The organism is Paenibacillus sp. J2L1-98 (assembly GCF_056269405.1).
In genome coordinates, this window is the sequence record NZ_JBWDNW010000010.1 from 115344 (window position 1) to 173014 (window position 57671).

54 protein-coding genes and 1 pseudogene (2 of these 55 cut by a window edge) are annotated in these 57671 nt (G+C 48.7%); 14 read left to right on the top strand and 41 right to left on the bottom strand.

The genetic code is table 11. From position 1 onward, the window contains the following. The 4 genes from AC0YNZ_RS18745 to AC0YNZ_RS18760 all read right to left on the bottom strand — a co-directional run. Positions 1–507, bottom strand: the 5' portion of a protein-coding gene (locus tag AC0YNZ_RS18745) for an LLM class flavin-dependent oxidoreductase (protein ID WP_475828052.1). The gene continues 828 nt to the left of window position 1, outside the view; only the first 507 of its 1335 coding nucleotides appear in the window; it begins with the start codon at positions 505–507; its stop codon lies off the left edge, out of view. 92 nt (positions 508–599) lie between these two features. Continuing rightward, positions 600–1760 (bottom strand): MFS transporter, encoded by a 1161-nt coding sequence (locus AC0YNZ_RS18750; protein ID WP_475828053.1) that lies wholly within the window; start codon positions 1758–1760, stop codon positions 600–602. 112 nt (positions 1761–1872) lie between these two features. Then, on the bottom strand, positions 1873–3207 hold the full coding sequence (locus AC0YNZ_RS18755; protein WP_475828054.1) for an LLM class flavin-dependent oxidoreductase: 1335 nt from the start codon (positions 3205–3207) through the stop codon (positions 1873–1875). 230 nt (positions 3208–3437) lie between these two features. Next, positions 3438–4370: a beta-propeller fold lactonase family protein gene (locus tag AC0YNZ_RS18760; protein ID WP_475828055.1), complete on the bottom strand. Its 933-nt coding sequence runs from the start codon at positions 4368–4370 to the stop codon at positions 3438–3440. A gap of 191 nt (positions 4371–4561) precedes the next feature. On the opposite strand from AC0YNZ_RS18760, the gene AC0YNZ_RS18765 reads away from it, so the two are divergent. Then, positions 4562–5611: a YheC/YheD family endospore coat-associated protein gene (locus tag AC0YNZ_RS18765; RefSeq protein WP_475828056.1), complete on the top strand. Its 1050-nt coding sequence runs from the start codon at positions 4562–4564 to the stop codon at positions 5609–5611. 165 nt (positions 5612–5776) lie between these two features. Here AC0YNZ_RS18765 and AC0YNZ_RS18770 read toward each other — a convergent pair whose 3' ends face one another. Continuing rightward, complete coding sequence (locus tag AC0YNZ_RS18770) at positions 5777–7561, bottom strand: M3 family oligoendopeptidase (RefSeq protein ID WP_475828057.1); 1785 nt, start codon at positions 7559–7561, stop codon at positions 5777–5779. Positions 7562–7674: 113 nt separating this feature from the next. Here AC0YNZ_RS18770 and AC0YNZ_RS18775 point away from each other — a divergent pair, with 113 nt between their 5' ends. Together AC0YNZ_RS18775 and AC0YNZ_RS18780 are read left to right on the top strand one after the other, a co-directional pair. After that, a complete protein-coding gene (locus AC0YNZ_RS18775) occupies positions 7675–7845 on the top strand; it encodes a YycC family protein (RefSeq protein ID WP_475828058.1) in 171 nt (56 codons plus the stop codon). Further along, positions 7842–8084, top strand: a complete 243-nt coding sequence (locus tag AC0YNZ_RS18780; protein WP_475828059.1) for a hypothetical protein — start codon at positions 7842–7844, stop codon at positions 8082–8084. The genes AC0YNZ_RS18775 and AC0YNZ_RS18780 overlap by 4 nt, the downstream gene beginning before the upstream one ends. On the opposite strand, the gene AC0YNZ_RS18785 is transcribed toward AC0YNZ_RS18780, so the two are convergent. After that, positions 8081–8821, bottom strand: coding sequence for a DUF2225 domain-containing protein (locus tag AC0YNZ_RS18785; RefSeq protein ID WP_475828060.1), 741 nt, complete (start codon positions 8819–8821; stop codon positions 8081–8083). The two genes, AC0YNZ_RS18780 and AC0YNZ_RS18785, sit on opposite strands and share 4 nt — an antisense overlap. A 5-nt stretch (positions 8822–8826) precedes the next feature. Continuing rightward, positions 8827–9216, bottom strand: coding sequence for a globin domain-containing protein (locus AC0YNZ_RS18790; RefSeq protein WP_475828061.1), 390 nt, complete (start codon positions 9214–9216; stop codon positions 8827–8829). 499 nt (positions 9217–9715) lie between these two features. On the opposite strand from AC0YNZ_RS18790, the gene ylbJ reads away from it, so the two are divergent. Together ylbJ and AC0YNZ_RS18800 are read left to right on the top strand one after the other, a co-directional pair. Next, positions 9716–10726, top strand: a complete 1011-nt coding sequence (gene ylbJ, locus AC0YNZ_RS18795; RefSeq protein ID WP_475828125.1) for a sporulation integral membrane protein YlbJ — start codon at positions 9716–9718, stop codon at positions 10724–10726. A 97-nt stretch (positions 10727–10823) separates the two neighbouring features. After that, positions 10824–11621 carry an NAD kinase gene (locus AC0YNZ_RS18800; RefSeq protein ID WP_475828062.1) on the top strand — a complete coding sequence of 266 codons (798 nt, stop codon included), beginning with the start codon at positions 10824–10826 and terminating at the stop codon, positions 11619–11621. A gap of 53 nt (positions 11622–11674) precedes the next feature. On the opposite strand, the gene AC0YNZ_RS18805 is transcribed toward AC0YNZ_RS18800, so the two are convergent. Next, positions 11675–12406 carry a YutD family protein gene (locus tag AC0YNZ_RS18805; RefSeq protein ID WP_475828063.1) on the bottom strand — a complete coding sequence of 244 codons (732 nt, stop codon included), beginning with the start codon at positions 12404–12406 and terminating at the stop codon, positions 11675–11677. A 26-nt stretch (positions 12407–12432) separates the two neighbouring features. Further along, positions 12433–13371 (bottom strand): lipoyl synthase, encoded by a 939-nt coding sequence (lipA, locus tag AC0YNZ_RS18810; protein ID WP_475828064.1) that lies wholly within the window; start codon positions 13369–13371, stop codon positions 12433–12435. Positions 13372–13563: 192 nt separating this feature from the next. Between lipA and AC0YNZ_RS18815 the strand changes: the two genes are divergently transcribed. Further along, the gene (locus tag AC0YNZ_RS18815; RefSeq protein WP_475828065.1) at positions 13564–14634 is read left to right on the top strand and encodes a M23 family metallopeptidase; all 1071 of its coding nucleotides are present in this window, start codon (positions 13564–13566) and stop codon (positions 14632–14634) included. Between the two features lie 119 nt (positions 14635–14753). On the opposite strand, the gene yunB is transcribed toward AC0YNZ_RS18815, so the two are convergent. After that, a complete protein-coding gene (yunB, locus tag AC0YNZ_RS18820) occupies positions 14754–15869 on the bottom strand; it encodes a sporulation protein YunB (protein ID WP_475828066.1) in 1116 nt (371 codons plus the stop codon). Positions 15870–16103: 234 nt separating this feature from the next. On the opposite strand from yunB, the gene AC0YNZ_RS18825 reads away from it, so the two are divergent. Continuing rightward, positions 16104–16319 (top strand): hypothetical protein, encoded by a 216-nt coding sequence (locus AC0YNZ_RS18825; protein WP_110773435.1) that lies wholly within the window; start codon positions 16104–16106, stop codon positions 16317–16319. Between the two features lie 398 nt (positions 16320–16717). Here the strand turns inward: AC0YNZ_RS18825 and AC0YNZ_RS18830 are convergent, their stop codons facing one another. The 7 genes from AC0YNZ_RS18830 to AC0YNZ_RS18860 form a co-directional block, all read right to left on the bottom strand. After that, positions 16718–17566, bottom strand: a complete 849-nt coding sequence (locus AC0YNZ_RS18830; RefSeq protein WP_475828067.1) for a sugar phosphate isomerase/epimerase family protein — start codon at positions 17564–17566, stop codon at positions 16718–16720. A 55-nt stretch (positions 17567–17621) separates the two neighbouring features. Further along, on the bottom strand, positions 17622–18425 hold the full coding sequence (locus tag AC0YNZ_RS18835) for a sugar phosphate isomerase/epimerase family protein (RefSeq protein WP_475828068.1): 804 nt from the start codon (positions 18423–18425) through the stop codon (positions 17622–17624). Between the two features lie 6 nt (positions 18426–18431). After that, positions 18432–19286, bottom strand: coding sequence for an AraC family transcriptional regulator (locus AC0YNZ_RS18840; RefSeq protein ID WP_475828069.1), 855 nt, complete (start codon positions 19284–19286; stop codon positions 18432–18434). A gap of 49 nt (positions 19287–19335) precedes the next feature. Then, a complete protein-coding gene (locus tag AC0YNZ_RS18845; protein WP_475828070.1) occupies positions 19336–20574 on the bottom strand; it encodes an NAD(P)/FAD-dependent oxidoreductase in 1239 nt (412 codons plus the stop codon). Positions 20575–20627: 53 nt separating this feature from the next. Continuing rightward, complete coding sequence (locus tag AC0YNZ_RS18850; RefSeq protein WP_475828071.1) at positions 20628–20948, bottom strand: MocE family 2Fe-2S type ferredoxin; 321 nt, start codon at positions 20946–20948, stop codon at positions 20628–20630. 33 nt (positions 20949–20981) lie between these two features. Then, positions 20982–22103 (bottom strand): fatty acid desaturase family protein, encoded by a 1122-nt coding sequence (locus AC0YNZ_RS18855; protein ID WP_475828072.1) that lies wholly within the window; start codon positions 22101–22103, stop codon positions 20982–20984. Between the two features lie 379 nt (positions 22104–22482). After that, on the bottom strand, positions 22483–23214 hold the full coding sequence (locus AC0YNZ_RS18860) for a metallophosphoesterase family protein (RefSeq protein WP_475828073.1): 732 nt from the start codon (positions 23212–23214) through the stop codon (positions 22483–22485). A 217-nt stretch (positions 23215–23431) separates the two neighbouring features. Here AC0YNZ_RS18860 and AC0YNZ_RS18865 point away from each other — a divergent pair, with 217 nt between their 5' ends. Then, the gene (locus AC0YNZ_RS18865; protein WP_475828074.1) at positions 23432–23833 is read left to right on the top strand and encodes a YhjD family protein; all 402 of its coding nucleotides are present in this window, start codon (positions 23432–23434) and stop codon (positions 23831–23833) included. Between the two features lie 72 nt (positions 23834–23905). Here the strand turns inward: AC0YNZ_RS18865 and AC0YNZ_RS18870 are convergent, their stop codons facing one another. The 13 genes and pseudogenes from AC0YNZ_RS18870 to AC0YNZ_RS18930 all read right to left on the bottom strand — a co-directional run. Beyond that, on the bottom strand, positions 23906–24850 hold the full coding sequence (locus tag AC0YNZ_RS18870; RefSeq protein WP_475828075.1) for a sugar phosphate isomerase/epimerase family protein: 945 nt from the start codon (positions 24848–24850) through the stop codon (positions 23906–23908). A 53-nt stretch (positions 24851–24903) separates the two neighbouring features. After that, a complete protein-coding gene (locus AC0YNZ_RS18875; RefSeq protein WP_475828076.1) occupies positions 24904–26097 on the bottom strand; it encodes a sugar phosphate isomerase/epimerase family protein in 1194 nt (397 codons plus the stop codon). 13 nt (positions 26098–26110) lie between these two features. Then, entirely contained in the window at positions 26111–27184 is a 1074-nt protein-coding gene (locus AC0YNZ_RS18880) for an autoinducer 2 ABC transporter substrate-binding protein (protein WP_475828077.1), read from the bottom strand. A 53-nt stretch (positions 27185–27237) separates the two neighbouring features. After that, complete coding sequence (locus tag AC0YNZ_RS18885; RefSeq protein WP_475828078.1) at positions 27238–28230, bottom strand: ABC transporter permease; 993 nt, start codon at positions 28228–28230, stop codon at positions 27238–27240. A gap of 13 nt (positions 28231–28243) precedes the next feature. Further along, on the bottom strand, positions 28244–29227 hold the full coding sequence (locus AC0YNZ_RS18890) for an ABC transporter permease (protein ID WP_475828079.1): 984 nt from the start codon (positions 29225–29227) through the stop codon (positions 28244–28246). Position 29228: 1 nt separating this feature from the next. Further along, positions 29229–30725: a sugar ABC transporter ATP-binding protein gene (locus tag AC0YNZ_RS18895; protein ID WP_475828080.1), complete on the bottom strand. Its 1497-nt coding sequence runs from the start codon at positions 30723–30725 to the stop codon at positions 29229–29231. 18 nt (positions 30726–30743) lie between these two features. Then, positions 30744–31592, bottom strand: coding sequence for a sugar phosphate isomerase/epimerase family protein (locus AC0YNZ_RS18900; RefSeq protein ID WP_475828081.1), 849 nt, complete (start codon positions 31590–31592; stop codon positions 30744–30746). A gap of 121 nt (positions 31593–31713) precedes the next feature. Continuing rightward, positions 31714–33276, bottom strand: a complete 1563-nt coding sequence (locus AC0YNZ_RS18905) for a response regulator (RefSeq protein WP_475828082.1) — start codon at positions 33274–33276, stop codon at positions 31714–31716. Next, complete coding sequence (locus tag AC0YNZ_RS18910; protein ID WP_475828083.1) at positions 33273–35069, bottom strand: sensor histidine kinase; 1797 nt, start codon at positions 35067–35069, stop codon at positions 33273–33275. The genes AC0YNZ_RS18905 and AC0YNZ_RS18910 overlap by 4 nt, the downstream gene beginning before the upstream one ends. Further along, positions 35059–36141 carry an autoinducer 2 ABC transporter substrate-binding protein gene (locus AC0YNZ_RS18915; RefSeq protein WP_475828084.1) on the bottom strand — a complete coding sequence of 361 codons (1083 nt, stop codon included), beginning with the start codon at positions 36139–36141 and terminating at the stop codon, positions 35059–35061. The genes AC0YNZ_RS18910 and AC0YNZ_RS18915 overlap by 11 nt, the downstream gene beginning before the upstream one ends. A gap of 144 nt (positions 36142–36285) precedes the next feature. After that, complete coding sequence (locus AC0YNZ_RS18920; RefSeq protein ID WP_475828085.1) at positions 36286–36720, bottom strand: universal stress protein; 435 nt, start codon at positions 36718–36720, stop codon at positions 36286–36288. Between the two features lie 378 nt (positions 36721–37098). Next, complete coding sequence (locus tag AC0YNZ_RS18925; protein ID WP_475828086.1) at positions 37099–37926, bottom strand: TrmH family RNA methyltransferase; 828 nt, start codon at positions 37924–37926, stop codon at positions 37099–37101. A gap of 8 nt (positions 37927–37934) precedes the next feature. Beyond that, a pseudogene (locus AC0YNZ_RS18930) lies at positions 37935–38606 on the bottom strand (potassium channel family protein); the annotation flags it as partial. Between the two features lie 131 nt (positions 38607–38737). Here AC0YNZ_RS18930 and sspI point away from each other — a divergent pair. Beyond that, positions 38738–38974, top strand: coding sequence for a small acid-soluble spore protein SspI (sspI, locus tag AC0YNZ_RS18935; protein WP_475828087.1), 237 nt, complete (start codon positions 38738–38740; stop codon positions 38972–38974). Here the strand turns inward: sspI and AC0YNZ_RS18940 are convergent. Then, a complete protein-coding gene (locus tag AC0YNZ_RS18940) occupies positions 38971–40176 on the bottom strand; it encodes an alpha-D-ribose 1-methylphosphonate 5-triphosphate diphosphatase (RefSeq protein WP_475828088.1) in 1206 nt (401 codons plus the stop codon). The two genes, sspI and AC0YNZ_RS18940, sit on opposite strands and share 4 nt — an antisense overlap. 197 nt (positions 40177–40373) lie before the next feature. After that, the gene (locus tag AC0YNZ_RS18945) at positions 40374–40931 is read right to left on the bottom strand and encodes a GbsR/MarR family transcriptional regulator (protein WP_475828089.1); all 558 of its coding nucleotides are present in this window, start codon (positions 40929–40931) and stop codon (positions 40374–40376) included. A 241-nt stretch (positions 40932–41172) separates the two neighbouring features. On the opposite strand from AC0YNZ_RS18945, the gene AC0YNZ_RS18950 reads away from it, so the two are divergent. Genes AC0YNZ_RS18950 through AC0YNZ_RS18960 form a run of 3 tightly spaced genes read left to right on the top strand, consistent with a single transcriptional unit; the run spans position 41173 to position 44098 of the window. Then, positions 41173–42381 (top strand): quaternary amine ABC transporter ATP-binding protein, encoded by a 1209-nt coding sequence (locus tag AC0YNZ_RS18950; RefSeq protein WP_475828090.1) that lies wholly within the window; start codon positions 41173–41175, stop codon positions 42379–42381. Then, complete coding sequence (locus tag AC0YNZ_RS18955; RefSeq protein WP_475828091.1) at positions 42368–43204, top strand: ABC transporter permease; 837 nt, start codon at positions 42368–42370, stop codon at positions 43202–43204. The genes AC0YNZ_RS18950 and AC0YNZ_RS18955 overlap by 14 nt, the downstream gene beginning before the upstream one ends. 27 nt (positions 43205–43231) lie before the next feature. Then, a complete protein-coding gene (locus AC0YNZ_RS18960; RefSeq protein WP_475828092.1) occupies positions 43232–44098 on the top strand; it encodes a glycine betaine ABC transporter substrate-binding protein in 867 nt (288 codons plus the stop codon). Between the two features lie 941 nt (positions 44099–45039). Here AC0YNZ_RS18960 and AC0YNZ_RS18965 read toward each other — a convergent pair. The 8 genes from AC0YNZ_RS18965 to AC0YNZ_RS19000 all read right to left on the bottom strand — a co-directional run bounded on the left by AC0YNZ_RS18965 (position 45040) and on the right by AC0YNZ_RS19000 (position 54775). Beyond that, positions 45040–46140 (bottom strand): Gfo/Idh/MocA family protein, encoded by a 1101-nt coding sequence (locus AC0YNZ_RS18965; RefSeq protein WP_475828093.1) that lies wholly within the window; start codon positions 46138–46140, stop codon positions 45040–45042. A 45-nt stretch (positions 46141–46185) separates the two neighbouring features. Continuing rightward, positions 46186–46908: a ThuA domain-containing protein gene (locus AC0YNZ_RS18970; protein ID WP_475828094.1), complete on the bottom strand. Its 723-nt coding sequence runs from the start codon at positions 46906–46908 to the stop codon at positions 46186–46188. Between the two features lie 47 nt (positions 46909–46955). Next, positions 46956–48119: a Gfo/Idh/MocA family protein gene (locus AC0YNZ_RS18975; protein ID WP_475828095.1), complete on the bottom strand. Its 1164-nt coding sequence runs from the start codon at positions 48117–48119 to the stop codon at positions 46956–46958. Between the two features lie 26 nt (positions 48120–48145). Next, positions 48146–49174 (bottom strand): LacI family DNA-binding transcriptional regulator, encoded by a 1029-nt coding sequence (locus AC0YNZ_RS18980; RefSeq protein ID WP_475828126.1) that lies wholly within the window; start codon positions 49172–49174, stop codon positions 48146–48148. 220 nt (positions 49175–49394) lie between these two features. Then, positions 49395–50462, bottom strand: coding sequence for an undecaprenyldiphospho-muramoylpentapeptide beta-N-acetylglucosaminyltransferase (locus AC0YNZ_RS18985; protein ID WP_475828096.1), 1068 nt, complete (start codon positions 50460–50462; stop codon positions 49395–49397). 158 nt (positions 50463–50620) lie between these two features. Beyond that, positions 50621–52207 carry a peptide chain release factor 3 gene (locus AC0YNZ_RS18990; RefSeq protein ID WP_475828097.1) on the bottom strand — a complete coding sequence of 529 codons (1587 nt, stop codon included), beginning with the start codon at positions 52205–52207 and terminating at the stop codon, positions 50621–50623. Between the two features lie 39 nt (positions 52208–52246). Continuing rightward, positions 52247–53803 (bottom strand): glucose-6-phosphate dehydrogenase, encoded by a 1557-nt coding sequence (gene zwf / locus AC0YNZ_RS18995; protein ID WP_110774407.1) that lies wholly within the window; start codon positions 53801–53803, stop codon positions 52247–52249. A gap of 138 nt (positions 53804–53941) precedes the next feature. Beyond that, positions 53942–54775, bottom strand: a complete 834-nt coding sequence (locus AC0YNZ_RS19000) for a YwmB family TATA-box binding protein (RefSeq protein ID WP_475828098.1) — start codon at positions 54773–54775, stop codon at positions 53942–53944. Positions 54776–54884: 109 nt separating this feature from the next. Between AC0YNZ_RS19000 and AC0YNZ_RS19005 the strand changes: the two genes are divergently transcribed. After that, positions 54885–55253, top strand: coding sequence for a hypothetical protein (locus AC0YNZ_RS19005; RefSeq protein ID WP_475828099.1), 369 nt, complete (start codon positions 54885–54887; stop codon positions 55251–55253). 138 nt (positions 55254–55391) lie between these two features. Next, on the top strand, positions 55392–56189 hold the full coding sequence (locus AC0YNZ_RS19010) for a hypothetical protein (RefSeq protein ID WP_475828100.1): 798 nt from the start codon (positions 55392–55394) through the stop codon (positions 56187–56189). 146 nt (positions 56190–56335) lie between these two features. Here the strand turns inward: AC0YNZ_RS19010 and AC0YNZ_RS19015 are convergent, their stop codons facing one another. Next, positions 56336–57671 carry the 3' portion of a molybdopterin molybdotransferase MoeA gene (locus AC0YNZ_RS19015; protein WP_475828101.1) on the bottom strand. The gene runs 185 nt beyond the window's last position, so the window shows 1336 of its 1521 coding nt (coding positions 186–1521); its start codon lies beyond the right edge, outside the window — the gene reads right to left on this strand; its stop codon occupies positions 56336–56338.

Sequence of the window (57671 nt, forward strand, 5' to 3'; positions counted from 1 at the left end):
GTCATATTTGATAGCGTCATCCTCCCAGCTGTCCCACAGCTGCTTGGTCACTTCAACAAATTCATCGGCAAAATCATACCTGAGCGAATGCTCAGGATGCGCATCCAGCCCAAAGTTAAAGGCCGTCGACTCCGTCCCTGTCGTGACGATGTTCCAGCCTGCGCGGCCGCCGCTAATATGATCAAGCGAAGCGAACTTGCGCGCAACGTGGAAAGGCTCGTAATAGGTAGTGCCGACCGTAGCGATCAAGCCTATATGCTCGGTTACGGTAGCGAGCGCGGCAAGCTGTGTGAAGGGCTCAAGCTTGCCCGATGAGCGGCCCGAATAGCCGTCTGCTACAAATATGGAATCGAGCAAGCCGCGTTCCGCAATTTGAGCGATTTTTTGATAGTGGCGAATATCTAAACCAAGCTCAGGCGTGCTGCCTTGATAACGCCAAGCTGCCTCATGATGGCCTGTTCCGGAAATAAAAGCATTAAGGTGAAGCTTACGCTCTGGTTTACTCATATCCATTCCTCCAAGTGGTCATTTTTTTGTTGCTAACAAAAAGGAGACAAGCTTGATCGCTCGCCTCCGGCTGTCCGGTCGATTTCATTTCGTTATAAATCGTTCGTTTGATCTCTCCGCGCTTTTCCCGGCGAGTCGGCGGTTAGGAAGGCTCCGCCTATCAGAAACGCCCCGCTCACATAGAAAATTGCAATGATTCCTGTCCATGCACCTATCAATCCGAAAAACAACGGGGCAATCATTTGCGACAGGCGATTGGACGCCATTCGCAGCCCGAGAACTTCGCCGGTCCGATTTTTGGGCGATGAATTGTACGTCGTAGTCATGGAAAGAGGCTGGCCGCAGCCTAGACCAGCCCCCATTAAAGCGCTAAACAAAGCGCATAAGAGCGTATTCGTCGTCAGCGGAACGAGCAGAAAGGATACGCCTGCCAGTACAATAGATGCCCAAAGAATGAGATCGCGGCCAAAGCGTCCCGTTAACCGCGACAAAAAGACCCGAACCAGAACCATCGTTAAACCCTGTACGCCGATAATTAAACCGATTGTCGATGCCGACATGCCCCAGGCGCTAGCGAACAACGGGAAATAGGCTACGTAGACATCGCGGGAATACAGCACTAACGCGCTTGAAGCGAGCGCTTTACGCAACAGCGGAATTCGCAGCAGATCTAAGGCCGATCCGCCGCCGTCCTCCTCTTGAGGCTGTTTCGTCCGCTTTAGGCTTGGAATAAGTAAGGCTAGGCCCATTGGGACGATGCCGGCGACCGAAGCGGCCGCGAAGGCGAACGCATAGGAACGATAATCGGCCAACAGCCCTCCCGTCAATGGACCAATAATGCCTGAGAGAGCTACTGCCATACTAAACAAGCCAAAATGATGATCGCGATTTTCTGCTGTCGACATATTCCCGATTAAATTTTGCAGCGATATGCTGACGAATATATGCGATACGCCGATCAACGCTTGAGATACGTACAAGGACCATAGCGATGGCATTAAAAACGGGAGTAAAACGCCGCTGATCATGCCAGTAAGGCCCATCAGTACGGGAAGGCGGTCACCTGTCGCATCCGCCGCTTTACCAATGTGGATGGCAAAAATGAGCGGGAATAACGCGTAGGTCGCCGTTATCATCCCGATTTCAATGGCGCCGGCCCCTAGACCCGCCGCATAGAGCGTCACAAGCGGCCGTGTAATATTCATCATTAACTGAAACCCAAACGCGATGGCTATAATTTGATTTAACTGCAATGCTGCTCACCTACCCATCCTAGAGAGACGCGCAGAAACGCTTAATTCCCATCCGGCATCCCTTTTTATCTTCTGTCTCCGCCGCTTCCCCCGATGCCTCATCATTCAGATGCTACTGCGAGGAAGCGAGGCTGGCCTGGAACGGGTTGGAGGGATAAGCAAGCCCAAGATTTTCACGGAGCGAAGCACCTTCGTATGCAGTACGGAATATACCGCGGTTTTGCAGTTCGGGCACGACCTTATCCACAAAACTCTCAAGTCCATCCGGATAGATTGGCGGCATGAGATTGAACCCGTCAGCAGCATCGTTACTAATCCACTTCTCGATGACATCGGCCACTTGAACCGGTGTCCCCGTAAATGTCAGGTGACCGCGCGCGCTGGCCAGCCGATTGATCACTTGGCGGAGCGTTAGGGCAGTGTCGCTTCGCAGCATGTCGAGAATAAGCTGATGACGGCTCTTGCTGCCGTTAACCGAATCAATTCCTTTCGGATCAATGATCGGCGGAATCGGCCCGTCAAGCGGATATCCCGTCAGATCTACGCCGAAGCGTTCAGACAGCCGTGCGACCGCTTCGTTCGCATCATGAAAGGAATTCAACTCGTCTTCAAGCTCCTGCGCCTCCGCTGCCGTGTCACCGATTATCGGACTGAAGCCCGGTAGAATTAACAATTGCTCCGGCTTTCTTCCATACTTCGTCAGCCTGGATTTCACATCCGCATAAAATAATTTTCCTTCCTCGAAAGTCGGCTGCGCGGTAAAAATCACCTCCGCCGTCCTTGCCGCTAATTCGCGGCCGCTTTCGGACGATCCGGCCTGCACCAGCACAGGATATCCTTGCGGGGGTCTCGGAATATTTAAGGGTCCTTTTACGGAATAGACCTCGCCGCGATAATTGATTTCATGCAGTTTTCCCTCATCAAATTGAACGCCGGCCTGCTTATCGAATACAAGCGCCTCTTGCTCCCAGCTGTCCCATAGCTGCTTCGTAACCTCCACAAACTCCTCCGCCCATTTGTATCGCTCCGAATGCTCCAGATGCGATTCCTTGCCGAAATTGTACGCCGTCGCGTCCGTATGTCCCGTTACGATATTCCAGCCCGAGCGTCCTCCGCTAATATGATCGAGCGAAGCGAACTTTCTGGCTACGTGGAATGGCTCATTGTAGGTAGTTCCTACCGTACCGATTAAGCCGATATGATTCGTGACCGCCGACAGTGCGGATAGCAGCGTGAACGGCTCCAAGCGCCGCCCTGTGCCAACATAACCATCCGCCATAAATAATGAATCCAACAATCCTCGCTCAGCGGTTTGCGCCAATTTCTTATAATAATTAAAGTCAAAGCTTAGCTCCGGCGTCGTCTTCGGATGCCGCCAAGCTGCTGCGTGATGGCCTGCAGCCCGGAAAAACACATTCAAATGAACCTGCTTTTTTGGTGCACTCATTCCCCTATCTCCTCCAATCATTTTTACTACGAGAAATTCGCTCAAAAAAATAGCCGGAGACAAGGGGCTTGCTCTTGTCTCCGGCTGTCCGGTCGATGTGATAAATACATTATTCCTAGGTGATTAATATGAATTAACATGTTTGTATAATATCAACCTTCTAAAAGACTGTCAAACCATTTTTTAGAAAAGCCTTTTTAAGCGGCTGTCTAAGAAACCCGCTTGTTTGCTTATCTATTCGGGACTCTTGCAATAATAATAACAGCTGGTATTTCTCCAACCGGAATACGTCCAGGCAGTTCCTTATTCGTTACTGTGTTAACGATCGATACCGTATTCTCTCCCGAGTTAGTAACGTAAGCCCGTTTGCCATCCGGAGTGAATGCAAGAGTAAACGGACCTAGACCCACTTGAATTCGAGGTAAAATTTCCGAGTTCGTCGCTGTATTAATGAATGATAGATTGTTATCCTGTGAGTTCGTTACATAGGCTCTGGCTCCATTAGATGTGAAAAAAGCGGCAATCGGGACATTCCCTACCGGGATAGGCGGGGGGATTACCATATTTGTGGCCGTGCTGATAACCGATAGATTAGCGTCTCCCGTATTCGTTACATATATACGTGGAAGTTTCGGATTTACCACCGCTACTGCAGGAGCAGTACCGACCGGAATAGTGGCGATTACACTATTATTCGTTAAATTGAGTACTGATACTGTATTATCACCCGTATTTGCGACATAACCCCTAGTACCGTCAGGCGAAATGAAAATACTCGTAGGTCTAAGACCAACCGGAATAGGCAGCTGGATCTGCATATTGGTGTTTACATCAAATACGTATACTGCGTTAACTGTCGGATTCGAATTGGTCACATACAAACGTGTACCATCCGGTGTAATGGCCATACCTGATGGCGTGGCGCCAAAGTTAATAAGTGGAGGGATTACTCTGTTCGTTACGGTGTCAATGATGGAAATCGTACCATCACCCGAGTTTCCTACATACAATCTTCTCTGGTTAGGAGTAAGCGCTAAGCCTATTGGTGTAATTCCAACAGCTATTCGAGCAATTTCCACATTAGTTCTCGTATCTATGACAGAAACCGAATTCCCTAATTGATTGGTTACATAGGCGAGTATCCTTGCACGGAGAATTCCCATTCCATACACCTCTCTTAATTATTTTTAAAGTCTGATTGACCAATATCAATATATTCAGTCCTACTTATACCGTGTGGTCAAACGACACTTGGCAATTACCCTATTATCGGATATATGAAGATATATCCACACCATTAGCGTCTCGTCTACGTAAACTGATAAAAAGTCTGCTAATGCGGGTGATTAGACATTTGAAGAAGAAAGCTTTGATAGGAATCATGGTATCGACCAGCGAAGATCTCAAACCGGTTCTGAAAAAATATGATCGCTTTAAAGGGAGTCTTCCAGTCCGCCTCTTTACCTTTACTCCCCAAGACGTTCACTGGGAGACAAGTAAGATTCAAGGCTTATGCTTGAAAAATGAGCAATGGAAAGAAAGAACTTTCCGCTTTCCCGATGCTGTCTATAACCGTTGTTATCGAAGAAAAACAAAAAAGATACAGCGTTTGGAAGCCTGCCTTGGGCCAAACAAATGCTTCAATCGTGTAACCCACATAAACAAATGGCGGGTATATCAGGAGCTAAAAAAAAGCAATCTTCAATCCTATATACCGGAGACGTCGCTCTATCTTCCTGATCGGCTGCGAGATTTACTCCAAGTAGAGCCGCAATTAATTGTTAAGCCGTGCTACGGGAATAAGGGAAAAAAGGTTTATATAGTAGAAAAGACAGAGGATCACCTATTCAAGATTTACGAAGATACGTTCACACCCATATACACTTCCGGTAACGAGGATGGCTTCTTCCAAGAAATGGATCAGCTTATTGCCGGCAAGAAATTCCTCATTCAGCGAATGATTCACTTTGCGAGAGTAGAAGGAAAGATTGCTGATTTTAGAATACTTATGCAAAAAGATATGACGGGTTGTTGGAACCTTACAAAAGGAATAAGCCGGATAGCTCCCTCTCACTTTTATATAACAAGTCGCGCTGAGGAAGTCTATGAGATGGATGAAGTACTCAAAGTCTTGTTTCGAAACCCCTCGGACATAAAGTCCCAGCTCCGGAAGATCCGCCGATTAAGTATCAGGATCGCTCAGCTGTTAGACAAAAGGATAGGCTTATTAGGTGAGATTGGCCTTGACATAGCCATCGATGGGGAAGGAGCGATATGGTTGATTGAAGTGAACGGTAAACCCCAAAAAGCTATATTTCGTATGATGGAAGGGAAACGGTGCAGCGAAATTGATTCCGTCTATAAGCTCCCTATAGAGTATGCTTATTACCTGTCACAGACTTGATTCCAGCATAGCCGGCAGCATTTCTTACACTTCACAAGTTCAACACGATTTTCTCCAAACAAGACAAATAAGCAAAGCCAGAATACCATACGGCAAATGGCTTTGCTTATTCAAGTGTTGATTACGTTAAGTACGAGCAAAAAGTAAGCATGGGCTCTGCAAATATTATGGATTTGTCATGTCGATAAACTGCTCAACATCAACCGCAGTCAGCGCAACCGCGTCCTGCCAAAAATCTTTCTCCTCCACATTTACGCCGAGATGCGCCTTAGCAAGCTCCTCAACGCTCATTCGGCCGGTATCGCGAAGCAAGGCGACATATTGGTTTTTGAAATCCGCCCCTTCCTTCAACGCTTTAGCATAAATTCCAGCACTGAACAAATAACCGAACGTATATGGGAAGTTGTAGAAAGGCACGTCTGTTAAGTAGAAGTGCAGCTTCGAAGCCCAGAAATGAGGGTGAACCTCGCCGAGCATATCGCAATAAGCTTCCCGCTGCGCTTCCTCCATTAAAGCATTAAGCTCTTCGACTGACACCAGACCTTCGCTGCGGCGCGCATAGAAGCGGGTTTCGAATAAGAACCGGGCATGTATATTCATAAAGAAAGCTACGGACCGCTGGATTTTGTCCTCAAGCAGACCAAGCTTCTCCTCGGGATCCACTGCAGCCTTCATAGCGCGGTCAGATACGATCAGCTCGGCAAACGTAGAAGCCGTCTCCGCCACATTCATCGCATACTCTTGCGATAAGGCAGGCAAATCGTTCATGACATGCTGATGATAGGCGTGGCCAAGCTCATGGGCCAGCGTCGAGATGTTCGAGGCGGTACCCGAATAGGTCATGAAAATACGGGTTTGGCCGCTCTTCGGAAAAGCGGTGCAGAAGCCGCCGGGGCGCTTGCCGGGACGATCCTCAGCCTCGATCCAGCCTTCACGGAAGGCCAGTTCTGCGAAGTCGGCCAGCTCGGGGCTGAAATTTCGGAACTGCTCTAAAATAAAAGCAGCCGCTTCGTCGTAAGGAATCATTTTCGTCGCGGAGCCGATCGGCGCTTCGACATCATGCCAGTCAAGCTTATCGACGCCCAGCAGCTTCGCTTTGCGCTCAAGATAACGGACAAGCACCTGCTTGCTTTCTTGTATGGCAGACCACATCGCATTTAGCGTCGCTTCGCTCATGCGGTTTATTTGCAGCGGCTCCTGAAGCACAGATGACCATCCGCGCCTCTGGTAAAGCTTCAAACGGAATCCGGAAATCCGGTTAAGCGTCTCAGCGCATAAATCGGCTTGCGCAGACCACTCCCGCTCCCATTCTGCGAATGCAGCCTGGCGAACCCCGCGGTCCCCGTCGGATAGACGATTATGCATTTGACCAGCGGATAAAATGTTCTTCTCGCCGTCTTTGCCGGTATCGGTAAATTTCGCTCTTGATACGATCACGTTATAATAATCGCCCCAGCCGTGGTAACCGTCGACTGCCAAATCTCCTGCGAGCGCCTCCAGCTCCGGAGCCATCTTCTGCTTCGCGAGCTCCCGGCGTTCGGTCAAATTAAAAGCGACCTCGGCAAGCTTCTCATGCTCAAGCAGCTTCGGCCACTCGCGGTCATCAAGTCCGCGCAGTCTGTTATCGAAGCGGGTAAGTACGCCAAGAAACTTTGCAGCTAACGTTTTCACGCGGTCGCCACGCGCGTTAGCCGTGGTGTCCTTGACGTTCTGAGCCAATAAACAGGAGACGAACGACTCCGATTGGCGCAGTCTAAGTAAGACGCTTTGAAGCAGCTCCGTCATGGTCACGATTGCTGAAGCGGGACTGCCTGCTTCCTCTGAAAGCGCGGCATCCAGCTTCGCAATATCCTCGTCAATCCCTTTCAGCTCTTGCAGGAAAGCAGCCGAATCAGAGCCTCCCTCATAAAAAACGTCTAAATCCCAGCTTTGCGGATATCCCTTATTCATCTGCTTCCATCCTCTCCTCCATAAAAAAAGCCGGGAAGCGGCCGCGTTTTTATTTGCGCAAACCTTCCCGGCGGTGTATAACTTAATTATATCCAGATTGGAGGAACTTCACCATGTCTAAACCACTGCAAATTTCAGCCGATACGGCGGTTAAACTGTCCGAGCAGCTTGGCATACCGTTAGAGCACTTAATGCATATGCCGCGTCACATACTGCTGCAGAAGCTGGCAGAGCTTGCTAAGACCGATTCGCCAGCAGCACCCGAGAGCGAAGAGAAATCATGATTCCGTTCGAAAAAGCATGGCCTTATGACATTATTATGGGCGATCTCTATGTATCAAGCTGTCCCTTTTGCCTTGCAGACAACGTGCTGCTCCCCGTAAAGCCTACAGAAATTCAGGACATTCAGCAGGGCATGAAACGATTGCTCGTCTTCCCGTGCTGCCGGAACAAAGTGACTATTGTTGACGCAGACCGGGATTACTTGCTGACCGACCGCGTTCTTCGGAAAAAAATCCACTAAGCGGATGTAGAAATCGTTTGCTCGGACAAAACCGCGCTGTCGCCCTGAGATGAGTCGCCGGATGCGTTTACCGATCTGGCTTCCGTTTCCTCGCGGATAAGCTGCCACTGCTCGCGGCTGGCGCGAATCATTGCGGCATCGACGATTTTCTTGTCATTTACGACGCGGGAGAACCACCTTACCGCATCGTTCCATTCACCGATTCGACGATTCAGCTCCCCGATCAGATACATCAGCTTGGCGTTGTTAAGCGCAACTCCCTCCACCTCGTAAACCCGTATGTATGCCTGTAGGGCAAACCGCAGAAACCGTTTTTCATCTATTTGATTCTCTTCATAACGGAATAACCAGGCAATATGATGCAAAATCCCTGCAATCACGCGGTCTTTCTCGCCTATCGCTTGCGCGGAGAGAAGCGCTAGCTTGTAGCTCGCCATCGCTTGTTTAGCGCTGCGCTCACCGCCGTAATCCTGATTTTGCCAGCGAACGCCTATTTTTTCGTGGTATTGCTTTCTTTGTTGATCGTTTAACCGCTCCATGCCATTCTCAGTCGAGGCAAAGCCGCAATTTGGGCAAACCCGGACAACATAAAAGTCAGGGTTTACTTCCGTTTTATAATAACCGCAAAAGTCAGTGTCCGTTCTAGCCGCCCTTTTGAAGCTAGGTCTAACCCGCGAGGTCATAAACGTAAATTCACAGCAGATGCATTCGATTTTAGATTGGTAGAGTGGTTCCATTAGGATCACGTCTCCTCTTCAGATGTGTTCACAAAGTGGTGTGCAGGTCCGGATAGTCTGTCTATAACGATCATTTGCAGCGTTTCATCTATACCAACCTCTTGCAGTGCTCTGCGCATGCAGTCCAGCCACGCTTCCGCACGCTCGGGAGTTATTTCAAAAGGTAAATGCCTTGCCCGCATCATCGGATGTCCATACTTATCGGAATATAGCGAGGGACCTCCAAAAAACTGGGTCAAAAATAAATATTGCTTCTCTATGACAGGATCAATGTCCAGCGGGAACAAGGGCCCGAGTAACGGATGAGCCTGTACCTTTGGATAGAAGGATTCAACAATTAGCCTTAAAGTCCCAGCTCCACCTAACGCTTCGTAAAGGCTCACATTCCTATTCATCGTCAAAATCATCTCCATTTTGTAGGTATTTAGTATTATATCACAAAAAATATTTTTGCAGGAAACAAAAAAAAGCCCGCATCGTACTCATACGGGCTTCATCATATAGTGCGTATTACCCATCAACCCTCATAGTCCTCTTCCCCAGGCGCTGTAAGAGATTCTCGAATGACATAGACGAAAGCACATACCAAGATGCCAGCGATAATACTCATACTCATCACTCCAACCGTTTCAAAGGTAATTCTATTGTACCATAAAAAATGCAGGAATCCAGTATTTTGGAAGCGGTTTCTTTATCAATAATAATTATTTTTATTCGGGGCCAAGTGATGGATGTCCCAGTAACGACATATACGTGTAGGAGGGGTTGTACCCCGTCGTTTTTTTACTCTCGAATATGCCATTTCAAATAAGTGAGGAGGCGGTCTTTTTGCTGCGCGCTTTCGTCCATCCGTTATCTTTAACCGCCCTTGGCGCACTAATAATAGTGCTGCTAATGAGCGTTTTTCCAACCGAAACGCTGCACTCCTCGCTTCGTGGTCTCTCTATCTGGTGGCAGGTGCTTTTCCCGGCATTATTCCCTTTTTTCGTCATCTCGGAGATACTGCTCGGATTCGGCATCGTACATTTTTTCGGCAAGCTGCTGGATCCGTTTATGAGACCTTTATTTCGGCTTCCCGGTATTGGCGGCTTTGTCGTTACAATGGGTTACATTTCCGGATATCCGGTAGGCGCACGGCTAACGGCCCAGCTCTGGGAGCAGCGGCTCGTCAATCGGACGGAGGGCGAGCGGTTAGTTGCTTTTACAACGACGTCTGATCCTATTTTCCTAATCGGAGCCGTTTCGGTCGGCTTCTTTCAAAATGCGGCGCTTGCGCCAGTGCTTGCTGCGGCCCACTATGGCGGCGGACTGATTATCGGCTTCCTCATGCGCTTCCACGATCGCCATGCGCCGCTGTCCGCTGTTAAAAAAAGCATCGATATCGCAGGCGGACTAAAAAAACGTAGGCCATCGCGAATAGCCGAAGCGCTCAAAGCGATGCATGAGGCCCGCTTGCTTGATGGCCGCGGACTCGGAAGGCTGCTTCAGGATTCTATCCAATCGGCGCTTCGGCTTATGATTGTCGTAGGAGGACTGGTCGTTTTTTTCTCCGTCGTAATGGAGATGCTTACGCATGCCGGTATCGTTGAAGCATTGGCTGAAGCGCTCCGATATTGTTTTGGTCTGATCGGACTGCCAAAGCCGCTAGCCGATGCCGGCATATTCGGTTTATTCGAGGTAACGCTTGGCGCCCGCGCAGCAGGCACAGCGGGCACAGGGCTCATGCATCAAGCCGCGCTTGCCGCCTGGGTGCTGTCATGGGGCGGATTATCGGTTCATGCACAAATCGCAAGCCTGCTCAGCAGAACCGATTTGCGCTATCGTCCTTTTTTACTCGCCAGACTGCTGCACAGTTTTATTGCGATGGCGCTTGTTTACTTGCTTTGGGGCTGGCTGGGCCCCTAATTCACCTATTCAAACATGTGAGCGTGCGGCTCATTGAATTTAAAGGCAATTTCCTATATCATCTTAAGTACTATGGAGATCGGAAGGAGATTTACCTTTGAAGTATGCGGTTATTGATCGAGGCGATTCTTTATCCAGAACGTTAGCAGAGAAATTTCATACACTAGCTGCAGAGCGAGGCTTCACAAGAAATGATGAAGCACCGGAAATTGTCATTTCCATCGGGGGAGACGGAACGCTTCTGCTGGCCTTTCATAAGTACGTGGATCAAATTACGAATGTCGCATTTGTCGGCGTTCACACAGGACATCTAGGCTTCTATGCCGATTGGCAGGCAGACGAGCTTGAGGATCTTGTAGCGATGATGGCTAATGAAACGCCAAGAATAGTCAGATACCCGCTTGCGGAGATTGAGCTTGAGACGCCGACTGAAACCCGCCATTACATAGCCTTAAATGAATTCACGCTCAAGGGTGTGGATGGAACACTCGTAGCTCAAATTAACATTAACGACGAGATGTTCGAAATGTTCCGCGGCGACGGTATCGTCATCTCTACCCCTTCGGGGAGCACCGCGTATAACAAAAGCTTAGGCGGCGCCCTCGTCCATCCGTCGATAGAATCGCTGCAGATCGCGGAAATCGCATCGATCAACAATCGCGTGTACCGTACGCTCGGATCTTCCATGCTGCTGCCGAAGCATCATCATTGCGATATCCTTTCCAAAAAAGAGCAGCGGCTCCAGCTCACCATCGACCATCTCAGCATCACGCGCATCGACATTCGCTCCATACGCTGCAACGTATCCAGCCGCAAGGTCAGCTTTGCCCGCTATCGTCCGTTTCCTTTCTGGAATCGGGTACGGGAAGCATTCCTTGGCTACGACGTGCGTTAAGAAATCTGCGTGTCTGCTAAGCACTGCAAAAAAGAAAGACACGGAAACGCCAATTACAGGCGCCCCGTGTCTTTTTTGTTTGGTCGATTCGTTTCGGCAGAAGCAGCTGCTGTTTCGCTGGCTGCAAGCCGGAACGGTTTTTTGCCGCGGTGATCGTTGCCCTTATAGCCGCCGCCCTTGCGCTGCTGATGCTCACGCTTTCCGGTGCCCGGCTGTTCGCCGCTGCTTCGTCCTTCTGCAGCAGTAGAGCTGTCGCTGCCGCCCTTATTTTCATGATGGCTGCGGTTAGCGCTTCTATGGCGGTTTTCCCTAGTGTGACTGCGGTTATGTTTCTCCTGCGGTGGCGAAGAGATACCTTCCCTTGCACTCGCAACCTCATCGTCCTCTGCATCCGCACCCTCGGAAACTTCCACTAAGCCGGCAGCTGCCGCAAGCAGATCAGCCGCTTCAATACGGGGCCGGTGATCGTCCGCATCCAAATCATAGTCGTCTGGCTCCCGCTTCGTGCTTTGCGTTTTTTCAAGAATGAAATATGCGCAGCCAAAATTGCAATATTCATTGATATAGTCCGGCATGCCCGAGAGGTTGCTTTCCTTCGTTGCTTTCTGATGATTATCGCGGAAAAAGCCTTTCAGTCTAAGCTGACTATAGCCCCAATCGCCGACGATAAAATCATAACGCTCTAACACTTCGCTGTATCGGTCGCGAAACGCTTCAGGATTCCAGCCGTTTCTATTTTCTTGTACAATCTCGTATGATTTTCCGCCGATATGAATCAAAGCCATGTTATCCACCTCATCTTGAGCGTCAGTTACATACTGCTCGAGCAAGCACCGGAGGAAAGGTTAAATCCCGCTTCTTCGGCATCTGCAGCAATCGCTGCGTGTGCCGAATCGGTTTGCTCATGCGCATGATAAGAGCTGCGTACTAAAGGTGCGGATTCTACGTGTCTGAAACCGCGCTTCAGCCCTTCTTCTTTTAATTTTGCAAATTCATCCGGGTGGACATAACGTACGATTGGCAAATGGTTAGGCGACGGCTGCAAATATTGACCTAGTGTCAAAATATTTACATCATTAGCCCGCAGATCATCCATCGTCTGTAAAATTTCATCCCATTCCTCGCCCACACCTAGCATGATGCTTGATTTGGTAGGAATATTCGGTTTCATTTCTTTGGCGCGTTTAAGAAGCTCCATGGTGCGGCTGTATTTCGCTCTCGCGCGGACGCGGTCCGAAAGCCGTTCCACTGTCTCTACATTATGATTCAATATGTCCGGATTAGCATCCATTACGATCTGAAGCGCATCCTTATTGCCTAGGAAGTCAGGAATAAGCACCTCAACACGGCAAAACGGCATCCGTTTGCGAATCGCATGTACCGTAGCGGCAAATATCGATGCTCCGCCGTCTTTGAGATCGTCGCGCGCTACCGAAGTAACGACGCAGTGCTGCAAGCCCATTTGCTCAGCGGCTTCCGCTACCCGTTCCGGTTCATCCAAATCAAGCTCAGTCGGCATACCAGTCTTAACCGCGCAGAAACGGCAGGCTCGCGTGCAAATATCGCCCAAAATCATAAATGTAGCCGTGCGGTTCGCCCAGCATTCATATATGTTTGGACAGCGTGCTTCCTCGCAAACCGTATGAAGCGTTTTCGAACGCATCATATTTTTAATTTCGGCAAAGTTACCATCTGTCGCAAGCTTTATTCGAAGCCAATCAGGCTTTTTGAGTGTTTCCTGTTGTTTCATATGGGTTTACCTGCTTTCAAGTTCATTTATAATTCCTAAACTCATGGGGTTATTATAACATGTTTCACAAAAAAATAGCACTTTCTCAGGTTTTCGTTTCCATTGCGAACCGATACTCTCCGCCGCGTATAAAAACCAATGACTTGCAAAACATAACGTTATAACCGTCATGCTTTTGGAAGGGTGAGACGTTTGAAACTGACTATTCCTATTGTTGCAGCAATAACGGCAGCTTCCCTGCTTGTTGTCTTCCCCGTCAGCCCAAGCCCGGCAAAAGCGTCTCCTGCCATCAAAAGGCAGACCGGGGCGGCAAATGAGCAAGCGGTAGCGGCCGAGCCCGACCCTCTCCCGGCCAGGAGAAGTTTGTATGAGAAATTGAGCTTGTTTACCGAAGTTCCGTGGTACTGGATTGCGGCGATCGATCAGTACGAGCGCTCGATGTCTAAGGTTCGGCCAAAAGCTAGGCCTATGCTTGGCAGCACCGTGGGCGTGTTCATCGACCAAGAACGATGGGCGGGTCCGCTCAATCCCAATTCGGAGGACAGCTCGCCGGTCTCGATCCGCTTTTTTAACGGCATCGGGCGCGATGGAGACGGCAACGGGCATGCAGAACGAACGAGCGACGTTGATCTGCTGTATTCGCTTGTAAGCCGCGTTGCCGCCTACGGATCAACGGACGATGATTTCGCAATTGGTCTTTGGGAATATTACCAGAATAACCGCTCCGTTCAGCGCATTCAGCAATTTGCCCGCATTTATGCAACGTTTGGCAAGCTCGACCTGTTTGAGCACGCTTTTCCCGTTCCGGTCGGTACTCATTATGCTTATAACAGCACATGGGGAACCGGACGAAGCTGGGGCGGCAGGCGTACCCATGAGGGTACGGACATCTTTGCCGATCACGGGCTTCCTGTACGAAGCACGTGCTACGGCATCGTCGAGGTGAAGGGATGGAATCCTTACGGAGGCTGGCGCATCGGCATACGCGATCTGAACAACTTTTACCACTATTACGCGCATCTGTCCGGTTATGACAAATCGGTCAACATTGGCGATGTAGTAAAGCCCGGTCAGGTCGTAGGATGGGTCGGCAGCTCGGGCTACGGCAAGCCGGGGACGTCCGGCAAATTCCCTCCTCACCTGCATTACGGCGTGTATAGCGACCGAGGATTAATCGAATGGTCGTTTGATCCTTATCCGATGCTGCGCCGCTGGGAGCAGGCGGAGCGCAAACGAATCCGGTCCGGTAAATCAGGCAGCTGAAGCCCCGCACTCGGAAAAATCGCATTTCGCTGTGAAACGCAGGCGCTATGCAATATTTAAAAAAACGACTTTATCGTCTTCTTATTCAGAGGACAATAAAGTCGTTTTTATTGCGGCGGCTATTCTGCGGGGGCATCTCCCGCATCGTTTGCAGAACTGTTATAAGCATTCGAATTGCCTGACTCCTCGGTCAATGCTTCGCCCGGGTCAGACGATTCCCCATTAGAGGATTCGGCATTTCCGCTATTTTGAGGACTGGTCGTAACGCCGCCTCCCGAACCTTGGCCGAGCGGCACAGAGATGTTCGGCGCTTCCGCGGCCGATTCGCCAACAGGCTTGCCGGTATTGTCGTAATAGTACATAGGCACGTCGCCGACTACAAGAAGATACGAAATCGGGATATCGGTTTCCACAATTTCCGGTTCGGTATCAAATGGAATGATAATGGTCACCTCCGCGATAATGCGGATATATACCTCCACCAAGATCATATTGATTCCAGCGTCCTTCTGCCGCGTGCTTAGATCGACCTTTACGGCGCCTACCGGCTCGAATTTAACCGGCACACTCGGTCCGTACGAGGAAATGATGGCGCTGTTCAGCGCATGACCAATCGGAATATGCTCGGGTATGTCCTTCATTTCGTTTAGTGTCTTTTGAACCGTATTGATCGTTTGCGAGGTGATGCTCATATGTTCAGCATAATTAAGCATGAAGCCCGATATTTTGCCGTTGCTGTTCATTTTCCAATCAATCAGCTTATCGGATTCCGAGCGGCTGGCGACCTGCTCCGTTATCGCTTTGTTGATCGCCTGCGTTGCAAGCTGCTTGACTCGTATTTTGGCAATGTTCATAAGCGGCGGACGTAAATTCCGTTCAATGTATACGAAGGACTGTATTGAAAAAACCATCATTGCAATTAGAGTAATAATGACGATCGTGCGCCGCCGTATCCGGGGCTTGCCAGGTTTGGCGCCCCAAGCGCCGCCGGAGCCGCCGCTGTGGTTCCGGGCGCTGCCGCCTAACCTTAGCGCCGGACGCCGGAGCCCCCACTTCCCGCTGCTGGAGCTCGAACGGGTTCCCCACTTCTTAGGAGCTGAACGGGATGAAGCTGAGCTGCCGCGGCTGCCCCAGCTGACCGTTCTTGTTTTAGAGAATGGACGGCCTGACCAAAGCTGCATCCGGCTCCCGCCAAACGGCCTGAACCGCCAGCCTCTCCTTCCCCATTTCGCCAATCCGATCCCCTCCCGCATCATCCTGCCCGCTTCCATTATCCATACTTATGCAATACTCGGCCAAAAAAGAAGACGACCTAATTGCGGGCTGCAGGGCTGTAATAGAAGTAATATGCGGTTCAAGACAAAAGGAGTGGATACGACGCCCTGCAGGGGAGACAATGAGGACTTTGCAACGCTATAGGACATGCGATAGACTAAAAGAAATGATTTTCCTGTTGAAGGAGCTTACATATGGCCATAAACCGACGTCTTAATACAGACCGTGATTTTGAAGAGGTTATCGAGCAGCAGCAGCGCATTCGCGTCTTTCAAGACAATCAGCTCATCGATTCCAGCTCGCTTGTCGTGCGCTTTGACGACAGCATCATCGTAACCCAATCGGGAATAAGCGATATTTCTTATCACAACCGGAAGGAATGCGAATTTTTTGTGCTTAGAAAGCGCTGATCCAGTCGCTCTGCTCATTCCCAGTAATAGTTTCTTTGCGATTGGCGAATAATTAACAAGAAGCCAAAGGAAAGGAGCATCAATCATGAGCAATGAAAACAAGCCCAACACCGGCTCGCAGCATACCGCGCCAAAATCAAGCGATCCGAACAAGCAGGGAAGATCGGCAGCACAGAAAAAGTCGAAATAAACTACAATAAAGATACAACCGATCACATTCAAGTAATAGGTAATAACTTAATGTGCCTGAACCATCAGGAATTAAGATCTATCATTCCGTGAGGTGAGGCTGCCTGTAACTGATGGCAGCCTTAACATGCTTCCAGGCACTAAGGGTAATATCCGCTGTCTTCAAACTGCTGCAGAACCGGATCGATAATAGATTACGTATCCGTTCTTTATCGTAATGGTGTGGATTCCGGAAAATAACTGCGAATGACTTGCTCCGTCATTTGTTTGCCGGTCTGAATCGTCCGTTCTATCTCCCACTCCCAATATTCCGGCCGGAACAACTCGATGGACACCATTTCCTTATACCCGATATCCTTAAGCGCAGTTAAAATGAACTCCAAATTAACGGCCCCCTGTCCCGGCCATACGCGGTGGTTGTCACGAAGCGCTCCCGGGGGCAGATCCTCGCAGTCATCAATATGGAAGACGAAAATTTTGTTCGGATCCGCTTTTTGCAAGTCCTCGATTTTAGAATTCATCGCATGAAAGTGGAAGCAGTCAAGCACAATTCCCACATTGTCGCGGTTAACGGTTTGAACGATATCATAAGCCTGACCGAAAGTATTGACGGAACAATTCGGATAACCGACAAACTCAAGCGCCAGATTCACGCCATACGGCTGAGCAAAATCCGCCAGATCATTCAGCACCCGTACTGTCTCCGACCGGATCTGTTCTCTCGTATAATCCCCGATGTCAAACGTAGGAACGACGATAATTTTTTTGCAATTCAGCACGTCTCCGATTGAGCACAAAAACTGAAGATCTTCTTTAATTTGCCGATATCCCTCATCATCCCTGAAGCTTATAAATTCCAAGGCGTTAAACGCAAAAGGTTTAATTCGGCTATTCTCGAAAAATTGTTTCAACTCTTGGACCGAATGATCGATTAAATACTCTTTCAATTTGTCTAAGCGTATTTCAATATAGTCGTACCCGTGTTTTTCACAATAAGTTAAATCCTTTTGAAGTGATGAATATTTCATCGTCGTTGCTTGATTAAATGCTATTTTCATAGAATTCCCTCCATGGAATAGTCAAGACTCTAGATCATCGATAGGACTACTTTGACTATGAAAACTGACTTTTAAACCGTTCACGAAAACGTTGACCCATAGCGTTGCAAATATCCCACAAATCGACTACGGGTTGTTTGGTGAACGGCTGGGTATGCATATATCCGGGTGGACCAAACTCCGGCGTAAATGTCACAAACGGGCGCCCTCCGGAGTAATGACGGGCACAAATCTCATCCCACCATTGTTCGTGACACAGCAATGCGTATTCATATTCTGGCGCACGAAAATCCGGAACCTGCGGTCCTTGCTCATAACCGACCCTGCCGTGGATGTGAATCGAATGCTGAATGGCGAGCGCAACGTTCTCCGCCTGGTCCGGCAGCATCGATTCACAAACGCAGCACCAATGACTAAAGTCCGCTGCAATATGGAGATCCGGCAAATCGTGAAGCAAACGGGCAGTACTCCATGGCGTATATGTAGCCCGGCCGCGATGGGTTTCGTGCGCAATAGGGATTCCTGCCTGTTGTTCAAGCCGAATCGCATGTTCAAAATAGACGAGTTGGTCATCATACGGCATTGAATCCTTTGCGCTGTGAGAATTGATTAATAAAGGTTTGAACGAAGCGGCTCGCTCAACCTGTTCCTCAAGCGATGCTTTATGATCTCCGCTTGTATATACCTGCAGGATGAGTTCTAAATTATATTTTTGCATAAGTTCTCTAAATAGCGGTTCATCCTCTTGCGAAGGCATTCCGCTTTCTACACCGGTATACCCGGCTTCGGCGATTTGCTGCAGTTGCGAATCCCAGTGCCCATGCATTCCCCATACCGCTTTGAAAGTCTTTAATTCCATCCTCATTCACTCCCGATCTGGATAAAATCTGCCGAATGGCCTTTCATTTTCACCACTCCAACTGGTTCGGCGATACTCAGTCGGTGTTTGTCCGGTAATATTCTTTATCATCCTGGATAGATGATACACGCTCTTGAAACCGGTCCTTTCTGCAATTTCAGCGAGTAACAGACCGGTGTTGCACAATAATTCCAAAGCATGATCCACTCTCACCTTCCAAAGATAACGCATGGGAGTAACCCCTTCTGATTGACGAAACAAACGAATCAAATGTTCTGATGATACACTGGACATTCCGGCCAACTGACTCAGGCTTAATGATTTATCATAATTGTTATGGATTTCTTCCTTGGTCTTAGCAAGGTATGGATGCTTGCCGGCTTCCATCCGCTCGTATTGGCTTTCCGTATGATAAAGCATAATGGCGGCCGCAGCCAATGTGCATCTTAAATCCTTCTGGGTGTGCACCGCCGTACTGTGGGTCAACGATTGCAGCACGTCGGTCAAGTGGTTTACGGCATTGGACAAAGGAATATATCTCGGCAGGAGCTCAAACATCCGAATAGCTTCCGGATAGGCATCGTTTAGTTTGACATGAATCCACCGATGCCTGGTTTTCATGTCATCGGCAAAATAAAACTCTTCCCGATGACCGGGATGCAGCAATGCGACATGTCCGGCAGGTACGAAAAAAACTTGATCATCCACATGGATAGAGACATGTCCCGTGTGTACGACCATAAATTGCAGGTGGGGCTGAATACGCGGGCCCCAGCGCCCGCCGGGGGGATAGATCGTCTCTCCCGCAGTTGTATCTTCAATTATAGAAAGGAGATGCCGATTATCTTCCCAAATATCCATGTTCCGCCTCCACAAGGCAAAGTATCGTTATGTCAGAGCAGCATTGCACTCAAACGCTAAGAAGCTGCTTTAATTTAGCGTTTGGATTCGACAACATTTCCGGTTCCGGTCTTGCCTGCCGCTCAATCAGCATTTCCCCAAGGCGAATCTCCTTTGCGATCCCTGCATTTGGTCCAATGCCGCTGACCGAAACTAACCGCCCTTCACCGGAGAGGTGAAAGAAAAGCTTCCCCGCCTCCCCCATATCCCGCAGCACGGTTGTTTTTCCGTAATCAGGAAGTCCGGCTACTTGCAGCGTTTGTTCGTATTGATCGGACCAAAACCAAGGTATGGTCTTATACGGTTCGGAGGCGCCTAACATATTGCGTGCTGCATGCATCCCCTGATCCTGCGCATTGCGCCAGGCTTCAAGCCTGATTCGTTTCCCCCCGTAAAGAGGATGCGGAAATGAGCAGCAGTCTCCTGCCGCGAAAATATGAGGATCGCTTGTTGCAAGCATTTCGTTCACGCTCACACCGTTATCGATCTCAAGTCCGCATTCAGCGGCGAGCGATGTCTCTGGAATCGATCCGATTCCGATTATAATTTCATCGCAGCTGATGATTGATCCGTCTGCAAGAGTGATAATATGTTCGCCGTGAGTATTTTCTATACTCTCGATAGAAACCCCAAGATTGAATACAACGCCTGCGGCGTGATGACGCTTTTCCACAACGGATGCAATTTCCACGGTAACTCCACGCATCAAAATGCGAGGGCCGACTTCGATCAGCGTCACACTGCATCCCCTTTTTATTGCGCTTGCCGCCACTTCAAGTCCGATGAAACCGCCGCCGATTACAACAACGCGTTTGCCCGGTTGAATTCGCTTACAAATTGTGAGTGCATCTGCAAATGTGCGAAGATACAACACGCCCGGAAGTGCCGATCCATTAAGGATTAATTGACGCGGCCGCGCTCCCGTAGCCAGCAGAAGCCGCTCGTAAGGAATCCGACTCTCATCGGAGAGAGCAATCATGCGGGTAGATCTATTAATTTGCACCGCTTTACGGCCGGACAAAAACCGGATATCGTGCAGGGCCATCATATCGTTATCCAAGATAACCGTTGGCGATGGCTCGTCATCCGAAAACAGCAGCTGTTTCGAAAGAGGCGGCCGCTCATATGGCTGCCGCTTTTCTTCGCCGATCATGGTTATCGTCCCTGTCCATCCTTGTTTCCGAAGCTCAACTGCCGCCCGCGCACCTGCTTCTCCAGCGCCAACGATCACCATTCCATTTTCGTTCATCTCTTGTCTCCCCCAGGTTTTTCGCAGCACAATCCGGCTTCGGAAGCTTACGCTTATTCTATATTGATGAATACTTTGCCTGTATCTATTTTTACGCTGTACATTTTTAAATTTACGCACACCGGCGCCCGCTTTGCTTCGCCTGTACGAATATCGAAGCGGCCATTATGCTTAGGGCATTCAATAATATTGCCCATAACCAAGCCGTTAGCCAAATGAAATTTTTCGTGTGTGCAATAACCGTCAGAAGCGAAGTATTCATTATTTTCCGTGCGATAAATTGCAAATGTCCTGTCTTCGTAATCAAAACGAATGACATCCTCAACATCAATATCATCTGCAGCGCATGCTTCGATCCAACCGTTAAGACCCATCGTATACTCCTCCAATATCAGAAAGATTTTGCGTTATAGGTTATAAATTGCCTCAATTCGAGCAGAAGCTGCATTCGTTTCCTCCGCTGCCTTCTGCAAGCCGTGCATATAAGGATTTGCCGTACTCGGCAAAGGACGGTTAATGACGTAAGCGGGATCTTTCCCTTGCTTTAAAAGCGCGGACACGACTTCCTTCAAAGCAGCCCAGAGACTGGGGCTAGCAGGCGGACAGTCATGCTTCATCGCATGATGCAGCTTGGATAACGCGTGATAAGGTACCATAGGAAACATGTGGTGCTCAATATGATAGTTCATGTTCCAATAAAGGAACCGGAATACCGGATTCATATAGACGGTGCGGCTGTTCATCCGATGATCCAGCACATCTTCATGAAGACCTAAATGCTGCGTCATCCCAAAAAGCAGCACGACCACGCTTCCGTAAAAGGAAGGCAGTACGATAAACATCGCGGGCAGTATGCTTTGATAGTAAATGCATGCGGCTATGACCGATAAGATGATCAGCAGGTACACACGAGCTTCCCAAAAGGTTTTACGGTACTCTGATGCAGGAATATATTGTTCTTCCTCTTTGTCCAGTTTGCCAAAGAAATGCATTAGAAATCTTCTCAGTTCTTTCGGACCGCCGTACAGATGAACCATTTCCATAAATATGATTTTCCAAACAGGCGGTCTTTCCGCAACAATTTCAGGATCGCGGCCAACGATGATCGTATCGGTATGATGACGGGTATGGCTCCATCTCCAAGGCGTTGCCGACCTTAAGACCATAAAGGAGGCAATTTGATAAATGACCTCGTTCATCCAAGAAGTTTCGAAAGCGGTTCCATGACCGCACTCATGCCATCTCGAATCCGCAGGCGTCGCATAAAGAATACCATACAGCAGGAATGCGGCAATCGCCCACCATGTCCCTGAGGAGTAATAAGCGATCATGCCTGAAGCAATAAGTGATCCGAACCAGATGAACGTATCCCGAATGGCCGGACCGTCCTTTCGCTTCATTAATTCTTTAAGCTGCTTTCGAGGGATCGGACATGTATACCATTCCGCTGCAGCCAGCCCTTTTTCCTGAGCCCGTTCGTTCTCAGGACCAGTAAGGCTGTAGTTTCTTTTTTTGCTTATTGAAGACACTAAGGACCTCTCCCCTCTCCCTTTCAGGTACTGGATGCGCGTAAATCGCCCGCGGTTACGATACGCATACTTTTGGATCAGTAATTACATCTTCAATATATACATTTGCATACACCATAACAATGCCCCTGGTTGACCATGTTTTGTCTATAATTGATCTGCCTGTAATAAGAGCCAGGTAAATACGTACAAAGTCATCCTTGGGAGATCGCTTCACAACTCTAAAATTGATATGCAGCAAGAGAAAGGCTCACTTTTGCACGTTCTAATAGAACCATAGACGAACAAGCAAAAAAAGCGCTGTTGATCAACTAATGTCGGTCAGCAGCACTTTTTGATTTGTATACTCCGGACATCCGGGAAATGATTCTATCACAAACTAATCCTGAAGCCCTCTGTATCTGGCCGTCCTTAATTCCTTTATATACGGCTCTAATAAAGGCATGCCTGATTGAGCGGCTTGCTTAATCGATAATTCAATATCATAGGGTACGCGCACAAATTGAATGTTTAGCGGAGCAGAGCTCTCATCAGCTGATTGCCCTTCTAAAATGACATAGGATGCCTGTGTAATGTCGAGCGGATTTCCTACACTGCCGACATTAAACAACGGCTTGCCCGATAGATGCTGAAGGTAAGCATTATGAATATCTCCGTAGCCCACGACGTCTGCCCGTCTTTGCCGCTCGCAAAGCTCAGAATAATCAAATAGCGACAGTCGTTGATCTAAATCATCCCAAGGCTGAATTCGTTCATACAAGCTGCGGGGGGATGCATGAAACAATCTTATAAATCTTCCGCTCATAACAAATTCGATCGAAAACGGGAGCGACTCCAAATAACGCATACGCTTCTCGCCCAGAACGGCTTGATGCCACTGAATCGCTTCAATATCGCTTTGCTTTGTCATAAAATCTTCCCAGTTCCCCATAATCACTTGCTCGCAATGTTTATTTACAAGATCTACGCAAATATCCGAGCTTGGGCCTTTTCCGATGAGATCCCCGAGACAAAAGATTTTTGCGACCTCCCGTTGATGGATGTCTTCCAGCACGGCTTCCAGAGCGGGCAAATTACCGTGTATATCAGAAAGAATAGCAATTTTGTGCATAAACCTACCTCCATAACACTTTTCGAAATTCGTATGCAATCTCCGTCATGCCGTTTGAATCGTTATAATATTCTACTGTAAGGTTTGGCAGCTGACAAAACAAGGAAACATTTGGTATTTCGACGCCTTAATTTACAGATTAATTGATAGATTAAAGCCGCCTCTGATTGACACGGGAACAAATGTTCGCATATAATAGACGTGAGGTGAGTTGCGTATGGCTATGAAAATGTCGGAAATATACGATTTGACCGCTCGGCCATCACACGAAGAGATGCGGATGGTGTACGATTCCATTATTCTTCCCATCGTACTCGCAGTTGTTAGACATAATCAGCAAGAATTACATAAGAAAGCCCGGTCATTGCGCAGTCTTTTCGTCAGAACAGCAGACATTATTATCGCAAGGATTGAAGCAGATCTGGCATTGTCCAGACGATTTATTCTTAGTCGAAATATCGCAATAAATGAAGAAAAGAACAACAGCACCAGTGTTAATTATCTTGTTACTTATCGCAGCTATGAGGAGTCACTTGCCTTCTCCCGCGATTACTTGCTTCTTGAAATTAATGAGCGGATAGCTGCATACATGGATGAAATTTTTAGAAAAGAATACTAACACAAAAAAAGCCCGAATTGATCAAGGACAGCTTGATCAGTTGGGCTCTCAAAGCAAAGATGAATGTCTAATTTAGCCGAGCAGAAAGGACTCGCGTTCGCGGAAATAAGAAGCCGTCTGCATGACCAAATGGTCCAGTTTCGCGCTATCCGGCTTACCAAACATCGCCGGATAAGGATCCCCGCCGGGCCCGAGAGGTTCAGGGGTAACATAACGTCCATCCCTGTTGAAGCCGAGCAAATAGAGCGCCATGATGACAGTGTCCAAATCTAAAGATCCTTCCCCTAAAGCGCAGCGGTTGCTGTCCGCCAAATGCAGGTTGAGCAGTTGTTCGCCGGAACTCAATAACGCTTCCCCGATATGGGACTCTTCTGATTGCATATGATACAAGTCCGCGTTAATATGCTGGATGCCGGGATGATCGACAGCGCGAATATATGCCTGCGCATCCAAAATCGTATGGACGTAACTAGTCTCAGCTGACCGGATAGGCTCGACTGCCGCTTTGACACCGTGCTTCAGGAACAGATCCGCGACAGATCGCAGCATTTCGGCACTCCGTTCCAGCTCCATTTCATCGTATTTATTGGGTCTTCCCACGGCACCCGGGACAACCAGCAAATAAGAGCCGCCCACCGAAGCAGTGAACTCGATCTCACGTTTCAAATAGTCAATGGCTGCTTGACGGTGAACGGCACGGTTGCTGGACAGATCGTTATCCTTCGAGAACATTCCGCATACGCCGGCTACCGCAATGCCGCAGGATCCGAGAATCTCCAATGTTTCCCCTGCGCGGTAGCCAAGGTCCGGTCCGTAATGATTTCCGTGCAGCTCAATGAATTCGATTCCTGCGTTCTGCAGCCGCTTGGCCGAGTCTGCAAGCGGCTCCATGCCGAAACCCCAATTGCTCCAAGATAAATTCAGCCTTTTCGTTAAACGCTCCGGGTAATTCTCCTTCAAATTGAGAAAAGCCGATCGGATTTTATCATTTTTCAGCTCGTATCGTTGTTTAGACATTAGAATTCGCTCCTAGCATTATTTCATCCGTGACTCTCCTGCGTCGCTTTTAGTTACTTCTTCAGGCATTGAATAGCTTCGCTTAATTTCATCCCGTCCATGGGAATGAATTGCCGCCAGTAATCAATTGAATCCTGCATTTTTTTCAAAATATCAATGTTCATCTCGCTGGTGCCGGAAAAAATTTCAAGGGTCAGATAGATTTCCTCGCATTTAGGAGGCAATCCCTTGTCATCAGAAGCTTGGTATGACTTTTCCAATGCCATCAACAATGCTTCTCCTAAAATGATCCCTTTTCGGTTGTATTCCTCCGTAAAAGGCAGATGAGCGGAGGAACTGCCCGTAGTTTGCTGTAAATGGATGATTGGAGAGTAGCATCCCAGTTCTTCGAGCCAACGATACGTGTCGTCATCCGATTGCTTAGCGAACATTTGCGGATAAGATTCCATTTCCACCATGATCTGCTCCACATAATCCGCTTGTTTTTCGAGGGGCTCTTGAATCATATGATCAAAAAGTACATATGCAGATAAAGGGCCGAGCCAAAACGAAGGCTGATAACCGTCTTCACGAAATTTTTTGGCCATTTCTTCGATTTTTTGTTTATCGGGACGAAAGAACTTAGATTGGCCGCTCTGATGACCCGTATCCAGCGTAAGATAAAAGGGTGATTGCGATAAACGGAAAACTTCCTTAAGCAGCCGTTTCGAGCCCTCGATTGTCCATGGAATTTGATGCGGCGTATACATTTGCTCGACACCAGGAGTGCGAACGCCGAGATCACGGCAATATTGGGCGATATCGGCAAGCCTGGCGTAAAGATCCTCCTCCGTTTCCTTGTAAGCTTCCGTTTTTTGCAGGACGGAATCAGAGAAAGCGTGGCAATAAAAACCGAGTCCCGCTCCCAATTTTGCAGCAATATCCGCCATGGGCTTAATCCATTGCTGTTGGATCCGGTCCCGAACAGCAATATCATGATGCGCCAGTCCCAAAGTCGTATACGTTCCATGGCCGGAATAAAGATTGACGACCCGGACGCCTGATTTTTGACTTTCATCATTCACTTCTTGGATCCAGCGCTCCATATATTCCTTATCCATATAAAGAGGATCACATTCATTGTCCGCGCTGGCTTCCACGCAGGCTATACCCATCCTCCCGAGCAATTCCATCCATTCTGCCGGTTTCGTCCATCTCTTGGAGGCGAAGCAATTATCTACAGCTAAATAAATCTTTGGGTCTGTCATCGGTTTTACCCCGCTAAAATTTAAATTGATCTGCATTCTCCTTCGTAAATTCAGTTGGAGGTCCCAATATAACGGTTTTGTTATCAGACTTCACTTGAATTTTTCCTACATTCGGAACATCTTGGCCGTCTGCAGGCATTTTTCCTTCCGCTAAATCTTTCGCCATAGCAACTGTCAAATAGCCGAGTGCACCCGGATCCCAGAGAAGCGCGGAAGATAACGAACCGTCCATCAAGTACGGCTTAGAATCAGTCGGCAGCGCAGTACCAACTACCGCTACTTTTCCCTCAAGTCCTTTTTCCTTAACGGCTTGAGCAGCGCCTAGCGGTGCGACTGTCGAGAAAGCCATAACACCTTTCAGGTTCGGATACGCTTTAAGAAGATCCAGCGTTTTTTGATAGGCTATTTGCTGCTTCTCGTCCGAAGCGACTTTATCGGTGACCAGCTTCAGGCCAGGGTATTTTTCGTCTGCCTGTTTTTGAGCCCAATCGATCCAAGTATTCAAGTTGGCAGCAGACAATCCGCCCGTTACAATTGCATATTCGCCTGTATCCGAACCCATTTTCTCGACAAGTTTGTCAGTGATCGTCCGTCCGAAAACTTCATTGTCAATCTGTTGAACGGAAAGCTCGACAACGGATGGATCCGCTGGTGTATCCCAGTCCATAATTTTAATACCTTGCTCTTTTGCTTTTTTCAATACAGGAGTCAAAGAAGCAGGATCATTAGGCGCCACTGCGATCACATCGACTTTACGGCTGATCAAATCTTCAATGACTTTTACTTGCTGTGCAGCATCCGCTTGAGTAGGTCCTGTGTAAATAACCTCGACTCCAAGGTCAGTACCCGCTTTTAAAGCTCCGGTTTCCGAAGCATTGAAATAAGGAATGCCGATTAATTTAGGGACGACGGCAATTTTCAGCTTTTTACCGGCTGCTCCTTGATTATCCGCAGAAGCAGTAGAAGCTGCTCCTTCAGAGTTCGGGCCCACTCCTGAGGAATTGTTGGCATTTTTTGCTGAACAAGCCGACAGAACCAATACAAATACCAGCAGTACACTTACAAGCACGCCTGAAAACTTTTTCATTTAACTACCCCTATTCTCTTTGAATTTTTGGAAAATCTATGAGATACCTGTTCCTAGAAACAGATATTTTCACTTGAGGAACTTTTAATCGATTGTTTGATCGATTTATTGTGGCTCATCCTCGCCGACACATAATTAAGCGACAGAACAGCGATAAGGATCACACCCATCAAAATGTCGACTACCGTTTTCGGTATTCCCAGAAGATTCAAACCGTTCGATAAAACCTGAAATATCGTCACCGCATATACCGTGCCTATTACTTTCCCGTAACCACCGGATATTTCCGTTCCTCCCAGAACAGCTGCGGATACCGTTAATAACAGGTAGGAGGATCCTAAATCGACTTTAGCCGAGTTATATCTGGAGATCATAATGATTGCGGCTATCACAGCCATGAAGGCAGAGAATAAATAGACGAACATCAAAACTTTTTTCACGTTGAGTCCGGAGAATTGAGCGGCGACCGGATTGATTCCGACCTTGTAAACACTTCGGCCCCAAACCGTTCGATTAAGCAGAACAGTGGTAATCGCCGCTAATCCAAGGAAGATAATGACCGGTAATGGAATTGGACCAATGGACATATTGCCGATATTCCCGAAAGAGTCCGGAAACCCGGAAATCGCATTTCCTTTGCTAATCGTAAGATTAATACCCTCGAACAGCACCATGCTGCCGAGTGTTACCAGAATCGGGGAAACGCCGATGACCGCTATAAAAAATCCGTTAAGCAGCCCGCATATCAAACCGACTGCTATACCGATAAAAATCGCAACGGCAACCGGGAAGTGATCCGTCAAACACATAGCGGTAATAACCCCCGATAAAGATGAGGTAAAGGTTATCGATAAGTCGATCCCCCCCGTAACGATAACCACCATCATTCCAAGAGCCAAAATGCCCAGCTCCGGCAGTTGAAACATCATGTTGCTCAAGTTGTACGAGTCCAAAAAACCGGGAGCTATGATTGACATAAGAATGAATAGTGCGACTAAAATAAACCCAAGCATCGTTTCTTTCGAGATCTTCAAGATCTTCGACATCCTGTTATTCCTCCTATGCCTGAACTTCTACTTTCAATTGCTTTGATTCAGCCCGTTTATGCTGCAGATAATCGTAGGATACGGCGCTGAGGATAACCAAGCCGACGATCACTTTTTGCCAATACGTATCGATATGGCTGAGAATCAACCCATTCTGCATGACACCGAGCAGCAATACGCCTAAGAGCGTGCCCCAAACCGAGCCATTGCCGCCCAGTATATTCGCTCCCCCGATAACAACAGCGGATATAACCGTCAGCTCAAAACCAAGCATCCCGTTTGGATCAACCGATTTTGTATACATCATTTGAGTCATTGCAGCGATGCCGGCCAGAAAACCCATGTATCCGTAAACAAACAATTGTGTGCGCTCTAAATGGATGCCCGCTCTAACCGCCGATACCGGATTTCCTCCAATGGCAAACACCGAGCGTCCAATCATCATATATTTCATTACGTACCAAGTGATTAGAGTTACAAGGGCAATGATATAAACGAGAATAGAAATTCCTGCCAGTTTAATATCGGAAAAGCGAATGAAAACTTGCGGAAAATTGCTGCTGTTCAAGAAAACGCCGTTCGTGAAATAGAGAATGCTGCCGTTAATAATGCTCATCGTACCCAGCGTTGTAACGATAGGGGGAATCTTCAGCCTGGAGATAAGCGTTCCGTTTAGCAGACCGATGATTAATCCGCTTGCAACTGCGATGATAAGCGCAAGCAGGATCGATATCGGCGAATCCGGCAGCAGCTTCATCGAATGTCCGGTAATAACCATGGCCGCGCTTGTAATAGCAGCTACAGATACATCGATTCCCCCGGTAATAATGACCAATGTCATACCCATCGCCAAGATAGCCAGAACACTGTTGGCTTTTAAAATATCCTGTATATTATCCAGCGTTAAAAAGATCGGATTGTTTACACTTAGCACAGTGCAAAGAAAAACGAGTACGGCTAAAATCCCCATTTCTTTCGACTTGAAAAACGATTTCAATTTAACCAGCTCCTAAAACGGCAAAATTCATAATTTTCTCTTGCGTAGCTTCGGCTGCGGCAATTTCACCGGAAATTCTGCCTTGTTTCATGACTAATATCCGATCACTTACGGCCAATACTTCCGGTAGTTCAGAGGAAATGACGATAATTCCAATTCCTTTGTTCGTAAGCCTGCGCAGCAATTTATGAATTTCTGTTTTTGCGCCGATATCAATTCCGTTCGTCGGCTCGTCAATGATTAATATCTTAGGTTCGGTCGATAACCATTTGGCGATGACGATCTTTTGCTGATTGCCTCCTGAAAGTTGGCCGGCATTCATCTCAGCAAGCGGAGGTCTTATATCCAGTATTTGTATATACTCGGAAGCCAGCTGTTTCTCCCTCGCCCGTTCGATAAACCCGAACTTGTTAAGCATTTGGCCAAACACCGTAACGGAAATGTTATCAATGATAGATTGCCTCAGAAACAGGCCCTGCGTCTGGCGGCTCTCGGGTATATAAGCCATCTTGTGTTTAACTGCATCTCCCGAGGACTTCATGTCCACCTTCTTGCCGGAGATATAAATATTGCCGGAATCCGGTTTGTTTAAAGCGAATAACGCTTGCGCCAATTCCGTGCGCCCTGCGCCGACCAATCCCGTAATTCCAATTATTTCGCCTGCGTGAAGGGAGAAAGAAATGTCTTTGAAGTTCCCTCTTTTAGAGAGCGCCTCCACTCGAAGGACTTCTTCCCCGCCTTTGTTCTCTTCCCTGTTGATGACCTCAACCTTTCTCCCTACCATTAAGGAGATCAACTTATCTTCATTCATATCGTCTTTATCATAGCTGCCGACAAACTTCCCATCTCGGAGAACCGTGAATCTGTCGGCCACGGTAAACAATTCCTTCAGTTTATGACTGATATAGATGATCGAGATCCCCCGCTTGCGTAAATCCTCGATAATGTTATATAAATGCTCGACTTCTCCAGAAGACAAGGAAGATGTCGGTTCATCCATTACAATTAATTTAGAATCAAATGCTAAAGACCGTGCGATTGCAACCAACTGCTGTTTCGCAATGCTTAATTTTCCCAGGGGGAGAGATACATCCATATTCAAACCAAGCTCAGCCAATGTCTTTTCTGCAAGCAGCTTCATCTGTTTCCATTGCACCCGGCAGCAGCCTTTGCCGGCGTTTTCACGACCGATGCAAATATTTTCTGCCACAGAAAGGTTAGGAAAGAGACTCAAATCTTGATAGATGATAGAGATTCCTTTTAGCGTGGCATCGATAGGTTTGGAGAAATGCACCTTCTCACCGGCGAATTCGATTTCTGCACCCTCATCCGCGCTTTCAACGCCAACCAAAATTTTCATTAAGGTTGATTTCCCCGCCCCGTTCTCACCGATCAGGGCATGCACTTCTCCCGGCTTTATCGCGATCTGTACACCGTCCAGCGCTTTTACCCCAGGGTACGTCTTGCTAACTTTACTCATCTGCAACAAGAACTCCATTTGACTGATACCTCCTGCTTATACCAAACCGTATTTCTCCTGCATAGTGCGGATAAACGTTTTACCTTCTGTAATAAGCACATCTCCGTTTGGTGCTAATTGGCGCCATACCCAGGTGCTCATGTTGTCGGTGATGTCAACGAATGATTCCAAAGCCGCATAACCCTCATAATTAATTTCCCCGAGCGTCCGGAACAAATCATCCCAATTGACAAGTCCCGTCCCGGGGATGCCGCGGTCATTTTCGCACAAATGAATATGCATCAGCTTCGGGCCTGCCAGCTTCACCGCATCAGAGAACCGTTTCTCTTCGATATTCATGTGGTACGTGTCAAGATGCACCCCGACATTATCCATCCCGATCATATCGATTAACTTCATCGCCTGTTCTGATGTGTTGATCAAGTAAGTTTCATAACGGTTAACCGGTTCTAGTGCGATAGGCACTCCCAATGCTTCAGCATATTTCGCCACTTCCCGCAGTCCGTCGGCTGCCATCTGCCATTCCTTCTCGGAGGGCCGTTTTGTTGCCGTCTTCACATGCTGCGAATAGATGACTCCGCTTAACTGCTTAGCCCCTATTCCGCTGGACACTTCCACACATTGTTTCAAATAGGAGACCGCTCTTTGCCGTTCTTCGGCATCATCGCTGGTAAGGTCCATTCCTTCAAGCAGTACGGTGGACGTGCAGCACTCTAATCCGATATCCTGAAGCCGCCCGCGAACCGCGTTCACGTCGAATGTATCTAAACTCATAAGCGGCAGCTCGATAAAATCCAAACCTAAATCTTTGACGCGATTAATCAAATGCAGCGTATCGTTGCTCCATTGCGAGCACCATGCATATGCGTGAATTCCAAGTTTCAAGAAAATCCCTCCATGTCTTTGTGTTGTTCTCATTGTATCTGTGATGAAAGCGTTAACACAGTAGACATCTTTCGGAAGGGGTAGACAAATTTCGGTTCTTTCAATAAAAAAAACCGCTGCATTATTCTGCAGACGGTTTTGCGATATCTTTAAAGGATGAGGGAAGTACGCCGAAATGCCTTTTGAACTGGCGGCTAAAATATTTCACATCATTGTACCCGACCTTGTCGGAGATATAAGGCAATTTGCCATCGGTTTCGGTAAGCAGCCTTGCCGCTTCCTCCATTCTTAACCGTTTCACATAACCCAGCACGGTTTCTCCGGTATGTGTTTTAAATATCTCGCAAAAATAGGTGGGATTCATAGGAATCTGCTCGGCAATCGATTGAATCGTGAGCGGCTCCCCCAAGTGTTGTTTGATCCAAGCCTTCGATCGGTTGACAGGCGTCCGATCTGTTTTCGACCGTTTTTCGCGCATAGAGGCCGATACGAGCAGCAGTAAATTGTTCAATTGTTTGCGAAGCTGATGGAAGCTGGCCATATGCTGATCCATTTGGGCCAAGTTTGATAATATCTGCGTTTGTGCTTCTTCATGCCCGGTCTCCAGGCATGCACCGTGAATATGAATAATCAGATACTCAATGGCATGCCGAATGCTTGCTGGTTGGCTAAGTGATTCCATTTCCTTAAAATAATCATCCAGCAGCGACTTTGTTTCTCCATCCGCTTCTTTCCCGATCTCCAAACGAAGACGCTGTACAATCCGGCGAAGTTTGATAGGCAAAGCGTTTTCGGATATATCCTGCATGCGGTCGGCCGCAATTACCCGGTTGCCCCCATATACGAGCCGTAAATACAACAGTGATGCTGCATCGTCCCTCATACCCGGCAAGCTGTACATATCGTTAAATTCGGCGCTGACGGATACGGTCACCGAAAGACCCATGCATCGCAAAACAGCCAAACGAAGCGATTCCGCCACTTGTTCCACATCCTCGGCATCCCCCAGAAGGATCCAGCACATTCTTTTCCCGCCCTGCCAAACCCATCCGCGTCCAGCTTGTCCTTGCATCGCTTCATTTATCGTTTCTTCCAATATATTCTCGACGGCATACATGGATAACTCCCAGTCTCTCCGCGTATATGTCCTCGTCTTTATCGGAGGTTCATCCAAGGAAACGCATAGAAGACGGTACGAATTTTCCAGGAAGGTACTTCGCCAGTTTCCGGATATACTCATCGAATCACCTTCGTATAACCATTGTTGAAGCGCTTTGCGCTCATCTTGAAGCTTCCGGCGCAGAATCTTATGCTGTATTTCCTTCAACTGTATTCGAAATAACGAGCGGTTGACCGGTTTGAGAACATAATCGATAGCCCCTTCTCTTAACGCGGTCCGCACATATTCGAAATCATCATATCCGCTGATCACCAAGGGAAGTATGGGTTGATACTGCCGGACTTCCCGGATTAAGGCTAATCCGTCCATTATTGGCATTTTGACATCCGTAACGAGCAGATCAACCCGTATTCCGGGATTCTTCATATAATTCAGCGCCTCGGATCCGTTGGCAAACATACCGAGCACTTTCCACTCTTCCCCGCATTCTTCGATAAGGCGAGCCATTCCCCTGCGAATCATAGGCTCGTCATCGGCAACAACCACATGAATCTGCTGTATCATTTTAAATCCTCCATAGGCAGTACCGGAATTTCCAGCACAGTCATTGTTCCTTTTTCCTTCTCGCTATTAATGCTCATACCGTAGGATTCACCGTACTCCATCACAATGCGGGAATGAACATTCAACAATCCGACGCCTGAGTCCCTTTGCATATATTGAGTGTCCGAGAGCATGAGACGGACCTGCTGCAAACGGCCGGCATCCATTCCGATACCATTGTCGCGTATACTAAATCGGATAGATACCGCTTTCCCATTCTCGTCGCGCACCTCGTCAATTGCGAGCTCAATATATACCTTTTGCCGGTGTTCCAACCCGTATTTAATGCTGTTTTCTACGATCGGCTGCAAAATAAATTTCAGCGTCCCGAAATTCTCGGCTGCAATGGAACAGTGTATGACATACTCAAGCGCGTCTTCGAACCGGTATTTCTGGATTTGCAAGAAATCCTCGACATGCTGTAATTCTTCGGAAATCGGTACCGTTCTTCGTTTGTTGCTGAGCGAAAACCTCATCATTCTGCCGAGCAGCGATACCATCTCCACCGCAGTTTCCCGCTCCCCTTGTTCCACCGCCATCGATATCGTTTCGAGCGTATTGTACATAAAATGCGGATTGATCTGAAACTGGAGCGCATACAGCTGGGCTTCTTTTTGCTTAATTTCGATCTGGTAGTTTTCCTGGATGAGCGCGCGTATTTCCTTCACCATGGCATTAAACCGGTGCGCTAACATGCCGATCTCATCATCCCGGCTGCGGATCTGCATGTCGACCTGAAAGTTTCCCATCTGCACATTGACCATTAGCCGCCGCAGCTGGATGAGCGGTCGTGTGAAATTCCAGGCGAGCAGTACAGAGATCACTCCCGTGACTGCAACGAACAGGATAAACGCGGGAATCATCAGACTGCGAAGCCGGTCGGTTTGAGCCGTCAGCTTCTCCATTGGAATATGATAAGCCAGCGTCCAACTCGTGGATGCCGAACGGCTGATGCTGAACAGCTCACTTTTTGACGACGTCATTTTTTTGAAACTTCCATCCGTTATCGGAAACAGACGCGCGTCGTCGTATATCCCCCCGATCCTCTCGGATTCGGTATGGTATATAATTTTTCCGTTCATGTCCATAATCCATAAAGCTGCCGAATCTTCGTTTGCAAGCTCGGACAAAACGCTCTCGATAAACTTCATCGTAACGGCAATATACATCGTACCTAACGTTTTCCGGTTATCGAAATCCTTGATTGGCTTGACGATCAACAAATAGGGAACTGCTCCATCAAACCGTAAACCTGCATCGAACGGCAGAATGATATTTACTTTTCCGCGAAAATTCAGTTCTTGTCCAACCGGGAACGAGCCGGGATCGAAAGAGCTGTAGCCGAGATTGGCTTTCTGAAAAATCCGGTCATTGCTGGAAATAAAAACACCGAGAACATCGCTGTAATTGCCGCTTAAGTAGGTGCGGGATAAGTAGCCTTCCACCGTAAATTTATCCTGTAGATTACGGGACTGGGATTGAGGCGATGTTTTTCCCAAAATAGAGACAACCTCATTCGAGTTGTAAATAAGCTCGCTCAGGTTTTGCAGTTCGTCCAATTTACGGTCAATATTATCGTTAGCCTGGCTTAATATGCGAGGAATGTATTTTCCAACCTGGTCTTCGATCGAGCGGTTATACTGCCAATACGAAACATATCCGATCAGAGCCATTGGGATAACAGTAAGGAGCAAATAGGTAATAATCAGCTTGGAAGTGAACCTGTAGTTTTTGAATATATTTCTAAAAATCATAATCGTCTACATTGTCTTTCGTAAAATCTATCGGTTCACCCATGATGACAACATCCCCTTTTATGCGTATGTTCCCTACATTCGGAATTTTTTGACCGTCATAAGCCATATTTCCGTCCAATAGCTGCTTCACCATATACACGGTCAAATATCCGAGCTTTTGGGGGCTCCAAAGGCTTATAACCTGCGAGACATCCTCCTTCAAATAATTGCGCATCAGATTCGGAGACGCTACTCCAATGACCTTGATTTCACCTTTTTCCCCCCGTTCCAGCACGGCCTTAGCCGCAGCAGGCGGGCTCGTAGACCCAACCCCGATGATTCCTTTGATGTCGGGATGCCGGTCCAGCAAATCCAGCGTAAGCTTATAACCTTCCTCCACATCCTCGTTGTTGGATACGATCTCGACCAGCTTCATTTTCGGATAATACTCATCCAGCTGTTTCCTGATCCACTTGCTCCATTCGTTCAAATTCATGGCCGTTGTCGAACCCGTTAAAATGGCGAATGAGCCGCGTTCATTTAAAAGCGTCGCCAAGAGATCCATTTGATGGCGTCCAAACACTTCATAATCCACTTGATTGACAAAAAAAGCTCTAGCATCTGGCAATGTATCCGAATCCCAGGTAACGACTTTAATTCCCTGCTTCTGTGCTTTCTGCAGAATCGGTATTAACTCCTTCGGATCATTGGCCGCGATGGCAATCGCATCTACATCTTCTCTGATCAGTTGTTCCACGATTTCGATTTGGTGCTCCGCGTCCGCTACCAGCGGACCGGACGTGATTAGCTCGATGCCCAGATCTTTCGCAGCCTCTCTAGCCCCATCCTCCGCAACTTCAAAATAAGGAATTCCGGCGATTTTGGAGACAAAAGCTACTTTATATTTTTCCGGTCTAACCGGTTCCCCCGGCTGAGCAGTATGCTTCGCCTGCGATTCATTGTTATAGATCACTTTAAACTCAGGGGCAGAACCACTCTTTCCGCAACCGTTTCCAAATACAAGGGTCAAGAGCATTCCCAATATGCAATAAAACAATCTGTTTGAGCTAGCCTGGAACTTCATCTTCATGATCTTCCCCCTTCCTTTACGGCTGCATTTTTTGCCCTTGAAAGAGGCGCATGCAGATGCATGCGCCTCTCACAGCTTCCGGACGTGCAGACCATCGCATACGGCTTCTCCATATCAATCCCCGTTTGGGATGATCCTGCAAGATCACTTAATTATAAATGTCGGCACTGCGGCATGCTGCACGACATAATGGCTGACGCTGCCGAGGAAAAACTCCTTGATTCCCCCTAGCCCTCTGCTTCCCATCACAATCATGTCACATGTATGCTGCTCGGCATATTTCACAATTTTTTTCTCCGGATGCCCTTCGCTAATTTTGATCACGACAGGATTCCCCATGCCGTCGAGCGACTCCTTTATTTCGTTCATCATTAGTTCCGCTCTTTCCCTGCGAAGCACCTTCATGCTTTCCTCCCCTGCCTCCAAAAAATCGAGGAGAGGCAGCGGCTTTAATACATGCAGGATATGCAGCTCTATTTTTTTATCAACGCCGGCTAGCTTAATTGCTGTTTTTAATGCCTTTTCAGCTAATTCCGATCCGTCGTGCGCGACTAAAATTTTAGAGTAAAAACTCATCATCGTGTTCACCTGCTTTCTGCATATTATGAACCTGTCGATAGCATTTTTAGAACTGTACGGATGCAATATATAGTAAAGCAGCCCCAGTTTATATATGTTATAAACAGAGACTACCTAAGTAGCTTAATAATAATCTACCAACCAGAAAAACTAAACAACTAAATTCGATAATATTTGACCAATTTAGAGTGAATCCATTAGGTAATGATATTGTTACCGCTTCTTTTTGTACATCCCCTTCCAATCTGTCCGCTTCGCTTCGAAAACGCTTTCAAATAATATTGCATAAATACAATAAAAGACAGAAAACCCTTGTGTATCAAGGAGTATTCTGCCTTATTGGTTGTCATAAACATCTCAATCACGTTATAACCCACATTACTTACTCGAATAAGTCCGCTGTCGCAAGCTCTCATACAGAAGCACCGTTGCTGCCATCGCTACGTTAAGCGACTCGGCTTGCCCAACCATCGGAATAATGACGGATTCGTCGACGAGCCCGCGTACCGCAGGCGACAGCCCTTCCGATTCGCTGCCCATAAGCAGCCATGTCGGCTGTTTCCAATCGTAGCCGTAGCAGGTATGTTCCGCTTGCAGGCTTGTTCCGATAAGCTTTACCCCTTTTGACCTCGCTTGCGGGAGAAGCTCCTTCAAATCCGCTTCAATAATCGGCAAATGAAACAAAGAGCCCATTGTCGACCTTACGGTCTTCGGATTGTAGAGGTCAACGCAGCCTTTGCCCAAAATGACGGCATCAGCTCCAACCGCATCGGCGCTGCGGATGATCGTACCGGCATTACCCGGGTCGCGTACGCCGTCCAGTACGACAACGAGGCAGTTTTTGCGGAATAAAGCGGCACTATCTGACGATAGCTTGGACAAAACGGCAAATACGGGCGGAGGCGTATCCGTCCCCGTGCATTTTGACATAACCGCCCGTGAAGCTTGTACCCATTCTAATCCGAACGTTGCCGCCGAATCATTGGTTTCCCGCTCGAGCTTTAGCTCTGCAGGAATGCCGCGCTCCGTATCGTAAACGATCGTTTTTACGTCTGCATTTCCCTTCAGCGCTTCCAGCACAAGGTGAACACCTTCGATCAGAAACTGTCCGCTTCGATCGCGGTACTTTTTGTCCAGCAGCGATGCCCACTGCTTAACCTTTTCATTCTGCAGGGATGAAATCAATGGATCAAAATTTTCATTCATAATTAGATTTAACCTTCCGAATATGCGATTTCTAAATTGGTCAGATCCGAGTTTTTGCCGACGATTACAAGGACATCATCACTGCCGATTAAATCATCGGCATACGGGGCAATGTTCATCTCGGAGCCTGTTTTGATAGCCATGACGTTGCATTTATGCTTCGCTCTAATATCGAGCTGTTTTAAGCTTTGTCCGATCATCCGACCGGGTGCTTTAATCTCAATGATACTGTAGTCATCCGAAATCTCGATGTAATCGAGAATATTGGGCGAAACGAGATGATGCGCAACACGCAGACCCATATCCCGTTCAGGGAAAATAACCTTATCGGCTCCAATTTTGTTAACGACCTTGCCATGAAGCTCGCTTTGCGCTTTGACAATCAGCGTTTTCACGCCTAAATCCTTCAGGATGAGCGTCGTTAAAATACTCGACTGAATGTCTTGTCCAATCGCAACGACGACCACGTCAAAATTTCGTATGCCAAGCGCCCGAAGCGCTTCCTCATCCGTCGAATCCGCAGAAACGGCATGAGTTACCGTATTTACGACTTCCTGAACGCGATGCTCGTTCGAGTCGATTGCCAGCACCTCGAAGCCCATCTCCGTCAGAGCTTTTGCAACGCTGGAGCCGAATCGGCCCATTCCGATTACTGCGTACTGTTTTTTCGCCATCTTTACAAAATCCTCCTTACAGGATGATTGATGTAGGTGATCTCATCAGTATACCATAGCTAGCTCATTCGGATGAAAGCGGCATGCGCTGGACATAGTAAATAAGTAAATCCGAATGCGGCAGGAGGTTGTTTCATTTGAAAACTGTTGATTTGCGTCAAGCGATCGTAATGCGTGTGCAGGACAATTCAGCCGAGGAGCTTTCTGAAGTCATTGGAGATTCAGTTGGCGCAGACGAGCGTGCGTTGCCCGGGCTCGGTGTTCTGTTTGAAATGATCTGGCAGGAATCCTCAGAGTCAGAGCAAGGCAGAATGGTCGATTCCCTGTATAAGCATCTTCACCATTCCGAGTTTGCTAATCCCACTCCGTCTTAATAACGGACTGCCGCTGTATAAACGATCTGGCCTCCGACGATTGTATTCGTAACCCAAGGCTGGCCGTCATAGCGATCCACAATGATTAGATCGGCTGCTTTGCCAAGCTCTATGGAACCAAGCTCGCTGCCTGCGCCTAATGCCTGAGCAGGATGCAGCGTTACCATCCGTACCGCAGACGGCAAAGCAGCAATCCCTTCATCGGCTAGCTTAAACACTGCAGCCAGCATGGAGGAAGGATGATAATCGGAGCATAAAATGTCTGCCGCATCCGCGGCAATGGCATCGACTGCCCTTAAATTTTTATCATGCGATGCTCCTCTGACTACATTCGGCGCGCCTAAGCATACTCTCATCCCTCGCTCGCAAGCATGCTTGGCCGTTTCCAAATTTATCGGAAATTCGCAGACGGAAACGCCGTAGCCGACCGACTCTTCTACTTTTTCGACTGAATCGTCATCATGCGATGCGATAGCAATACCGCGCTTTGCAGCCAGCTTGCTCAATTTCAGCAAATGCTCACTATTTACAAGCTGTCTCCGCTGAAGCAACTCCTCGACAATGACGCGTACCTCATCGACGTTCACACCCTGGTTCTTCATCACGTAACGTTCAAACGAACCCGGCTCGCGATACTGCCCTTGCCCCGGCGAGTGATCCATAAACGACAAGTAGTCGATTGCTTTCTCATCCAAGTACCGTTCGACAATCGGCATGCCGGCCAGATGAGATACTTCGAATCGCAAGTGAATCCGGTTGCGAATCATGGACCGTTTGGTTCGATAGCTGTTAATATGTTCGACCATCCCGGTCAGCAAATGATCGCCCCGCAAGCTTAGCCCTACGCCAAGCGATAACGAATGGTACATCGTCGTTATGCCGTGCACCGGCAGCTTCCGTTCGAACTCCAATAAAGCCATATTGAGCGGAAACAACGTATTCGGCCGGGGCTGTACTTCCTTCTCAATCGCATCGCAATGGATGTCGATAAGGCCCGGCAGCACATATTGCTTTGCCGCATCAACCAATGCAGAGCCGGGATGCAGTCGTCTCCAATTCCGGGCAGCCTCTTCGCCTTCAAAGATAGCGTCGATTCGCCCATTCACGATAGCTACGTCTGCCTCCACTATTTTATCCGGCAATATTACCTTTCCATTCGTAACGATCAATGGATTCATGCTGGCACTCAAGCGGTCATTCATCGATTTGGTCGTCCCCTTATCCAATAGTTATGGATGTAAGCTTACCATATTCTGCACATCAAAATCATCCCGCAGCGCTTGCTCCGCATCAATAAAATCCAAAGCGGCTGCTGCTTTAAAATAAACAAAATAAAGGTCTAAGCGTAAAACGCTCAGACCTTTATTTTCTGCATAAGCTATATACCTTGTCCCAATCCTTATTCCTCTAGCGGTATAAACTTATAAATGTCCCCGGTCTCAAACGAATCGATTAGACGTTCCAGCCATCTGTAATACTTTAACGCCTCGTCAATCTTCAGCGCGTCATTCTCGAGCACGTCAAGAAATGCCGAATCGCTCTCATATTGCTGCTTTAATGCATCGATTTCCTTCATTGAACGGTTTAAAGCGCTCATGTTCTGCTCGACTGCTTTTCTCCATTTAATTGAGAAGAAGTCCGCGAAGTTCTGATGCCAATTCGGCTCGACCTTGTATAAATCTTTTCTGGAGCCCTTGCCCCATACTTTATTTATCATCTTCAAGTCATGCAGCGTCCGCATGCCTGTACTCATCGACGTCTTGCTCATTCCCATCGTCTGACTCATCTCATCAAGCGTAACCGGCTCACGATTAAAGTACATATTCCCGTAAAGATGACCAATAGATAACGTAATACCGTACAAGTCCATGTTTTTTCCGATCGATTCAATGACGCGGCGTCGCGTATTATGAAGCTTTGTGAGCTGCTCTTCTGTTAATTCTGCAAGTTCATTCATGTCGTTCCTCCTGAGGAGTGTCGTTCCCCCTATCATGCCTACATCAATTATTGTAATCAAAGGGCTGTCCATATGTAAAGAAAGCCTTTGACATGAAAAAGGGAGTTATCAGGAGTATACCGTATGTAAAGTACGTAAAGTTATAACTGTACAAACTATACGATGGCTCACGCCTTTTGACCTTTACAAAGATAACCACCTACACTTATAGGAGTCGAAATATTCCACAAGGGGGCATAACATGGCGATTATAGAAGCCAAGAGGCTAACCAAAATTTTCGGAGCTGATCCGAAAAAGGCGATCCCGCTGCTGGATAAAGGATGGTCGAAAGAGAAAATTTTTGCAGAAACGAAGCACACGGTTGGGGTTAACCAAGCCAGCTTCTCCATTGAAGCAGGACAAATATTCGTTATTATGGGCTTGTCCGGCAGCGGCAAATCGACACTTGTTCGTCTGCTCAACCGCTTGATCGAGCCTACGCTAGGCCAAGTGCTGTTTAACGGGACAGACGTTCTCCGCATGTCTCCTGAGCAGCTTCGGCAGTTTAGAAGAAAAAATGTAGGTATGGTATTTCAGAAGTTCGCGCTCTTTCCGCATCGCACCGTTATTCAAAATATTGAATACGGGCTTGAGGTTCAAGGCATCGACAAGAAGAAGCGCAGAGCGATGGCGATGGATTCGCTGGAGCTTGTCGGGTTGAAGGGCTGGGAAAATAGCTATCCCGATCAATTAAGCGGCGGCATGCAGCAGCGTGTCGGACTCGCAAGAGGACTTGCTAATGATCCGGATGTTCTGCTGATGGACGAAGCATTCAGCGCGCTAGATCCGCTTATTCGGAAGGATATGCAGGATGAGCTGCTTGAGCTCCAGTCCAAAATGAAAAAAACGATCATATTCATCACACATGACTTGAACGAGGCTCTTCGAATCGGAGATCAAATCGCACTGATGAAAGACGGCAGCGTCGTCCAAATCGGTTCGCCCGAAGAAATATTGATGCAGCCTGCCAACAAATATGTAGAGCGCTTCGTCGAGGACGTCGATTTGTCTAAAGTATTTACAGCATCGCATGTCATGGTTAAGCCCGAAACGATTACGATCGAGAAGGGTCCCCGCGTAGCCTTGCAATTGATGCGGGACCGCGGTGTTTCGAGCCTGTATGTAGTCGACAAAGGGATGCAGCTGCTTGGTGTTATAACCGCAGAGGATGCGGCTAACGCGATAAAAAACGGCTTAAAGCTGGAAGAAGCGATGGAGCGTGAAGCGCCTTCCGCCCAGCCGGACACTCTGCTTAATGAATTGTTTGAATTAATGAGCAATTCGAAATTCCCCGTATCCATCATTGATGACAAAGGACGCCTGAAAGGCATCGTCATCAAAGGCGCGGTTCTGGCCGCATTAGCCGGAAATTCTGTAATAGAGGCAGGTGCACGTCATGAATCTGCCTAAAATTCCGTTAGCCGGCTGGATCGAATGGCTCGAGGCTTGGCTTGAAGCTCATTTGGACCCGTTCTTCCAATTGATACGTACCGTTGTCGGCGAAACCGTAAACGGACTGGATACAGCGCTTAATTGGTTTCCGCCGCTAGTCCTTATCGTTATATTTACTCTAATAGCTTGGTATATCGGCAAGTGGAAAATGGCTTTATTTACGCTTATCGGTCTGCTTATTATCGAAAATCTCGGCTTATGGAGCCAAACGATGCAGACACTCGCGCTCGTATTGACTGCGGCCTTCATATCGGTGCTGATCGGCATTCCAGTAGGCATACTATGCGCCCGCAATTCCAGCATCCAAAAAATCGTTACACCGGTGCTCGACTTCATGCAGACGATGCCAGCGTTTGTTTACTTGCTGCCTGCCGTAACCTTCTTCTCTCTCGGCGTAGTTCCGGGCGTTATCTCATCGATCATTTTCGCGATACCGCCAACGATCCGGCTGACGAATCTCGGCATCCGTCAGGTGCCGGCCGAGTTAGTTGAAGCCGCAGATGCCTTCGGATCGACGCCTGCTCAGAAGCTGTTCAAGCTGCAGCTTCCGCTTGCGATGCCGACGATCATGGCCGGCGTCAACCAGACGATTATGCTGTCGCTATCGATGGTCGTAATCGCCTCGATGATCGGCGCACAGGGCGTTGGCGCTTCTGTCTATCGCGCCGTTACGCAGGGTAATACCGGTGTAGGCTTTGAAGCCGGTCTTGCTATCGTTATTTTAGCTATCGTTTTGGACCGTCTGACCCAACAGGTCATTCGTAAAACGAAAACATCCTAAGTTACACAAACTTTGAGGAGTGGTTTTTTGAAATTCAATAAAATGAGTATAATCGCTGCAGCTGTTATTGTGATCGCTCTAGTGGCTGGATGCTCCGCATCCGGGGGAAGCAGCAGTAAAAAAGTAACGCTCGCCTATGTCGCTTGGGATTCCGAGATTGCAAGCACCTATGTTGTAAAAGAAGTGCTGGAGCAAAAGCTTAACTACAATGTTGAGCTGATGCAGGTAGATGCAGGCCCGATGTGGGCCGGTATTTCCGATGGCAGCGCGGATGCTATGGTAGCGGCATGGCTGCCTACGACACATGCTTCATATGTTACGAAATATAATGGCAAATACGAGGATCTTGGACCTAATCTGGAAGGCACCAAAATCGGTCTTGTCGTTCCAAAGTATATGGATATTAACAGCATCGAGGAGCTAACCGATAGCATTGGCGATACGGTGGACCATACGATTATCGGCATCGAGCCGGGCGCTGGCCTTATGATGTCAACAGAGAAAGCATTAGACCAATATAAGCTGCGTGATAAATGGACGCTGCTCGAAAGCTCCTCTGCAGCAATGACGCAGCAGCTCGAGAAGGCCTATGCGAACAAGGAACCGATTGTTGTAACAGGCTGGACGCCGCACTGGATGTTCGCCAAGATGGACCTGAAATATTTGGAGGATCCTAAAAACGTATATGGCGGAGATGAGCAAATTCATACGATTGCGCGTAAAGGTCTGAAGGAGGATCAGCCAGCGGCGTTCGCCTTCCTCGACCGATTCAATTGGACAGCGGACGATATGGCAGCTGTCATGGTTCAAATTCAAGAAGGCCAAACACCAGAGGCCGCAGCCAAGGCATGGGTCGAGCAAAACGCAGATAAAGTTGAAGCTTGGATCAAATAAATGCATTTAACAACATTGGGGTGCCTCGAAAGCCAAATGGCTGCAGGGGCACTCTTTTTAACTATAACACCTAATTTGATTCCATAAAATAATAGGCGAAATGGCATCGTTCATCATCGTCCCATTGCCCCGTATAATTCGATTTCACCAAACTAATCATTCATCATCACCTTATCACCCCGTATAATTCGATTTCCTCAAACTAATCATTTATCATCGTCCCATCGCCCGGTTAATTCGATTTCACCAAACTAATCATTCATCATCGCCCTATCACCCTGTTTAATTCGATTTCCTCAAACTAAACATTCATCATCGCCCTATCACCCTGTTTAATTCGATTTCATCAAACTAATCATTCATCATCGCCCTATCACCCTGTTTAATTCGATTCCTCAAACTAATTGAAGAAAGTTAGCCGTAAGAGTCGCTTTAGATTGATTTTGCCTAATTAATCAGCGTATTGGGAGAGCAGCTTCTAAAAATGGCCGATTAAGTTTGCAGAATAGAGCTAATCCGCCACACTCGCATCCCGAGCCCGATTTAGTTTTGTGAAATCGAATTAATACCCCGAGCAGCACGCTTTAGCTATATAGAATCGAACTAACAAGCCTAATTTTATTTCCCAAAAATATTATGCGATATGGCATAGTTCATCATTAGTCGATTTAATTCGATTTCACCAAATTAATCATTCATCATCGTCCCATCGCCCCGTTTAATTCGATTTCATCAAACTAATCATTCATCATCGCCTCATCACCCCCGTTTAATTCGATTCCCTCAAACTAATCGTTCATCATCCCCCCTCACCCGGTTTAATTCGATTTCCTCAAATCAATCGTTCATCATCGCCCCACCCGCCCCCGCTTGTACAGCTCCAAAAAAAACAGCTGTCCCACAGGTCTTATCAGACCCTGAGACAGCCACTTTCACATTTTTTAATCTAAGCAGTAGGGCTGCAGTCCGAGCGGCAGCGGCTGCGGACGCTCACAGCTGCTCTTCATCACATAGTGCACGCCTTGCTCCGATGCGTCATGGAAGCCATGCATCGCTTCAAGCACATGATAGGCAAGCTCACCGCTCGCACGGTGCTTGCGGCCGGTTTGAATCGCTTTAGCCATATCGGCAGCGCCGACGCCGCGCGCATTTTCTGTAAAGCCGTAAGCAAGCGGAATGTCCGACCATTCTTTCGAGCCTGCACGCCAAATTTTAACTTGACCGCCGAAGGTGTTCGGATCTGGAATGAGCAGCGTGCCTTCACTGCCATAAACTTCGATACGAGGCAGCGTGGAGCCGCCCTTCACATCAAAACTCGTCAGCAGCGTCCCGATCGGACCGGATGCAAAATCCATCACGCCCGCGATATGCGTCGGCACTTCGACCTTTACCTGCTGGCCGTATTTGGGCTTGCTCGTAATGGTTCTCTCCGGGTAAGAGATGCGTGCCGAGCCCGTTACCCGCGTAATTGGCCCAAGCAGCGCTACGAGTGCCGTTAAATAATAAGGGCCCATGTCAAACATTGGACCGCCGCCGGTCTGATAGTAGAACTCAGGCGCCGGATGCCATGATTCGTGGCCGCCGCATACCATGAACGCAGTTGCGCCAATCGGCGTACCGATCCAGCCGTCCTCCAGCAGCTTAATGCTTGTCTGAATGCCTCCGCCGAGGAACGTATCAGGCGCGCTTCCGACGTAAAGCCCTTTTCTGGCAGCAAGCTCTAGTACCTGCTGAGCTTCCTCGCGGGTTACCGCAAAAGGCTTCTCTACGTAAACATGCTTGCCTGCCTCAAGTGCTTGCAGACAAACCTTGGCATGCGCCTGCGGAATAGTCAAATTGATAATCAACTGAATATCCGGATCAGCGAGCATCTCCTCCACCGAGCAGCCGCGAACGCCAAACTCCTCGCCCTTCGCCCTTGCCCGCTCGACATCCAAATCCGCGCAAGCGACAACCTGAAGCGCATCAAAGCGGTTGCCGTTTTCAAAATAAATCCCGCTAATATTACCCGTTCCGATAATACCTGCTTTAATTTTGTCCATTTTAGTCCGTCCCTCGTCCCATGCTTATTATTTTATCATTTCGATTTACAGCTGATTATCCGCCATGCCGCTATAGGCCGCTGCGCTTGTGCCGGCCTCTAACGCTTTAGCTTTGCCATCCGCACACCATAGGAAGCCGCGTCTCATGAGCTCCTTAACGGTTGGAATGTCGATAATATTCGCTTGATGGCCAAGCGAGTTATAGTAAACTCGTCCTACGCCCCAGCGCTTTGTCCATACGACAGGCATATCGACTGCCTTGTTAAGGGAGTGAGGTCCCGGTGTCAGCGGAAATCTCGTAGTTGCGAGCACTTCCACCGCAGGATCCACATGCAAATAATATTGCTCCGAAGTTACGATGAAATCGTCAATGCCATCCGTTAGCGGGCTAGTTGAATTAGAAATATTAACCGTATATTCAACGCCGTCATTGCCTGGATGCGCCACCCATTGGCCGCCGGTCATAAACTGCCAGTCTACGTTTTCACGGAACGCATCGCACATGCCGCCATGACAGCCAGCGAGGCCTACGCCGCTTTGTACTGCAGCAGAAACGTTATTAACCAGCTGCTGTTCAATCCGTGCCATCGTCCACACCGGCACGATGAGATCCAGACCGAGCAGCTTCTCCGCATCCGCGAACGCTTCCAGCGTATCGGACACCTCTACCTCAAAGTCTTCAGAGGCAAGCACCTCGCGGAAAATTTCAGCTACCTCTTTCGGCTGATGGCCATCCCAGCCGCCCCATACGATCAAAGCTTTTTTCATTAGTTCTCCCTGCCTCTCCAATGCTCTGCTTTATCTCCTTGCATTTCTTACGATAATTCGCTAATGGCAACCCAGCGGCGCTCAGCAATCGAGCGATCTACCGCCTCAAGCACCTCTTGGCATTTTACGCCGTCTACGAAGTTCGGCACCGGCTGGCGATCCTCAGCGAATGCTTGCATCAGCTCATGCACCTCATGCGTGAACGTATGCTCATATCCAATCGTGTGTCCCGCCGGCCACCAAGCATCCATGTAAGCATGCGCTGGATCAGTTGCAAGCACGCGGCGGAAGCCCTGCACATCTTCGGCATCGTCAGTGAAATAAACCTGAAGCTCATTCATCCGCTCAAAATCAAACTTGATGCTGCCTTTGCTGCCGTTAATTTCAAAAGCGTTCGTACAACGGTGGCCTGCTGCGAAGCGGGTTGCCTCGAAGCTGCCGAGCGCGCCGTTTGCAAAGCGTGTCATGAACAAGGTCGCATCGTCGACCGTAACTTCGCCGCGAGGTCCATCCTCGCTGCCCTTTGCGCTCAACCCCGTCATGGCGGAAGCGATCGGCCGCTCCTTAACGAACGTCTCGCTCATTCCGATAACCTCGTTAAATTCGCCGACCAGGAAGCGCGCCATATCGATCAGATGCGCCCCTAAATCGCCATGGGAGCCGGAACCGGCGATTTCCTTCTGAAGACGCCATACGAGCGGGAAGTTCGGGTCAATGATCCAATCCTGCAAAAAAACGGCACGGAAATGGTGGATTTCGCCGATACGTCCATCCGAAACCAGCTTCTTCGCCAGCTGAATCGCAGGCGCGAAACGGTAATTAAAGCCAACCATATGCTTCACGCCGGCCTTCTCCGCCGCTTCAAGCATCTCACGGGAATCCTCGAGCGTAAGCGCTAGCGGCTTCTCACAGAATAGATGCTTGCCTGCCGCTGCCGCTGCGAGCGCGATTGCTTTATGCGCATCGCTTGGCGCATTAATATCGATCAAATCGATATCATCGCGTTTAACAAGCTCCTTCCAATCGGTTTCCGAACTTTCCCAGCCGAATTGTGTCCGGGCTTGTTCCAGCCCTTCCGGATCACGTCCGCAAATCGCCTTCATCTCCGGTTTAACCGAATCCGGAAAAAACATCGGAAGCGCACGGTAAGCGTTACTATGCGCTTTACCCATAAACTTATAGCCAACCATACCTACTCTTACTTTATCCATAAAAGCCCGCCTCTCATTTGTACTTTCTAGTTTTTGGCGCCGGACGTTTCCCTTTGAACCAAGATGACGGGCAGCAATTCCTGCTCCGGTTCCGTTAATTCATGATTTTGCTCCGTCTCAAGCAGTCTGGCGGCAGCGAGCTTCCCCATCTCGTAAAAGGGAACCGCAACGGTCGACAGCTGCGGACTTATGATGCGCGAGCCGTCTGAATCATCATACCCGACCAGCGCATAATGCTGGCCTGCCTCAAGCGCCTGCTCACGCAATCCCTGCATAAGTCCAATCGCCATTCGGTCATTCGCTGCGAATACCGCATCAATGCTGCCGGCTTGTATTTGTTTTGCCAGCTGCCCCGCCAGCACATAGCCGCTCTTGCGGCTGTAATTGCCCGTGTAGACATGGTTTGGCTCATACGCAATGCCAGCTTCCTCCAGCGCTGCCATGTAACCTTCCAGCCTGTCAGCGCTGTTGGAATACTGCTGCGGGCCGTTTACGAAAGCAATGCTTCGGCTGCCCTGCTCAATCAAATGCCGAACGGCTGCCATACTGCCGGCGACATGATCGGCATCGACAGTCCGGTATGACTCCTCGTCATAGCGCTGATTCACGAGACAGAAGGGAAAGCCCCCCGCCTTCAGCTCCGCCAGAGCAGCCCTTTCTTCCGGGACATTTTCTGAGCCGAGCACGATGCATGCATCAATCTTCTGTGTTCGAAAGAGCTTCGCGTAATCTCTCGCTCCGTCCGGCTCTCTGAAAATAAGCAGCAGATCATAGCCGCAGCGCTTCACCGTTTCACCGATCCCGCTTAATATTTCCGAAAAATAATAGGTGGAGAACAAGTGAACCTTCGGTACAAACGGCAGGATGACGCCGATATTTCCGCTCTTTCTCCTGGCAAACTGCTGCGCGAGCGCATTCGGAACGTAACCGAGCTCGGCAGCAGCCTGCAATACGCGCTCACGCGTATCCTCTTTCATTGGGCCAACGTTGTTCAATACTCTGGACACCGTCGCCTCTGAAACACCGGCCAGCTTTGCTACTTCTTTCCTGCTAATAGTTGATTGCCTCCTGAAAAGCTAATATGCAATGTCAATAAATCATTCAATGTACACGCGTACATTATGGCATGAAAACGGTTCACCGTCAACATGCTTATCGGTGCGAATTTTTCTGAAGGCAGACCGCCAAACAAAAAAAACGATCCGGAACGTCTTTGCCACGCTCTGGATCGCTTATGTTATCTTACTTTTATTCCTGTTAAACTTTTAAGTTAAATTACCGCTTGGCAATTTCGTTAATCCAATCGAAAACGGCGGTCAACGCATTCGCATCCTCGCTCATATTCATCCTGTCGACATAACCTTTGCGGTTTTCGTACAATCGTAGAACGCTCTCCGTCAACGTACCCGCAGTCAGCTGCTCTTCGTACAGAACGTCGGCATAACCTGACTTTTCAAAGGATTGCGCATTCAAAATTTGGTCGCCCCGGCTCTGCTCCTTCGTGAGCGGTATGAGCAGCATCGGCTTTTTTAAGGACAGAAACTCAAAGATGGAATTCGAGCCTGCACGGGAAACGACGAGATCCGTCATCGCCAAAACATCAGGCAGCTGCTCATTCACATATTCAAATTGCTTGTAGCCAGATTCATCGATCGAAGGATCAACTTGGTTTTTACCGCATAAATGAACGATTTGAAATTGCTTCGTGAGGTTTGATAGGGCTTGCCTTACGGTCTGATTGATTTTACGCGCGCCCAAGCTTCCGCCCATAATCAGAATAACCGGTTTGCTCTTCGTAAACCCGCAAAATTCTCTGCCGCGGTCGGCGTTGCCCTGCTTCACTTCCTCGCGTATGACCGCCCCGACATGCCTGCTTTTGTCTGCCTTCAGCATGCTTCCCGTTTCGGGAAAGGTCGTGCACACGCCGGAAGCGAACGGAATCGATATCCGGTTGGCCAGACCCGGCGTTAAATCCGATTCATGAATGAGCAGCGGCACTTTGTTTAACCATGCGCCAATGACGACCGGTACGGAAACGAAGCCGCCTTTGGAAAAAATAACATTGGGCTTATTCGTCTTAATGAGCCGATATGCCTGATAAAGCCCTTTTACCACCTTGAACGGGTCCTTAATGTTTTGAATGTCCATGTACCTTCTCAGCTTGCCCGTCGATATCGGAAAATACTTGACCTGCGGAATCGTCGCGATAAGCTGTCTCTCAATACCGCTCTCCGACCCGATATATTGGACTGACCAGCCCTCTTCCAAAAATCGCGGGATCAAGGCCATGTTAACAGTAACGTGTCCGGCTGAGCCTCCCCCGGTGAACATGATTGTTTTCATGAATGACTAGCCACCTATCATTTTTTATCCATTTATTATACGGGTAAAGATTTATTTTAAGCACAGAAATTCATCCTGCCGGAAGCAAAAGCATCCTCAGCCGCATGCGCTTCTGCGCGATTGGCTGAGGATGCTTTCACTTGCCTATATCCCTACCCTTAAGGCGCGGTTTCCAGAAACTTAGACGTCGGATTTTTGTCTATTGCCGTACGCATCGCATATTCATTCTCGAACAAGACGACATAGTTGCCCTTCTTGTCCTTCACAAGCGTCGTATTAATACGGAATTTGCTAGGGTCGATATTGTCGTCGACGATCCAGCGGGCGAATTGGAACTGCATCCTGTGCAGCTGGATCTCTACGCCGTACTCCGCCCTCATCCGATGCTCGAATACTTCAAATTGCAAATGGCCGACTACGCCGAGAATCGTCTCGTCGAAGTTGCCCGTAGAATGAAACACCTGAATGGTGCCCTCCTCCGTAAGCTGGTCGAGGCCCTTCTGGTATTGCTTATGCTTCAGCGCGTTTTTAACCGTTACCTTAGAGAAAATTTCCGGTGAGAACGTCGGCAGTTCATCGAATACGACTTCGCCGCCTTGCGATAAAGAATCGCCGATTCGGAAAATACCCGGATCAAACAATCCGATAATATCTCCCGGATAAGCGGTATCTACAATATCGCGGTCCTGCGCTAGAAATTGCTGCGGTTGTGCCAGCTTGATATCTTTGCCGTTACGCACATGACGGACACTCATGCCTCTTTCGAATTTACCGGAGCAAATTCGGAGGAATGCGATACGGTCGCGATGTGCCGGATTCATATTCGCTTGAATCTTGAACACATAACCCGTGAACTTCTCATTCGTCGGGTCAATCTCACCTGTTGTGCTAATCCGTGATGTTGGCTTTGGCGCAAGCTGCAGGAAGTTTTCGAGAAACGTCTGCACGCCGAAGTTATTGACCGCGCTTCCGAAGAACAGCGGCGTAAGCTCGCCGGCCTGCACCTTATCGAAATCAAATGGATCGCCTGCAACATCAAGCAGCTCAAGATCTCCAATGAGCTGATCGGTCAAATAATCCCCTGCCATCTCACGGATTACCGGATCATTATAGTCGCTGACAGGACGCACCTCGATCGTGGAATGGTCATTGCCTTGGAACAGCTCAACCTGCGTCTTCATGCGGTCATAAACACCGCATAGCTCGCGTCCCATGCCGATCGGCCAGTTCATTGGCACAGCGCGTATTCCGAGTACCCGCTCCAGCTCTTCCATCAGTTCGAATGGACTTTGCCCTTCACGGTCCAGCTTATTGATAAATGTAAAAATGGGAATGCCGCGCTTACGGCAAACCTGGAACAACTTGATCGTCTGTGCCTCCACGCCTTTGGCAACGTCGATAAGCATGACGGCGCTGTCGGCCGCGGTTAGCGTACGATACGTGTCCTCACTGAAATCTTGGTGACCAGGCGTATCGAGAATGTTGACGCGGTGTCCCAAATAATCGAACTGCATAACGCTGGACGTTACCGAGATCCCCCGCTGCTTCTCAATTTCCATCCAGTCGGAAGTTGCGTGACGGCTCGCTTTGCGCGCCTTGACTGACCCTGCAAGCCGAATGGCTCCTCCGAATAGGAGGAGCTTCTCAGTTAGGGTTGTTTTCCCTGCATCAGGGTGAGATATGATCGCAAACGTACGGCGCTTATCTATTTCCTGTTTAATTTCTTCACTTAACGATTGGCTCATGCTTGCCTTCCCTTCATTACGTAAGGTATACGGCAGCGCTTATTTCCCGCTGTTCGACACCCAAATGACGTTATCTTCCTCTTGGCCGTTAACCGGCCACCAATGGAAGCCATCCTCTTCAAGCAGCTGATTCGCTGCATCCGGACCCCATGATCCAGCAGGATATAGCTGCAAATCGCTTTTCTCTTCACGCCAAGCCTGCGCAATGCGGTCAACGAATGCCCATGCTTGGGAAACCTCGTCCCAACGCGTGAAGTACGTGGAATCGCCGCGTGCTGCATCATGAATGAGACGCTCGTAAGCTTCCGGCGTATTCAAGCCGATTTGGCAGCTTTGACAAAATTCCATCGCTACCGGCTGAACGGAATTGTTCTCGCCCGGTGTTTTTGCATTTACTTTAATATATATGCCCTCAAGCGGGTTTACGCGAATAACGAGCAGGTTTGGAGCCAAATCATGACGCTGTGCGAACAGAACATTTTGCGGCATCGATTTGAATTCAATGACGACTTCCGTCGTTTTTACAGGTAGACGTTTGCCCGTTCTAATGTAGAAAGGAACGCCTGCCCAGCGGAAATTATCAACGAATACTTTTGCGGCAAAATAAGTTTCGGTCGTGGATTCCTCATTAACCGAATCCTCTTGACGATAGCCGGTAAGCTCTTTGCCATGATGATTGCCTTCACTGTATTGACCGCGGACAACGTTGGAGCGTACTTCATCGCTGGAAGTGTAGTTGCGCAGCGAGCGAAGCACCTTAACCTTCTCGTCACGAATATCTTCTCCGTGCAAGCGGCTAGGCGGCTCCATAGCGATCATTGTCAGCATTTGCAGCATATGGTTTTGGCCCATGTCGCGCAATGCGCCCGATTTGTCATAATAACCTCCGCGATCCTCTACGCCAACCGTTTCGGACAACGTGATTTGCACGTTCGCAATATGGTTATTATTCCACAATGGCTCAAAAAATGCATTAGCAAATCGAATCACTTGAATGTTTTGGACCATTTCTTTACCGAGGTAGTGGTCAATACGGTAAATTTCTTCTTCCTTGAAAACTTGGTTGATTTGCTCGTTCAGCTTCTGAGCCGATGGCAGATCGTAGCCGAAAGGCTTCTCGATTACGACGCGGTGCCAACCGTTTGACTCCAGCAAGCCGCCGTCGCGCAGGTTGAACGATACCGGTCCGAATAGCGAAGGCGCAAGAGCCAGATAAAACAGACGGTTGCCCGGGATCTCAAACTTCGCATCCAATTGCGCCGACAATTTGCTAAGCTCGCGGAAGCCTTCGACATCGTTAATATCAAGCGACATGTAAACGAAATGTTCTGCAAAACGATTCCAAAGTTCGGTATCGTCCGCTTTGTAACGACAAAATTCTACAATGGATTCATACAGATCCGAACGGAATTGTTCATTTGACCGCGGACGTCTAGCTAGACCAACGACAGCAAAATTTTCCGAAAGTTTGCCTTCTTTATATAAACTGAAAAGGGCTGGAAATAGCTTGCGCCGAGCCAAATCGCCAGTTGCTCCGAACAGGTAATATACTGCTCCCTCTGCGGATACGGAATCAAGATTATTTGTATAGGTCATTTGCCTCATTCTTTCCTTATGTATTTTATACAGCTTTACATGATATGTAGTTTAGCATATTCGACTTTAATTCGCTATTCAACAGGCCATAAAAAATACTGATAAGATCCGTTACTTATACTAATCAGATCATGCAATTTAAGGGCTTTCCGCCTTGAAAACGCTGTATTCTCCACTAATTACAGGTATTCCGATCGTTAATTCGGTATTTTTGGAATTTGTATCTTTATGCAGCGCAATTTGAATATTCGCAGATTTCCCGTTTTCGACAAAAATTGCAGATTGCAGCATGCGCGTAAAAAACGTTTCGCTGATCGTTCCGCCGTCCTCATAACGGTCAACCGATCTTGCATTTGTCAGCTTCACCATTCGGTTGATCGTCTGATCATGTCCCGTATAGCCTTGTACTTTCAAACTGCTGGTAAACGCCGGGGAAATGAAAGCAATCTGCTCCGAGATGTCAGCAGTCGCCTTAAACAGCACATTTTTGTTAAGCAGCTGTAAACCGCTTGCCTCAAGTAAAACCATAAGCTGCTCGCGTTGTCCATCCGACTGGACGAGGTTAATTGAAATACGGCCGCTGTAAGCTGGAATGGCTCCGCTAACCGTTTTCCCCTCATTTTGCTCAAGATTATTAATGGCCTTCCCCTGCTCATCTGTAAAGAGCTTTTGTACAAGCTCCTTCATTGCTCCGTCCTTGCCTGTCACATTCCATCTGATCGTCCACTCCGCTCCCTTCGAGCCGCTTTTCATCAGATTATCGCTCCACAGCCACAGCTCCTGCAAATCGTGCTGAAGCATCTGTTCTGCCGGCGCAGCATCCCGCGGCGCCCTGTCCGCCTGCCACATCGCCCATGATGCGCTTAGCAAAATAACGATCAGCGCAGCAATGACGCCGGCCTTCGTTTGCTTGGCACGCTGCCTCGCCGATAATCGATGACTTACGGGCGGCATCTTTTTCGGAATGTACATGATTTTTCGCTCCTGTCCTCGCAGAATGGGCAAACATCCATACATATTAGCCTGTAGGTGAATACGCTGGTTGCAGGAAGATTAATTTTGCAGGAGGTGTCTTTAGCAAATGGAACCTATTTTTCCGTTACATGAGGAAGTCGTTAACCGGTATTGCGGTTATCCGGTATGCGCGGTAATGAATGACGGCAGTAGGCATGTTGGCATACTTAGCTCCTGCGGAGGCGGTAAATTGCTGCTTAACGCAGAAGCAGGCAGCGTAGAGGCAAATGTAACACAGGTACAGCCCAAGGTTTCAAAAAAGAAAAAGGGCGGTAAAGGTACAACTGAGATAGCTCATAAGTCAGGGCAGCCGCATGCACAAACGCAATCCTACCCTTATGATCCCTATTACTATGGGCCGGATCCTTATTATCCATGGGGTGGAGCGCTGGCACTTGATTTTGCCCTCGTCGCATTTCTGTTTCTCTTGCTGTAAAAGACAATGCGGCGAATTTGGCGAAAAGTCGCCGCTCTCTAATTTTTATAAATGCAATGACAGGTTTCGCCAACCTTTTTAATCCCGATATAGTATGCTGACAATCCACCCATCCTTGCATGCGGAGAGGAGTTGCTTATGGCCTCATACATAAGCTCCATTCGGCGCATTGAACGGACAGCTGCTTACGTGCCGGTACAAGCTGTAAGTCCGTACGCTTATTACCCTTATCGCGATGGCGAGCCTCAGCTGGCTCAAGGGAACGGCAATGATTGGAACCGCATTTATGTGCAAGCTGCGAACAGTGCAGCAGCCTGGGTACAGACTGCAAAGCGGGCTCAATGCGAGATTGATCAGCTAACCTGGAGAATCAGCAGCCAGTTGAAAACAGGCAAGCCCCCGGCTGATAGTCTAGATGACCTTACTAATATGCTCAATCATTGGGAATCGCATTACAAGCAGCATGCTGACGATTTAAAGCCCGAGCTCTGGAGCAGCATCGAGCTGGCTCTGCGGCATCCTGCTGCTCAGGAGCTAGGACTGCGCCGCAGTACGCAAGGCGGCAAATGGACCATTGACTCCATTGACATGCTGCCTTCTGTTAAGGTTCCAGCAGATTCCAGTAAGACCGGCGAGCGTGTACGTTCTCGTCGGTCGTTAATCACGAAAGACTCACATAAGGGGGATGATGCTTTCACAGCTTGGTCAATGCCCTTACTCGCAAATGAGACTCAGCGTGTGCAGAGGCTCTTGCTGGGAGCAGACGGTTTGCTGAACGGGCTTAAGCATGCCCTCGCGTACGTCGAGCAGCAAAGGGCTGTTGATCTGCTCCAACCAAAATTAGCGGCCACCTTGCCGTATGCCGCTTATTACAGCTCTACGCAATCCTACTGGCCGCTTCCCTATGTTGGATTGATTCTCAATCGTTGCTTGTAGTTCTTGCAGATTAAAATATTATGCGCAGCAGCAGTTAATTCCGGCTGTACTCGAGATTATGCTGCGTATGTTTTATATTCGGCTACCTTGCCGTTATATCCTGCCATATAAAATCATTTTTTCCAATTCATATCCGAAGTGACTGTCTATGGAATCAAGATGACCTCAATGATCTCTCCCGCTTCAGCTCCCTTTGAGCCTGAAGGAATGACGGCTAGCCCTTCGGCATCCGCGATTGAAGCCATCATGCTTGATTTGGTGAAAGCAAGCGGATCGGCTAGCAAACATCCGTCCGACCGGCTGATCAGGCGTGTGCGTACAAAGCGGTCATGCGGGCTTGGCTTGTCCACCGCAGTATGCAGCTGCGCCCTTACAGTTCGCGGAAGTGCTTCCTTCACGCCTTGTATCCGCAGCAGTGCTGGCCGAACAAATAATTCAAACCCAACGAAGCAAGCTCCCGGATTCCCCGATAAAGCAAACAGAAGCTTCCCTCCAATGACCGCTGCCGAAGTCGGACTGCCGGGTCTCATCGCTACCCGGTCGAATAAGACGCGGCTTGCAGCTTCGTTGTTGGCTGTACGAGCCTCATTGCCTTCAGCTGATCCCCGCGCCGGTTCATTAATATGACCGTCCGTTTTGAAGCTGCTGTAACGGAATAGACTATTCTGTCCGTCTGACGGGAAGCTGCTGTCACATAATTGACTATTCTGTCCATTAGTCTCACTGCCGTTCTTTATCGAGCGGAAAATGTCTGACATCACATCGAAGTCTCCTACAGAGACACCGCCGGTCGTGACGATCAGATCGGCATCTGCCCACGCGCTGGCGAGCGCAGCTGCCACCGCAGCAGGCTCGTCCGGCAGCGAGCCGCACAGGATCGGCTCAGCGCCGCTTTGCTCTATCATGGCCGCGACCATACAGCTGTTGCTGTCGCGGATCTGGCCCGGCGCGAGCGACGCCTCAACCGGCAGCAATTCGCTGCCGGTCGCGAATACCGCTACGCGCGGGCGCTTATGCACCGCCACCTCGGCATAGCCGAAGGTGCCGAGCAGCGCAACATGGCCCGGCCGTACAAGCGTGCCGGGCACAGCCAAAGCGCTCCCGCGGCGAAATTCCTCGCCTCGGGGCGCAATGTTCTGGCCGGCCGTGCCGGCGCGCTTGATCAGCACCGCCGGCGAGCCATCGGCCAGCATGGCATCCGCGGTCTGCTCCAGCATCACGACCGCGTCAGCCCCTTCCGGCACAGCCGCGCCTGTCATTATGCGCACGGCAGTGCCCTTCTGCACGGCCGCAAGGGCGATTCCGCCCGCCGCCACCGAATCAACAACGCGCAGCTCCGCCGGCTGCTCCGGCGACGCTCCCGCTATATCCGCCGCGCGCACAGCGTAGCCGTCGAGGCCCGAGCGCGCGAAGGGCGGCCAATCGCTTGACGCCTCTATCGTCTGCGCCAGCCTTCGGCCGCCGCTAGCCCGCAGCGGCACG

Coding starts and splice junctions, on each gene's coding strand:
- AC0YNZ_RS18755 (WP_475828054.1), bottom strand. CDS start 3,207: ATGAGTGCACCAAAAAAGCAGGTTCATTTGAATGTGTTTTTCCGGGCT.
- AC0YNZ_RS18760 (WP_475828055.1), bottom strand. CDS start 4,370: ATGGGAATTCTCCGTGCAAGGATACTCGCCTATGTAACCAATCAATTA.
- AC0YNZ_RS18770 (WP_475828057.1), bottom strand. CDS start 7,561: ATGAATAAGGGATATCCGCAAAGCTGGGATTTAGACGTTTTTTATGAG.
- AC0YNZ_RS18775 (WP_475828058.1), top strand. CDS start 7,675: ATGTCTAAACCACTGCAAATTTCAGCCGATACGGCGGTTAAACTGTCC.
- AC0YNZ_RS18780 (WP_475828059.1), top strand. CDS start 7,842: ATGATTCCGTTCGAAAAAGCATGGCCTTATGACATTATTATGGGCGAT.
- AC0YNZ_RS18785 (WP_475828060.1), bottom strand. CDS start 8,821: ATGGAACCACTCTACCAATCTAAAATCGAATGCATCTGCTGTGAATTT.
- AC0YNZ_RS18790 (WP_475828061.1), bottom strand. CDS start 9,216: ATGAATAGGAATGTGAGCCTTTACGAAGCGTTAGGTGGAGCTGGGACT.
- ylbJ (WP_475828125.1), top strand. CDS start 9,716: ATGAGCGTTTTTCCAACCGAAACGCTGCACTCCTCGCTTCGTGGTCTC.
- AC0YNZ_RS18805 (WP_475828063.1), bottom strand. CDS start 12,406: ATGGCTTTGATTCATATCGGCGGAAAATCATACGAGATTGTACAAGAA.
- lipA (WP_475828064.1), bottom strand. CDS start 13,371: ATGAAACAACAGGAAACACTCAAAAAGCCTGATTGGCTTCGAATAAAG.
- AC0YNZ_RS18825 (WP_110773435.1), top strand. CDS start 16,104: ATGGCCATAAACCGACGTCTTAATACAGACCGTGATTTTGAAGAGGTT.
- AC0YNZ_RS18830 (WP_475828067.1), bottom strand. CDS start 17,566: ATGAAAATAGCATTTAATCAAGCAACGACGATGAAATATTCATCACTT.
- AC0YNZ_RS18835 (WP_475828068.1), bottom strand. CDS start 18,425: ATGGAATTAAAGACTTTCAAAGCGGTATGGGGAATGCATGGGCACTGG.
- AC0YNZ_RS18840 (WP_475828069.1), bottom strand. CDS start 19,286: ATGGATATTTGGGAAGATAATCGGCATCTCCTTTCTATAATTGAAGAT.
- AC0YNZ_RS18845 (WP_475828070.1), bottom strand. CDS start 20,574: ATGAACGAAAATGGAATGGTGATCGTTGGCGCTGGAGAAGCAGGTGCG.
- AC0YNZ_RS18850 (WP_475828071.1), bottom strand. CDS start 20,948: ATGGGTCTTAACGGTTGGATCGAAGCATGCGCTGCAGATGATATTGAT.
- AC0YNZ_RS18860 (WP_475828073.1), bottom strand. CDS start 23,214: ATGCACAAAATTGCTATTCTTTCTGATATACACGGTAATTTGCCCGCT.
- AC0YNZ_RS18865 (WP_475828074.1), top strand. CDS start 23,432: ATGGCTATGAAAATGTCGGAAATATACGATTTGACCGCTCGGCCATCA.
- AC0YNZ_RS18870 (WP_475828075.1), bottom strand. CDS start 24,850: ATGTCTAAACAACGATACGAGCTGAAAAATGATAAAATCCGATCGGCT.
- AC0YNZ_RS18875 (WP_475828076.1), bottom strand. CDS start 26,097: ATGACAGACCCAAAGATTTATTTAGCTGTAGATAATTGCTTCGCCTCC.
- AC0YNZ_RS18880 (WP_475828077.1), bottom strand. CDS start 27,184: ATGAAAAAGTTTTCAGGCGTGCTTGTAAGTGTACTGCTGGTATTTGTA.
- AC0YNZ_RS18885 (WP_475828078.1), bottom strand. CDS start 28,230: ATGTCGAAGATCTTGAAGATCTCGAAAGAAACGATGCTTGGGTTTATT.
- AC0YNZ_RS18895 (WP_475828080.1), bottom strand. CDS start 30,725: ATGGAGTTCTTGTTGCAGATGAGTAAAGTTAGCAAGACGTACCCTGGG.
- AC0YNZ_RS18905 (WP_475828082.1), bottom strand. CDS start 33,276: ATGATACAGCAGATTCATGTGGTTGTTGCCGATGACGAGCCTATGATT.
- AC0YNZ_RS18910 (WP_475828083.1), bottom strand. CDS start 35,069: ATGATTTTTAGAAATATATTCAAAAACTACAGGTTCACTTCCAAGCTG.
- AC0YNZ_RS18915 (WP_475828084.1), bottom strand. CDS start 36,141: ATGAAGATGAAGTTCCAGGCTAGCTCAAACAGATTGTTTTATTGCATA.
- AC0YNZ_RS18920 (WP_475828085.1), bottom strand. CDS start 36,720: ATGATGAGTTTTTACTCTAAAATTTTAGTCGCGCACGACGGATCGGAA.
- AC0YNZ_RS18925 (WP_475828086.1), bottom strand. CDS start 37,926: ATGAATGAAAATTTTGATCCATTGATTTCATCCCTGCAGAATGAAAAG.
- AC0YNZ_RS18940 (WP_475828088.1), bottom strand. CDS start 40,176: ATGAATGACCGCTTGAGTGCCAGCATGAATCCATTGATCGTTACGAAT.
- AC0YNZ_RS18945 (WP_475828089.1), bottom strand. CDS start 40,931: ATGAATGAACTTGCAGAATTAACAGAAGAGCAGCTCACAAAGCTTCAT.
- AC0YNZ_RS18950 (WP_475828090.1), top strand. CDS start 41,173: ATGGCGATTATAGAAGCCAAGAGGCTAACCAAAATTTTCGGAGCTGAT.
- AC0YNZ_RS18955 (WP_475828091.1), top strand. CDS start 42,368: ATGAATCTGCCTAAAATTCCGTTAGCCGGCTGGATCGAATGGCTCGAG.
- AC0YNZ_RS18965 (WP_475828093.1), bottom strand. CDS start 46,140: ATGGACAAAATTAAAGCAGGTATTATCGGAACGGGTAATATTAGCGGG.
- AC0YNZ_RS18970 (WP_475828094.1), bottom strand. CDS start 46,908: ATGAAAAAAGCTTTGATCGTATGGGGCGGCTGGGATGGCCATCAGCCG.
- AC0YNZ_RS18975 (WP_475828095.1), bottom strand. CDS start 48,119: ATGGATAAAGTAAGAGTAGGTATGGTTGGCTATAAGTTTATGGGTAAA.
- AC0YNZ_RS18985 (WP_475828096.1), bottom strand. CDS start 50,462: ATGAAAACAATCATGTTCACCGGGGGAGGCTCAGCCGGACACGTTACT.
- AC0YNZ_RS18990 (WP_475828097.1), bottom strand. CDS start 52,207: ATGAGCCAATCGTTAAGTGAAGAAATTAAACAGGAAATAGATAAGCGC.
- zwf (WP_110774407.1), bottom strand. CDS start 53,803: ATGACCTATACAAATAATCTTGATTCCGTATCCGCAGAGGGAGCAGTA.
- AC0YNZ_RS19000 (WP_475828098.1), bottom strand. CDS start 54,775: ATGTACATTCCGAAAAAGATGCCGCCCGTAAGTCATCGATTATCGGCG.
- AC0YNZ_RS19005 (WP_475828099.1), top strand. CDS start 54,885: ATGGAACCTATTTTTCCGTTACATGAGGAAGTCGTTAACCGGTATTGC.
- AC0YNZ_RS19010 (WP_475828100.1), top strand. CDS start 55,392: ATGGCCTCATACATAAGCTCCATTCGGCGCATTGAACGGACAGCTGCT.